Origin of the sequence: Hymenobacter defluvii (genome assembly GCF_017589435.1) — a bacterium.
GTDB classification, from domain to species: domain Bacteria; phylum Bacteroidota; class Bacteroidia; order Cytophagales; family Hymenobacteraceae; genus Hymenobacter; species Hymenobacter profundi.
Genome location: NZ_JAGETX010000006.1, coordinates 171,231 through 228,553, shown reverse-complemented (window position 1 = coordinate 228,553; position 57,323 = coordinate 171,231). Strand labels below are relative to the sequence as shown.

Here is a 57,323-nt window from a genome sequence, read left to right as displayed (position 1 = left end):
CGTGCGGAATCACCTGATCGTGACGACCTAGAAAGAACGTAACGGGGGTAGGGCGTTTGTTTAGCAGCCGGGCCAGTGCTTTCAGCGAGAACGTAAGCTTGCGAAACCCTACCCAACTACGGTAGATACGCAGGCGTTTCTCGCGGCTATCCAACTGCCATTCGGCAAAGCGCACCAAACCGGCGTCTACCAAGCGCCGCTGCCGCAACGAATCGATGAAGCCTAGCAGGCGCTGCGGGCGCAGCACGGTGCGGCCCAGCAGGTTGCGCATAAACGGCGGAGTGGTAGCCAGTGAATACCAGAACTGCCGTTGCAAGCCATCGGGCGCGAGTAGCCAGAGCTGCTCTACCTTCTCAGGGAAACGCTCGGCGGCGGTGAGGGCGAACTTGGCGCCCATGCTAAACGCCAGCAGACCGAACGTGTCAATTTGCTGCTCGCGCAGGAAATCCGCCAGCAACTCACCCAGACGTTGTTTGGTGAGGGGGGCATCGGTGCGGCTGAGGCGGCTCTGGCCGTGGTAGAACAAGTCGAACGCGTACACGCTCACCCGCTGCTCGCCCAGCACCGATACCAGGCTGCGCCAGTGACCGTGGCCCTGCCCGTACCCATGAAACGCCAGTACCACCCGCGGCCCGGAGCCATAGCGCTGGAAATGAAGTGTGGTTTTCAAGTATCGTATTCTAATGAGAAAATAGCCCTTTAGAACACGGCGGCGCGTCAATACGTGCCCGTTTATCCTACCCTAGCATCATTGGACTCACCTTCGCGCGGCACTGGCACCCCTCGGATGCTGGACACCCCACCCGACACGATAAACTTCATGGCCTCACTACTAGAAATATTCAGGTACGTAATACTCTCCACAGGCACCAGTTGTAACTCACCCGAGAAATTGTAAGAATGTGGGTAATACACGGCTACCAGATGCGGTTGGTCAAGGGCCACAATGTTCTCCTGGGTGGCAAAGCCCATACGGTAGGCGGGCAGCTCGGCATTGATGCGCACCAGCACCGGCCGGTTAAACTTCTGATTATCGCCCACAAAAGCCGCAAACAGATCCTTGATACTGGAATAAATGATGCCCACCAGTGGCATGCGGTGCAGCATCCGTTGCGTAATCGTCAGCCAAGGGCGTACTAGAAAGCTGGTTGCCAGAAAACCTATGCTGGTTATCAACGCGGCCAACAGCAGCAGCCCCAGTCCTGGCACACCTTCCACATAAAACAGGTGGTCGAGCCAGGTGAAGGCGGCTATCAGAATATAAATGGTAAGGGCAATGGGCGCTACTACCAGCAGCCCGCTCAGAAAATAGTTCGGAAGGTTACGCATGCAACAGAATCAGCATTTACTTCTGAGGGTAGGGCGCAAATCATGCCACACCCCCTACCCTAACATGACAAATGCCCGGCTGGTAGGGCACCGGCCGGGCATTTGCTTGAATGTATGATGTATCGCTATTCGCTGGCGGGTGGCTTACACAAGCTCCCCAATCTGAGCAATGCGGTCAGCAACCTGCTGCATCAGCCACATGGGCGTGCTGGTGGCCCCGCAAATCCCTACCGATTGCGCGTCCTGGAACCACTCGTCCTGCAAGTCTTCCTCGTTCTCCACGAAGTAGCTGCGCGGGTTGGTTTTGTTCACGACACTAAACAGAGCCTTGCCATTGGAGCTTTTACGGCCGCTCACGAACACAATCACGTCGTGCTGAGTGGCAAACTTAGCTAAAGCCGGCTCGCGGTTGCTCACCTGGCGGCAAATGCTGTCGTTGGCGTCGAAGGTAGCTACATCGACACCGGCGGCGGCAATGCGCTCCTCAATTACCTGCTTCATGTGGTAGAAGCCGGCCGTGCTCTTGGTGGTCTGGCTGAACAGCGTGACGGGGCGCGAAAAGTCTACTTGGTCCAGGTCGGCCTCATTCATCACGATGATGGCTTGGTTGCCGGTCTGGCCGGCTAGGCCCGCTACCTCAGCGTGGCCGGGCTGCCCGTAAATGACGATTTGTCCTTGCTGGCGGTTGCTGATGTCGAAGGCGTGCTTCACGCGGTTTTGCAGCTTCAATACCACCGGGCAAGAGGCGTCAATCAGCTCCAGATTGTTCTGCATGGCCAGCTGATAGGTTTCCGGCGGCTCGCCGTGCGCCCGAATCAGCACCTTGCAATCGTGGAGCGTGCCCAGCTGCTCGCGGTCGATGATGCGCAGGCCTAGTGCGTGCAGACGCTCCACCTCCATCCGATTGTGCACAATATCGCCTAGGCAATACAGGGTTTCCTCGTGCGCCAGCTCATCCTCGGCCATCTGAATGGCGAATTCAACGCCGAAGCAGTAGCCCGAATTTTTGTCGATGGTGATGTTCATAGCTTTTTGATCTGCAAACAGAGCGCCAAATGCCAATCGGCTGCGCAATTTTACTTATATAACCGCTTAGCTGCCATTCCGTTCACTGCCGGCCGCCATAGGCGCAAACAACGCTGCTGAGGCCCGTTCCAGCACAAAGTCTACCTGCTCGTCGATGGTCATGTGCGAGGTATCGAGCAGCACGGCATCGGAGGCGCGGCGCAGGGGGCTTTCGGCGCGGGTGGAGTCGATGTGGTCGCGTTTTTCTAGGTTGTCGATGATATCGGCCAGCTCTACTACCTCGTTTTTCACGGCCAGCTCCTCCTGCCGGCGCAGGGCGCGGGTGTGGGTGTCGGCGGTCATAAAAATCTTGACCTCCGCATCCGGAAACACGGTGGTACCAATGTCGCGACCGTCCATTACGATGCCGCGCTTGCGGCCCATCTGCTGCTGCTGCCGCACCAGGGCGTGGCGCACGGCCGGAATCACAGATACTTCGCTTACGGAGTTGGAGATGCGCATCTGCCGGATTTCGTCTTCGCGCACGTGCCCGTCGAGGCAGAGTTCGTTGCGGCCCGTTTTGCGGTTGCGCTTAAAAGAAATCTGCATCTGGTGCAGGGCTTCCTCTACACGCGGCAGGTCGTCGAAAGCAATCTGGTGCTCCAGCAGGTAGAGCGTCACGGCCCGGTACATAGCCCCGGTGTCGATATACGCGTAGCCTAGCTCGGCAGCTACAGCCTTGGCCGTGGTGCTCTTGCCACAGGAGGAGTGACCATCGATGGCAATAACGAGCTGGCGCATGGCGAAGGGGCTAGGCGAAGGAGGAGTGTCCACTAAATCCAGTTTTTACGACGTTGAGCAGCTTGCAGATGCGCGGGCACCTGGGCAAAAAATACGGCCACCGACTCGGGCAGCCCGTGCGCCAACTGTTGCGCCACGCGGTAGAAAGGGTTGAAAAAACTCTTGCCCCCAATGCCTACCCCCGTGGTATTGTCGAGGCCGGCGGCCCACTCGCCCTGGTAGGTATGCACCAGGCACTGCCCCAGAAAACAGCCCAGCGCCATTACCACGCCCTCCTGCTCGGCGGGCTTGATGGTAGCGCGCTGCTCCTCGATAAAAGCAGCTAGTCGGTCCACGGCGGCCGCATCATAGGCGTTCAAGCGCAACTGTTGCCGCACAGCCTCGGCGGCACGGTGGAGAGAGGCAAGGGGCGATTCGGCTTCGGGCATGGCGTACAAAAGTACGAAGCTCCTCGGAAGTGGCCGCCCTGCGCAGTAGTTTATTGCCGAGGCGCCGCCGATTGTGCCTGTTGCCACTGCTGGTATTGCTCTAAAACGGCCGCTGCGTCGCGGCGGCGGTAGGCGCGGGCTTGCAGGCGCTTGGCCAGTTCCGGATCATCTCCCACCACACTCAGCATCTGCCGGCTGAACGCGGCGCGGTTGCTGCGCAGCTTCACTACGGCTCCATCGGGGCGGCGCAGCCACCATTGCGTGCCCAACAACTGCCACACAAAGCCCGCTTCCATGTCCTGGTATTGGTATAGCCCCATTTTACTTCCTGCGAATAATTCCTGCGCAAAAAAGCGTCCTACCCCACCGTACGTGGCATCGGGCAATACCACGCGGATTACCTCGGTGGGTAGGTAGGAAATGGCTTGTTGGTACTCATTGACGAGGTAGACGCGTTCGGTCTTTAGCTGGTGAAGCTGGCCATCGTGCCACTGGCGGTCGGCAGTTTGGTAGCGCACCGACTGGCTATGCCGCACGTTGGAAATAGTGCCGGGCAGCACGTTCGGGTACATCGTGCGCCGGGCCGGCTCCTCGGGCCGGAGCTGGGCGACGACGGGTAGGGATAGAAAGAGTAACAGAGCAGTACTAATATCTTTTATCTTCATCATCCGATTCTATTTGTAAGCAATGTGCCGATGCTGCGGGATATAATTTCCTGCAACATCGGCACATTTTATTATACGTTTATCGGCCTCTCTTGCTATTCAGCTTTGAAGATGACGTTTGGAGGGGTCAGTTTCCAACGGGCGTAGGCCTCTAGCATGTCCCGCATTTTATCTGGTCCTAATCTGCCTGCTTCCAATTGCATCACCAACCCTGGATGGTCGCTAAACAGGCGGAGCATCATTTCTTGAAACTCTTTGTATTTCGTGGGCACCACCTGAATCGATTGCCCTGGCAGCTCAAGTAACTGATATGCCGTGCCGTAGCCCACAGCCGCAGGCCGAATATATTCCGAAAGCCTATAGCCGCCTTGTCTGAATACCTGTCTTACAAAGCTGTTCGCGTGGTATTCCTCTTTTCGCGGAATCGTAAAATTGCTTGCTACGCGCATTGTGTCGCCGGTGATGCCTGCCAAGGTGTAGCACACTACTTCACCAGCCTGATAGGACGTTACGGATTTATCCTTTTTATCAAGGCTTTTCACCGTAATCTGCTCTTTATCAGGCAATATTCGCCCTTCGTGCCAGCTACCATCCCGTAATTGATACCAGCCTTTGCTGTAGCTAGGACCCGTGTTGCCATACATCATGGGTGGCATAGCGGGCGCAGGCATACGGGGTGGTGCGTAGGTAGGAAATTGAGCATGCGCGTGCTGCCCATACAAGCAAAGACCAACGAACAGGTATACGCTACCGAGTAAAGCTTTTTTCATATAGAAAATAACGTTTAGCTCGGTGTATCAAATAATAGTCCAATCAATTACTCTCGCACGGGCACGGAATCTTGCCCTTTGACCGGTGCTTATACGCGGCCGTCTTTTTGGCCAGCGAGGAACGGTGGGCACAGCCCGAAGTCAGGAGGCCAGAGCCCATGAGCAGCGCTGCCAGCGCCAGAGTTGCAATCTTTTTCACGCCTGAGGAAGTTTACTCAAATATAAAGTTCTTTGCCCGGCCGCCCGTTGGGTAGGCTTTTCTCCGCCTCCATTCTACTTATGGCTTCTTCTTTCACACGCACGGCCAACGTCGTCGACTTATTCGCCAACACCATATACCCTGCCATAATTCACGTGGTAGCAGGTCGTATTAACCGCCTGGAGCCTACGGGCGCCGCGCCCGATCCGGCCCTACCCTACGCTCTACCGGGCTTTGTCGATGCCCACGTGCACGTGGAAAGCTCCTTGCTGGTACCGTCGGAGTTTGCCCGCTTGGCCGTAACGCACGGCACAGTGGCTACTGTATCAGACCCGCACGAGATTGGCAATGTACTGGGGGTAGGCGGTGTGGAATACATGCTCGAAAACGGCCGGCAGGTGCCGTTCAAATTCTGCTTTGGGGCGCCCTCCTGCGTGCCGGCCACGCCGTTCGAGACGGCCGGGGCCGTTATTTCGGCCGCCGATATTGAGCAGCTTTTTCAGCAATACCCCGAAATCGGCTATCTGGCCGAAATGATGAACTGGCCCGGCGTGCTCAACCGCGACGCCGACGTGATGGAGAAAATCAGGCTGGCGCAGCAGTACAACCGCCCCGTAGATGGTCACGCGCCCGGCCTCACCGGCGCCGATGCCCTGCGCTATGCTCAGGCCGGCATCAGCACCGACCATGAGTGCTTTATGGCCGGCGAGGCGCTAGACAAGCTGCAAGCCGGTATGAAAGTACTGATTCGGGAGGGTTCGGCGGCCCGCAACTTCGAGGCGCTCATCGACCTGCTGCCCGAGCACTACGAAAACATGATGTTCTGCTCCGACGACAAGCACCCCGATACGCTGGTGCTGGGCCACATCAACCAGCTGGTACAGCGGGCCGTGGCGCGCGGTCAGGAGGTGCTGAAAGTGCTGCGCGTAGCCTGCCGCAACCCCGTGGAACATTACCGCCTACCCGTGGGCCTGCTGCGCGAAGGCGACATCGCTGACTTCATTGTGGTAGATAACCTCCAGGATTTTACGGTACAACAAACTTACCTCAACGGTGAGCTGGTAGCCGAAAACGGCCGCACGCTGATTCCGACCGTGCCAGTGGAGGTCATCAACAACTTTGTGGCACACCTGGTGCAGGCCCAGGATTTCCGGCTACCCGCGCCTACCCCGCAGCCTACCCTCCGGGTGATGGAATGCTTCGATGGGCAGCTTATCACCGCCCGCCACGATGTGCCCGCTCGCGTCGAGAACGGCTTGGTGGTACCTGATGTAACGCAGGATATTCTCAAGCTCACGGTAGTGAACCGCTATACCGCGGCGCCGCCTGCGGTGGCATTTATCAAAGGCTTCGGGTTGAAGCATGGCGCCCTGGCCAGCAGCGTGGGCCACGACTCCCACAACATCACGGCCATCGGCTGCGACGATGAGAACTTGGCCCGCGCCGTGCAGCTGGTAATGGAGGCAAAAGGTGGTTTGGCGGCCGTCGGGCCCGATGGGCAGGAACTCCTGCTCCCCCTACCCGTAGCCGGCCTCATGTCGGACCTGGACGGCTACGCGGTGGCCGCCGCCTACGCCGCCGTAGATGCGCTGGCGAAGGAACTAGGTTCCACGCTGCAAGCACCCTTTATGACGCTTTCCTTTATGGCCTTGTTGGTTATCCCAAGCCTAAAGCTGAGCGACAAAGGATTGTTTGACGGCGAGGCGTTCCAGTTTGTGGAGGCGGTGGTGTAGAGGAAGGAAAGTGAAAAAGCGTGTCATCCTGAGCGGAGCGAAGGACCTTCTCACGTTGAACGAGTCGTTGTTACGCTTGCCGTTCAATGTGAGAAGGTCCTTCGCTCCGCTCAGGATGACACGCTTTTTTTAGTTTCTAAAGACTAAAACCGCTTTTCCAGTAGCTTCTGCATCTTTTCCTCCGTCAGCGGCTTTGCTAGGTATTCCACCCCTTCGTACTGAGCCACGCGGGCCGTATCGGCGGCGTGCATGGACGTGGTAAGCACCGTGAGCACCGTTTGTTGCTTGATGTCGGTGGGTAGCCGGTCGTACATGCGCAGGAACTCGAAGCCGTCGATGCCGGGCATCTTCAAATCAACAAATACCAGCTCCGGAATAGCTTCGCCACCACGGTTGGCACCCCACAGAAACTCATAGGCCGGTTCGGCTTGTGTGAACGTGTGGATGGTATCGGCTACTCCCAAACGATTTAACAGACGGTTGTTCAGGAAGCTGGTGGTTTCATTGTCGTCCACCAGAACGATATTGCGCAGTTTCTTCGACATAAGTTTGGTGACTCGCTAGCAGCGGCATCTATCAAATATAGCTGATTGTAGGTTAGCCTATAGCCAGCCTTGTTCGCGCATCCAGTCGTCGTTGTACACCTTGGCCAAGTAGCGCGTGCCGTGGTCGGGTAGTACCACTACCATCGTATCCTCCTCGGTGAGATGCTCGCGGGCGTACTCCAACGCGCCGTACACCGCCGAGCCGCACGACCAGCCCACAAACAGCCCTTCTTCGCGGGCCAGGCGGCGCGTCATCACGGCCGCGTCCTTGTCAGCTACCTTAATGAACAAGTCAATCAGGTCGAAGTCGACGTTCTTCGGCAGAATGTCTTCGCCGATGCCCTCCGTTTTGTAGGGGTAGATTTCGTTTTCGTCGAAAATACCCGTCTCCTTGTATTTCTTGAATACCGAACCGTAGGTGTCCAGCCCTACCGTCACCACGCCGGCGTGCTGCTCCTTCAGGTATTTGCTGATGCCGCTGATGGTGCCGCCCGTGCCTACCCCGGCCGCAAAGTGCGTAATCTTGCCTTCGGTTTGTTGCCAGATTTCGGGGCCGGTGGTTTCGTAGTGGGCCGCGGTGTTGGAGAGGTTGTCGTACTGGTTGGGGTAGAACGAGTTCGGAATTTCCGCGTTCAGCTTGCGCGCCACCGAGTAGTAAGAGCGCGGATCGTCGGGGGCCACGTTGGTGGGGCAAATAATGATTTCTGCCCCCACGGCCTTCAGAATGTCGCGCTTTTCCTGGCCTTGCTTGTCGCTCATCGTGAAGATGCACTTGTAGCCTTTGGCAATGGCGGCCAACGCCAGGCCCATGCCCGTGTTGCCGCTAGTGCCTTCGATGATGGTGCCGCCGGGCTTTAGAATGCCTGCTTTTTCGGCGTCGTCAATCATTTTCACCGCCATGCGGTCTTTCACCGAGTTGCCGGGATTGAAATATTCTACCTTCGCTAGTACCGTGCCCCGGATGCCTTCCGTGACTTTCTGGAGCTTAACGAGGGGGGTGTTACCGATAGCTTCGGTGATGTTATTCAGATACATAGCCTGGGGTGGGGTGGGCAATTTAGGCCGCAAAGGTACGGATTTTCGGCGGGCCGATTGGTGCCATATGCACTTTCTTGCGTTTGCTTCGGTGCAAAAGAGAGCTGCAACAACCCACATTGCGGCGGGCTTTGTGCCGCCTATAAATAAAACCTACTTTTGTGCACGGCCGCCCCGACGGGCAGCTGTCGTTCCAGCGAATATCTCCCTTAAACCCATTTCCTAATGAGTGTTCTGGTTAACAAGGATTCCAAAGTGATTGTGCAGGGCTTCACCGGCTCTGAAGGCTCGTTTCATGCGCAGCAAATGATTGAGTACGGCACCAACGTGGTGGGTGGCGTAACGCCCGGCAAGGGTGGTCAGCAGCACCTCGACCGGCCGGTGTTCAACACCGTAGCCGACGCTGTACGCGAAACCGGCGCCGATGTCAGCATCATTTTCGTGCCCCCGGCTTTCGCCGCCGATGCTATCCTGGAAGCCGCTGATGCTGGCATCAAAGTAATTGTGACCATCACAGAAGGCATCCCTACCAAGGACATGATTGCCGTGAAGCACTACCTCAAAGATCGTGTGGGCGTGCGCATGATTGGCCCCAACTGCCCTGGCGTGATGACTGCCGGCGAGTGCAAAGTGGGCATCATGCCGGGCTTCATCTTCCAGAAAGGCAAAATAGGTATTGTGTCGAAGTCGGGCACGTTGACCTACGAAGCCGTTGACCAGCTCACCAAAGCTGGCCTGGGCCAGACCACGGCCATCGGCATCGGTGGCGACCCCATCATCGGCACCACCACCAAAGAAGCGGTAGAGCTGCTCATGAACGACCCCGAAACTGAGGGCATCGTGATGATTGGCGAAATCGGCGGCGGTATGGAAGCTGAGGCAGCCCGTTGGATTAAAGAAACCGGTAACAAGAAACCCGTCGTTGGCTTCATTGCCGGCCAGACGGCCCCTCCCGGCCGCCGCATGGGCCACGCCGGTGCCATCGTAGGCGGCGCCGACGATACGGCTGCTGCCAAAATGGCCATCATGCGTGAGTGCGGCATCCACGTGGTGGATTCGCCCGCTAACATCGGCGAGACCATGCTGAAAGTACTGAATGGCGAGAAGGTAGAGGCGTAAGTCTGCACTGTATTTAGCAAGAAAAAAGCTCCGGCAATTGCCGGAGCTTTTTTCTTGCTATTGACTTTTTCGCGCGCTTATACTAGGTCGCCAAACTGCACCAATACTAAATAAATACTCTCCTCCACCAGCTGCAAACCACTTATCAGAGGCAAATGGTCTATAATTATCGTCAGATGGCCGCAAAGAGCTTAGTGATAATCCTAAAATAGATTGCACGTACCATTTCTGCTGATTGCCGAGCGCATGACGATAAAATAGGCTGTATTCATGACGCGTATCACGAAAGAGTGGAATGGGTCTACCATCATTATGCTGAATATTTCGATAGTATATCCGACCAAGCCTATAGGTTATGCCGACAGCACCTTTATGCTTTTGGTATGCTAGGCCTGCCTGCCCAAAAAGCTTCTGGTAATTACCCCTATTATAACCTGAACTAAAAAAGCCACTCTCCTTTCTTTCTCCATAAGCTGTGCCCGCACCACCTATACCATTCAGTAACCATTTGTTTCCCAGCTTCCAATAGGTCCCTAGACCTATCTCAGCTTGTCTATTTACTAGGTAATTCTGTTCACCCAGCTTTATGGCCATAGCAGCGGCTACAGTCATCAGTACATGCGGCAAGGGTGTGTAAGCTCCCATTGCCTCTACATGGCCATCGTATTGCACAGAAGCATGTAGCTCTACCGGATCCTGAGTGGATACCAGTGGCATCGCTGGCTGCATGGGCACATATACGCCACAACCAGCTAGTAGAAGCCCACAAATGCAGACCCGAGTGGTAGCAAGAATAGAATAAGGTAGCATAGCATCTTCTTGTAAGTGTACAGCACAAAAGTGTACAGCACAAAAGTGTACAGCACAAAGAAGATGGTATAGATTACAGCAAAAAAACGAACTAATTGATTTTTAAGACTTCCTTGATTGTCGACGAAACAAACAAAACGCTTTACAAAATAATGATTAATAGTGCATTAAATAGAATATCAAGGGAGAAATATTAGACTTCCTCTTTCCTACCTCCTACCCTCCTGCCCACCCAAATTCACGACTACCCCCAGTTGAAACACCGCGTTGGCCGCCCGCAGGTACTTGCGGTGCTTCAGGCCGAAGTTGCCGCCGCTGATGAGTTGCAGCTGCACCGGCCCCAGCACCTGCACGCGGGTGAACGTGATGGGTTCCAGGAAAATATTATCCTCGCCAGGTGCAGTTACCCCATCAAGCTTGAAGTTGCTCAGTTCCACGTGGCTCAGGCGTAGGGCAGTGCCATAGCTGAGGGGGAAATGATTGCCGAATAGGTGCAACGTCTGGTGCTTCTTGGCACTGTAGTTCACCTGCAAAAACAGCTTGTTCAGGTTGCCTTCTTGGCGCTGCTCTACTACACCCTCGCGCGTACGGTCGGTGCGGTCGGAGGAGCCCAGGCCGTAGCCACCATAGATTTCCAGCACCCGCTGGTCGGGTAGGCGAGTGAAGTAGCCGGCACCCGCCTCGAAGAAGTCGAAGTTTTCGGCCTTCTTGGGCTTGTTCCTATGCAGAAACGAGGCCGAGCCCATCACTCCTAATCCGTTGGTGACGGCGTAGGCTCCCTGCAACGAGGTATTGCCGCCAAAATTGGAATGTATCCCCCCGCTGAACTCGCCTTGCTGCGTGAGCAACGGCACTTGTGGCGGCGGCGGGAAATAAAGCGAAGCGCAACTGGACAGTCCTAACAGGAGCAGCAGAACAAGAAAACGAGCGAAAAGCAGCATACAGCCGAAAGCGGGCGAAAATGAGGCCAAAACCAGCAAATTTTTACGGTATACCGCCTAGCCGTCAACGGCTGAGCTTCGTATAGCTGTCCAATGCAAGCGCACGGCTACGAGCCAGTTTGCTGGTTTTGTCGCCTAAAGTTCTGCTTTTATGCCCGAATCTTTCGATGTTATTATAATTGGCTCCGGCCAGGCCGGTAATCCGTTAGCAACTGCTTTCGTCAAAGAGGGCCGCCGCGTGGCCCTGGTTGAGAAAAACCTGTTGGGTGGCTCCTGCATCAACTACGGTTGCGTGCCCACCAAAACCCTGCTGGCGTCGTCTGAACGGGCACACCACGCTTACACCGATGCGTCGTATGGGATTGATGTGGAAGTGGAAGCCATCGACCTGCCGACCATTGTGGAGCGCAAGGACGCTCTATTGGAAAAGCTCCGCCAAGGCATCCACGAAAACCTGACGGACCAGGAAAACCCCGTGCAGCTCTTCGACGGGCACGCTAGCTTCACGGCGCCTCACACGCTCAGCGTGACCCTTACTACGGGCGGCGCAGAAACACTGACAGCCCCACTTATTTTCATCAACACTGGTACTCGCGCCGCTATTCCCAAGATTGATGGGCTACAGGAAACCGATTTCCTGACGCCTACCACTATTCTGGATCTAAAGGACAAGCCCGAGCACCTGATTATTATTGGTGGTGGGTATATCGGTCTGGAATTCAGCCAGCTCTACCGGCGCTTGGGCTGTGAGGTGACGATTGTAGAGTCGTCGGATGTGGTGCTGGAGCGCGAAGACGCAGACGTGTGCGAGGCCATGCAACAGTTGTTGGAGAGCGAAGGCGTGCAGTTTCTGCTTGGTTCACAAGCACACCGGGTTTCGCAGAATGCCGAAAAGCAGTTTACAGTATCGGTAAATACTCCTGACGGGGAACGGCGTTTGCGAGGCTCGCACGTGCTGGTGGCGGTGGGTAGGGAACCCAACACCAAAGAGCTGGGCCTCGACAAAGCCGGGGTAGAAACCGATGACCGCGGCTACGTATTGGTCGACGACCAGTTCCACACCAATGTACGCGGTATTTACGCGCTGGGCGATGTGCACGGTGGACCCCAGTTCACCCACATGAGCTACGACGACTACCGCATCGTGCGCGACAATATTCTGAAAGGTAAAAACCGCTCGAAAAAAGGCCGTGATGTACCGTACGTGGTGTTCACGGAGCCACAGCTTGGCCGCATTGGCCTTTCGGAGCACGAGGCTCAGGAGCAAAAGTTGGATTATCGGGTGGCCAACATGCCGGTTAAAACTATTGGCCGCGCCCAGCAAACAGGCTTTACGGAGGGCTTTATCAAGGTGCTGGTAGATGGCAAGACCGACTGTATCTTGGGCACGGCCGTGTTCTGCGAGCAAGGCGGCGAGATTATGTCGATGCTCCAACTGGCTATGCACGGCAACATCACTTGCGAGATGCTCCAGGATATGATTTTTGCTCACCCTACCTGGGCGGAAGCTTTGAACAACCTATTCTCAAAACTCGAAAACCCAAAGAAGAAGTAATACCTGAGTAAATAAGCCACTACCTCTCCGAGGAATTTGTTTTGGCGGTTATGCAGCGCTGTGCGCTGCATAACCGCTTTTTTTATGCCCTAAAATACTGTCTTACAACTACTTATTGCTACTGATTCAGTGCAGAAAAAGCAGCTATAGAACATGCGTTGGAGGTCACGAAGAATAGTAGAATTTCCTCTACGCGGGGCACGATGCTTCATACCGGCTTCATGTAGCGATGCTTGCTTTGTAGCATCAACCTCGCCTACCAACCCTGGCGACACTCCTTTTTAGCGCATTCCAAAACCGCTCTTTTATCCGCCCTACCCTACCCACCGCCATTATTTCTGGCATCGTCAACTGTCTGTCATATTACCCCAAGTTCTTATGAAAAAAGTGTTCATGCTCATGTTCGTGAGCTGGTGCGGCTTGTATGGTTTCACAAGCTGCGCGGACAAAAAAGAAGAAAAGGAAGAAAAGGTAGAGTATCTGGTTACCAGCCCTTTGCAAAAAGACACCACCATTACCAAAGAGTACGTGGCGCAGATTCACTCCATCCAGCACATTGAGCTGCGGGCGCTGGAGAAGGGCTACCTCCAAAAGATTTTCGTGGATGAGGGGCAGACCGTGAAGCAGGGGCAACTCATGTTTCAGATCATGCCCATGATCTACCAGGCCGAGTTGAAAAAGTCGCAGGCCGAGGCGAACTACGTGAATCTGGAATACCAGAACACCAAGCGCTTGGCCGACAACAACGTGGTGTCGAAGAGTGAGTTGGCGCTGGCCGAAGCCAAGTACGACAAGGCCAAAGCTGATGTGGCCCTGGCCCAAACGCACCTGGGCTTTACCACCATTCGGGCGCCGTTCAACGGCATCATGGACCACTTTCAGGCCCGGCTGGGTAGCCTCGTAGACGAAGGCGACCTGCTCACGACGCTGTCGGATAACAGCAAGATGTGGGTGTATTTCAACGTGCCCGAAGCCGAGTATTTGGCTTACAAGGAGGCTAAGACCAACAACCTGGAAAAGGTAAACTTATTGATGGCCAACAACCAGGTGTACCCACAACCTGGCGTAGTGCAAACCATTGAAGCTGACTTCAATAACGAGACCGGTAACATTGCCTTTCGGGCTACTTTTCCTAACCCCAAGAGCCTGCTGCGCAATGGCGAAACGGGTAGCGTGCTGATGACGGTACCGCTCAAAAACGCCCTCATCATCCCCCAGAAAGCCACGTTCGAGGTGCTGGAGAAAAAGTTTGTGTACGTGGTGGACAAGGACAAGCACGTGCACCAGCGCGAGGTAACGGTAGGCTCTGAAATGCCTGACCTATACATCATTACCGATGGCCTGAAACCCGACGACCGGATTATGCTGGAAGGCATTCGAAAGGTGAAAGACGGCGAGAAAATCAAGTACGAGTACGAGAAGCCGGAGAAGGTGATTTCGCACCTGAAAGTGTACTCCGAATAGGTGCTTTTATGAGCTGTTAGCTGGTGGCCGTTAGCTGTTAGCTTCTGCTCAGACAAAATGCAGGCTGTTTCTTCTCAACGAAAAGCTAACGGCTGACAGCTAATAGCCATCAGCTAAAAATCAGCATTCTATGTTCAGTAAATTCATTCGCAGGCCAGTCTTTGCCATCGTGATTTCGGTGGTGATTGTGTTCCTGGGCATCATGGCCATCAATACGCTGCCTACGTCGCAGTTTCCCGAGATTTCGCCGCCCATGGTGATGGTGTCGGCGGCTTACCCTGGCGCTAGCGCCAAGGTGCTCACGGAGTCGGTGCTTATTCCGCTGGAGCAGGCCGTGAATGGCGTGCCCGGCATGAAGTACATGACCTCTGACGCCGTGAGTGCTGGCGAGGCCAATATCCAGATTGTCTTCAACCTAGGCACCGACCCCGACCAAGCCGTGGTAAACGTGAACACGCGTATTGCGCAGGTGCTCAACCGCTTGCCAGTGCTGGTGCAGCGCGAAGGCGTGATTGTGAACCGCGTGGTGCCCAACATGCTGATGTACGTGAACCTGTACAGCAAAGACAAGAACACGGACATGAAGTACCTGTTCAACTTTGCAGGGGTGAACATGATACCCGAAATCCAGCGCATCAACGGCATTGGCCGGGCCAGCATCCTGGGTAGCCGGCAGTATGCCATGCGCATCTGGCTGAAGCCCGACCGTATGCGCGCCTATAACGTGTCGGCCGACGACGTGATGAAGGCACTTGACGACCAAAGCGTGATTGGTTCGCCGGGTCGTATTGGCCGCTCCGACGGAGGTAGGGCCGAAGCCCTGGAATACGTACTCACCTACCAAGGCCGCTTCAACGATGTGGAGCAGTACAAGAACGTGATTATCAAGGCCAATCCTGATGGTGAGATTCTACACCTGAAGGACATTGCCAACGTGGAGCTGGGTTCGGAATTCTACGACATCTACTCCAACCTCGACGGCTACCCCTCGGCTGCTATTGTGCTGAAGCAAACCTACGGCAGTAACGCTACGGAGGTCATTAAGTCGGTGAAAGCCAAGCTGGAAGAGCTGAAGAAAACCATGCCGCCCGGCATGGACTACAAAATCAGCTACGACGTATCGAACTTCCTGGATGCGTCGACGGAAAACGTAATTCACACCCTGCGCGATGCCTTTATTCTGGTGGCGCTGGTGGTGTTCCTGTTCCTGGGCGACTGGCGCTCTACCCTCATCCCTATCATTGCGGTTCCGGTTTCGTTGGTAGGCGCGTTTGTGGCGATGCAGGCGTTTGGCCTCACCATTAACATGATAACGCTCTTTGCGTTGGTGTTGGCCATTGGTATTGTGGTCGACGACGCCATTGTGGTGGTGGAAGCCGTGCACGCCAAGATGGAGGAAAAGCACCTGTCGCCATACGGCGCGGTGCGCGAGGTAATTGGCGAAATCAGCGGCGCCATCATCGCCATCACCATTTTAATGACGGCGGTGTTTGTGCCTGTAGCCTTCATGAGCGGTCCGGTGGGTATTTTCTACCGTCAGTTCTCGATTACGATGGCTACGTCTATCGTCATCTCCGGTGTTGTGGCCCTCACGCTGACGCCGGTGTTGTGCGCTATGATTCTGAAGAATAACCACGGTCAGCCGCGCAAAAAGACACCCATCAACCGCTTTATCGACTGGTTTAACCGCGGTTTCGAGAAGCTGACCGGCCGCTACACGAACCTGCTAGAAAAGGTGGTTGACCGGCGGGTGTTTACGTTCGGCATCCTGATTATTTTCGGGCTGGGCATCTTCGGCATCTCCTCTACCCTACCTTCGGGCTTTATCCCGAGCGAGGACCAGGGCATGCTCTACGCCATCATTCAGACGCCGCCCGGCTCTACACTAGAGCGCACCAATGACATTTCGCAGCGTCTCTATGAGCTGGCCAAGGACGTGCCCGGCATCCAGAGCATCTCTACCCTAGCGGGCTACGAGGTGCTTACGGAAGGTAGGGGCTCCAACGCCGGCACGTGCTTGATTAACCTTAAGCCGTGGTCGGAGCGCAAGGAATCCATCCACGACATTGTGGAGGAGCTAGAGAAAAAGGCCAAGCAAATTCCCGGCGCGACCGTGGAATTCTTCGAGCCACCAGCAGTACCGGGCTACGGCGCGGCGGGCGGTTTCCAGCTGCAACTACTCGACAAAACCAACACCGGCGATTACAAGGCGCTGGAGAAAGTGAACGAGGAGTTTATGGCGGCTTTGAACAAGCGCAAGGAACTGGCCGGTCTGTTTACGTTCTACTCGGCCAACTATCCGCAGTATGAGTTGCAGATCGATAACCAACTGGCCATGCAGAAAGGTGTGAGCATTGGCAACGCCATGAACACACTGAGTATCATGATTGGCTCGACCTACGAGCTAGGCTTCATCAAATACCAGCGCTTCTTTAAGGTGTACGTGCAGGCCTCGCCGGAGTACCGCAAGCTGCCCAAGGACGTGATGGATATGTGGGTGAAGAACGACCGGGGCGAGATGGTGCCGTTCTCGGCCTTCATGAAAATCGTGAAGACCCAAGGTGCCAACGAAATCAACCGTTATAACATGTACACCACGGCCTCCATCCGTGGCGATGCAGCAGCGGGTTTCAGCTCGGGTGAGGCCATCAAGGCGGTGCAGGAAGTGGCCCGCGAAACCCTACCCCGTGGCTACGACATCGACTGGGGCGGCTTGTCGAAAGACGAGGTGAGCCGCGGCAACGAGGCCATCTACATCTTCTTGGTGGTGCTGGCCTTTGTGTACCTGGTGCTGGCCGCGCAGTACGAGAGCTTCCTGCTGCCGTTGGCGGTGGTGTTGTCGCTGCCGGCGGGGATATTTGGGTCGTTCCTGTTCATCAAGATGCTGGGCCTGGCCAACAACATCTACGCCCAGGTAGGACTGGTGATGCTGGTAGGCTTGCTGGGCAAAAACGCGGTGCTGATTGTAGAATTTGCGGTGCAGGAGCACGAGCACGGCATGTCGGTCCGCGATGCGGCCATTGCCGGCGCTAAGGCTCGTTTCCGGCCTATCCTGATGACGTCTTTCGCCTTCATTGCGGGCTTGATTCCGCTGGTGCTGGCTACTGGCGCGGGTGCCATTGGCAACCGCACCATTGGTACGGCGGCGCTGGGCGGCATGCTGTTCGGCACCGTGTTCGGGGTAGTGATTGTACCCGGCCTGTACTATGTATTTGGCACCTTGGCCGCTGGCCGCAAGCTGATCCAGGACGAAAATGAATATCCGATAAGTGAAGGCGTGGAGCCTCGCGTGCTAGTTGAAGAAGTAGAAGCTCATGCTTAGAAAACGCATTTATCAGTATATAAGTGTAGCCTGTTTGTCGCTGGCGGTAGGGAGCTGCAAAATGCCCGAGCTGGTGGTGAAAGATGCCAACCGGCGGGTTCCCGCCAGCTACAATAGTGCTACGGCCCAGGACACCGCCAGCGCTGCTCAGGTGCGGTGGCGGCAGTTCTTCACCGACCCTAACCTGGTAGCCCTGATCGACACGGCCCTACAACACAACCAGGAGCTGAACATTGCCTTGCAGGAAATTCAGATTTCCCGCAATGAGGTGCAGATTCGCAAAGGTGAGTACCTACCCTTCGTGGGTCTGGGCGCTAATGCCGAGGCCGAGCGCCCCGGCCGCTACACGCTGCAAGGCGCCACCGAGGAGGCCATCAACATCAAGCCCGAACACCGCACCCCCGACCCGCTGCCCAATTACCGGGTAGGCGCCTTTGCCAGCTGGGAAGTGGATATTTGGCACAAGCTGCGCAACTCGCGCAAGTCGGCGGCGTTGCGCTACCTGTCGAGCGTGGAGGGTAGAAACTTCACCATCACCAACTTGATTGCCGAAATTGCCAACTCCTATTTCGAGCTGTTGGCTCTCGACAATCAATTGGCGATTGTGCAGCAGAACATTGATATTCAGACCAATGCGCTGGAGCTGGTGAAGCTGCAAAAGGAATCGGCCCGCACCACCGAGCTAGCTGTGCAGCGTTTTGAGGCCCAGGTGCACAACACCCGCAGCCTGCAATACGGTATTCAGCAGCGCATCATCGAAACCGAGAACCGCATCAACTTCCTAACGGGCCGCTACCCCCGCCCGATTGTCCGCAACGACGCCACGTTCAATGACTTAGTACCAACGGTTATCCAGACCGGCGTACCGTCGCAGTTGCTGCAAAACCGCCCCGATATCCGGCAGGCCGAGCAGAACCTAGCGGCGGCCAAGCTAGACGTGCAAGTAGCCCGCGCCAATTTCTACCCCTCGCTGCGCATCACTGGCTCGGTAGGCTTCGAGGCCTTTAAGCCCGGCCTGCTGTTTTCCACTCCCGAGTCGATGCTCTATAATCTGGCTGGCGAGCTGGTGGCGCCGCTAGTGAACCGCAACGGCATCAAAGCCGTGTACGGCAGCGCCAACGCCGTGCAAACCCAAGCTGCCTACAACTACGAGCGCACTGTGTTGAACGCCTATGTAGAGGTAGTAAACGAGCTGGCCAACATCAGCAACCTGGCCCAGAGCTACAACGAAAAGGCCTTAGAGGTGCAGTCCTTGAACCAGTCTGTTACCATCTCCAACAGCCTGTTCCGCTCGGCACGCGCCGAATACACAGAGGTGCTGTTCACTCAGCGCGATGCTTTGGAATCAAAGTTCGACCTGATCGAAACCAAGATGCAGCAGCTGAACGCTACTGTGAACGTGTACCGCGCCCTAGGCGGCGGCTGGCAGCAGTAACGCAGGCAGCCACACATTGGCACAAGCGAAAGCCCGCCCGGAAAAATCCGGGCGGGCTTTCGCTTGTGCCAATGTGTGGCTGCTTAGAATTTCTCCAAAACGTGCTTCTGAACTTGCCGAGGAATCTCGGAAGAACAGGCAAGAACTTAATACTGCACCCGTTTGAAGCGGTGCGGGTATACCACAATTCCAATGGAAGTGAATAAGTCGCCGGCTTTCACATCGGTAATCAGTGGGCCTACTGGGGCTGAGCCCCTTACCAGATCGGCCGACCACGAAGCGTTGAGCGTCAATTGCAGCTGGGCCCACTGTAATACGCCTTGCCGGTTACCGAAGCGCATAAACAGCATGGGCTCGTTGCGCGTCATTCGGCGCAGGCTAATAGGCTGGTTGTTGTTGGTGAGGGTAGTAAAACGCACTTGCGAAAGCCGATAGGCTAGCCCCATTGTGAAAGGCCCATCCTCGTACGCCACAAATACATCGCCGAACAGCTTGCCGTAGCGCGCATTATATTGATAGGTGATAGTCGAATCGCGCTGGAACAAAAGAAGATAATGTGCATCCTGAAACCCGCGGCCACTCTGCCCCCAACCGTAGCCCGCCGAGCCTCCTACCAGCCACCTCCGCCCTAAAGCCCAATAAGTACCCGCCCCTACCTCCAATTGGCGCGTACGGAAATATGTTGTGTCGCGCCCGTCGGTGCGAAGTGTACCCGCGGCACGCACTATTATATGGCGCATTGGCGAGTAAGCAGCTGAGCCCTCCAACCGGCCCGAGAAGAGGTAGGCGCTACCTGCCACCTCGGCTTGCCCCTTATCGCGCAACATAGGTGCGCTGGGTTGAATCGGAGTATACACTACACAGCTACTCAGGGCTGCCAGCAGTCCTAATGGAGTAAATCGTTTACCCCAGCGTAGTGTGATTGTCATATATACACATTGTCATACATACACATAAAAGGCGATGGTCTGCTGGCTGGCGTAGCAACATGCTCCGCAACAACCGGCAGACCATCGCCGGATAGGAATAGTGTAGTGGATAATACATATACAAGAGCTAACTCGAGTGGCATAGGTTGCAAGCAGTTAGCGCATTTGTGAAAAAAATTTACTCACCACAAAAAAGGCCGCCGCAACTCTCGTTGCGGCGGCCTTTTTTGGCTTGTTGCCCTACCCTACTTGGCGTAAGCGACGGCGCGCATCTCCCGAATGACCGTAATCTTGATCTGGCCGGGATACTGCATTTCCTTCTCGATTTTCTGCGAAATCTCGTAGCTCAACTCCTGGGCGCGGTCGTCAGTCACGTTCTCGGCATTCACCATCACGCGCAGCTCGCGACCCGCCTGAATGGCGTAGCACTGCAACACCCCGTCAAACGACACAGCTGTTTCTTCCAGCTGCTTCAGACGCTTGATGTAGCTTTCCATCATCTCGCGGCGGGCGCCGGGGCGCGAGCCCGAAATGGCGTCGCAGGCCTGCACCAGCGGCGCAATCATGGCCGTCATCTCCATCTCGTCGTGGTGGGCGCCGATGGCGTTTACCACATCGGGGTGCTCTTTGTACTTCTTGGCCATCTCCATGCCTAGGATGGCGTGGGGCAGCTCGGGTTCCTCGGTGCTTACCTTGCCGATGTCGTGGAGCAGGCCGGCGCGCTTGGCATGCTTCACGTTCAGGCCCAGTTCGGCGGCCATGGTGGCGCACAGGTTGGCTACCTCGCGCGAGTGCTGGAGCAGGTTCTGGCCGTACGACGAGCGGAAACGCATGCGCCCGACCATCTTCACCAGCTCGGGGTGCAGGCCGTGAATGCCCAGGTCGATGATGGTTTTCTCCCCGATTTCCACGATTTCCTCGTCGATGTTCTTGCGGGTTTTGGCCACAATCTCCTCAATGCGGGCGGGGTGAATGCGGCCATCTTTCACCAGCAAGTGCAGGCTCAGGCGGGCCACCTCGCGGCGCACCGGGTCGAAGCCCGAAATGATGATGGCCTCGGGCGTATCATCCACGATAATCTCCACGCCGGTAGCGGCTTCCAGAGCGCGAATGTTCCGACCCTCGCGGCCGATAATCTTGCCCTTCACGTCGTCCGACTCGATGTTGAACACCGATACGCAGTTCTCAATGGCGTGCTCGGCAGCCGTGCGCTGAATGGTTTCTAGCACCACTTTCTTGGCGTCCTTGGTAGCCGTGAGCTTGCTTTGCGCCACCACGTCTTTGATGTAGGAGGATGCCTGCAGCTGCGCCTCGTTTTTCAACGATTCTACCAGCTGCTCGCGTGCCTCGGCGGCCGTCAGCCCCGAAATGGTTTCAAGCTGCTGCTGCACTTGGCGGGCCTTCTCTTCGGCCTCTACCTCACGCAATTGCAGCTTCGCTAGCTGGGCTTCGTGGGTGGTCTGGCGCTTTTCTTCCTGGGCATCCAGCCGGTCGCGCTGTTGTTGGGCGTCGTTCTGGAGCTTGTCGCGCAGGGTATCCAGCTCTTTTTCTTTGCGCTGAATCTGGTCGAGCTGTTTTTGCGTGGTTTGCGTGAGCTGCTTGATGTTCTGCTCCTGCTCCACCACGGCTTGGCGGCGCTGGGTCAACTCAGTGTCCAGCTCAGCTTTTTGGCGGCGGCTTTCCTGCTCAAACTCGTGCTTGAGGGTACGAAACTTGTCTTTCGACTGTTGAATCCGCTCGTCGCGGATGCGGTTGGCTTTCTCTTCTGCTTCTTGCAGAAGCTGTTGGGCGCGGGCGCGAGCCTCGGCCTCATGGTCCTGCCGGGCCTTGCCGGCCAGCAGGCGGCCGACAAACACGCCAGCCACAAGGGCAACGACGGCAGCCAGCGCGATATAAACATAGGGTGACATGTGCTATGGTTTTTGGGGAAGGGGTATATAAAAACCATAACAAAAAAACTAGTCCAACGCGTGCCCACCCGCACGGCCGATTGCCACGGGGGTAGGGTAAGCGTGAAACCGAAGCCGGGCTACGATTAGCCCAGCACCAGCGACGAAAGCAGCTCGTCCAAGCGCGCCAAGCGCTCGGTAAGGGCTGCATCGGTGCCGTCCTTCTCCTTGCCGACCTTCAGACGGTCGACCATTGTGGTTAGGGCAATCATGGCCAACAGGTCTTGCTTGTCCTGGATGCCGTACTGGTCGCGGAACTCCTTAAGCTTTTCATTCAGCAGCTTACCGGCCATGCGCAGGCGCTCCTCATCGGGGGCGGCAACGCGCATGGGATATTCCCGTTCAGCAATACGAATTTTTATGGCTAAGTCGCTCATGCGAGCAGTGCGTTTTTAGGTGGATGGGGATAGGTCGTTACTCCTTCAAATAGGCAAGGCACTTATCTATTTCGCGGATGTATTCGTTGAGGCGCAGTTTCAGCTCGTTGACGTGGGCAGGTTTCTCTGCTACGGTATTGACAAGTTTAGCGATATTCTCCCGGTTCTGGAAATCCTTGAGCTGCCGGTCCCGGTCGCGCACATCGGCGCGCAGCTGCTCAATGGTGGTTTGGGCATCGCTCAATTCCTCCCGCACCTGCTGATAGGCAGCCACTAAGCTGTTCACTTGCCGCTCCAGGCGGTCGAGTTGGGCTAGTTGCTGGGAGGAAGCCATTTTTCAGTTTTAGATTAGTTGTCTACAATTTCTGAAAGAATAAAACTAGAACGTCATGCTCCATCTGGCGTCCGCTTGTCGAAGCATCTCTACCGCTTTGTTGCTACCCGTTGAGGTTACTAACGGTAGAGATGCTTCGATAAGCGGACGCTAGATGGAACATGACAATACTATCCATTCGTCAGCACGCGAGATTTCTCATCTCTGCTTGATGCGCAGAATGTTCAAAATGACATTCAGACTTCCCCCAAAAACCAATCCTTACTTCCGAATCAGGGCGCCGGCCTGCTTCTCGAATTGCTGGATGAGGCGCTGCATCACCTGGTCGATGGCTTGGTCGGTGAGGGTTTGGGTAGGGTCTTGCAGGGCGAAGCTCACGGAGTAGGACTTCTTGCCTGCTCCCAGGTTCTCGCCCTCGTATACGTCGAACACGTTCAGACTGTGCAGAAGTTTCTTCTCGGTGCGGCGCGCAATCTGCTGCAACTGATCGAACGTCACGGTCTTGTCTACCACCAGCGACAAGTCGCGGCGCACCTCCGGGAACTTGAGCAGCTCGCGGGCCACCAGCGTGTTCTTGTACTTGCGCACCAGCCAGTCCCAGTCCAACTCGGCGTACCACACCGGTTGGTTCACGTCGAGCTGCTTGAGCACGCCCGGCGACACGGCCCCCAGGTGCACCACCGGCTGGTTCTGCACCAGCAAGGTAAGCCCACCCGCGAGGTAGGGATGCTGCACCGGCTGGCTGGCATAGTTGCTGAAGCCCAGCGAGGCCAACACCTGTTGCACTGCCCCGGCCAGGTCGTGGAAGGTAGTTTTCTCTGCCTTGTGCTGCCAGGTTTCGGAAGAGGCGTTGCCGGTGAGCAGCAGCACCAGCTTGTTCTGCTCCTGGTGCTTGCCCGTCTCGGGCTTCTGCGAGTAGGCTTTACCGAATTCGTAAAGCTTCAGGTCTTTCTGACGACGGTTGAGGTTGTAGCGCACCACTTCCAGGGCCGAGTGCAGCACCGTGGGACGCATGATGTCGAGGTCGGCGCTGTTGTAGTTGTGCACGCGCACCAGCGTGGCGTCCTGGTCACCCTTCTGCTCGAAGTAAGCTGAGTTGGTGAGCGAGTTGGTGATAATCTCCGAATAGCCCTGCCCGCTGAGCAGCCGCGCCGTGTTCTGGCGCAATACTTCTGGATCTGGGTTCGGGAACTTGGCGAGGTAGGAAGCCGAGTTGAAGGGACGTAGCGCCACGTTGTTGTAGCCGTAGATGCGCAGAATTTCCTCAATCACATCGGCCTCCCGGGTCACGTCTACCTTGTGCGGCGGAATTTTCAGGTGCCATTCCGTTGCGGATTGGTCGTTGGCTGCTGGCTGAGTGGAAAGGAGCGTCAGATGCTCGGCCAGGTCCTGCCCTATTGCATTACCTGGTGATGGTTGCTCCTGAATTTCAATATCCAAATCCGTCAGTGTCTGACGGATGCGGTCTTCGCCTATCTCCTGCCCTACCAGTTTAGTTACGCGGGGTAGGCGCAGGCGCACCTCCGTAGGCTGAATGGGGGTAGGATATTCGTCGACCACCGGCGCGGCAATGCGCGCCCCGGCCACTTCCTGCAACAGCAGCGCCGCCCGCTTGAGGGCTACCGGCACCATATCGGGGTCGGTACCGCGCTCGAAGCGGAAGGAAGCGTCAGTTTTGAGCTGGTGGGTCTGGCTAGTTTTGCGCACCACGGCCGGCGCGAAATAGGCGCTTTCCAGGAACACGCGGGTAGTGGCGTTGCTCACACCCGAGGTCTTGCCCCCGAACACACCGGCCAGCGCCAGGGGCGCGCCGTTGGCATCGGCAATAACCAAGTCGGCGGCCTGTAGGGTGCGCTCCGTGCCGTCCAGCGTTACGAACTTCTCGCCAGCTTCAGCCCGCTTCACTCGAATCTGGTTGCCCGTAATCTGGTCGGCATCAAAAGCGTGCAGGGGGTTACCCAGCTCGTGCAGCACGAAGTTGGTCACGTCTACCACGTTGTTGATAGGCGACAGGCCAATGCTGCGCAACCGGCGCTGCAACCACTCCGGCGACGGCCCTACCTGCACATTATCCAGTAGCAAGCCGGCGTAGCGTGGGCAGGCAACTTCGTCTTCGATCTTAACGCTGATAGAAGATTCAGCTAACCATTCAGGCGTTGTATCATTTGGCACCTGAAACTCGCTTACGTCGGGCAGGTAGCAGGGCTGGCGTAGTAAGGCGCGCAGCTCGCGGGCCACGCCGTAGTGCGAGGCCGCGTCGGCGCGGTTGGGCGTCAAGCCAATTTCAAATACCGAATCGGAACCCAATCCGAAGTACTCAGCGGCCGGCGTGCCATTGGGCAAGTCGGTATCGAGCACCATAATACCAGCGTGCGACTCACCCAGCCCAATTTCATCCTCAGCGCAAATCATGCCTTCAGAAGCCGCCCCGCGAATCTTGGACTTCTTGATTTTGAACGGCTCACCGCTGCTAGGATGCAGCATAGCACCTTCCAGTGCCACCACCACTTTTTGGCCGGCTGCCACGTTGGGCGCACCGCATACAATCTGGCGCGGGGTGGCATCGCCTACGTCCACGGTGGTCAGGCTGAGCTTATCGGCATCGGGGTGTTTTTCGCGGGTGAGCACGGTGCCCAGCACCACGCCGCGCAGGCCACCGGGCACGCTTTCCAACTCCTCAATGCCTTCCACTTCCAACCCGGAGCCGGTCAGCAGCTTCCCGATTTCCTCGGCCGATTGGGTGGTAGGGATGAGCGTACGGAGCCAGTCGTATGATATTTTCATGGGGTCATTTGCTAGTTGTTCGTTGTCAGGTAATAGTTGTTAGTTATCCGTTTTGAGTGACGCGAATACACATCATTTGGCAACCAACAACCAGCATCCGACAACTGATGCTGCCCGCAAAGGTAGGGATTTGGCAGGCTGCCCGAAACGCAGCCTGCCCTAGCTTTTTGCTTGTTTATCGGAACCTATCTACAGCACCGAAGTTCTTTCGTCCAAAACCCGTCTGTCATCCTGAGCGGAGCGGAGGATCTTCTCACAGCAGAACGACGGACGTAACAACGACTCGCTTTAACGTGACAAGGTCCTTCGCTCCACTCAGGATGACAGACGGGTTTCAGGTGTATGTTCCCTACCCCTACTCGTGAAACGCCTTTTCGCCGGCTGGGATTTCTACATTCAGCCTATTCTCAGCGGGTGGTAGGGGGCACACGAAGCTGTTGTTGTAGGCGCAGTAGGGATTGTAGGCATGGTTGAAATCGAGTGTGATTTCGGTGTCGTCGGGGGCGGGTACGGCGGCGTCGAGGTAGCGGCCGCCGCCGTAGCTACCCAGGCCGTTGGTGCGGTCGGCAAAGGGAATGAACAGCGTGGTATCAGGGCCAAAGGCCCGACGATAGAGCGTCAACTTATATTCCTGCTTATTCAGAATAAAAGTGGCTTGACCCCAGCGCAGGTAGGTTTCGGGTTGCGCGCCGGTGGTAGTCATGCGCGCCGTGTCGCGCTTGGTAAACCCCTGGTACTGCGCATCGAGGCGGTAGGCGCGGTCGGGCTCGTAGTAGGGTAGAGCTTTGAACGTATCGCGCTGGGCCTGGCTGAGCGGTGAGCCGCTAACGCGCCGGAACGAGTCGTCCTTTTCCTGGCGTTTCTTCTTTACGCCGATGATGTACTGGCTGTCGCTCAGCACCAAGTCTTGCAGAAAGTAGCCCACAATCAGCAGCAGGCCCAGACCAATAAAGAATTTCGGGTTGATTTTCACAGGGGCAAAGGTAGGGCACTTCTGTTTGCCCTTCTGCTCTTTGGGTATCCTGCTGAGTGTAAATGCAAATAGATTTTGAGATTACAGCATCCCTTCATCCGCGAAGCTGTAATACCCTAAATCCGTGTAAATCAGATGGTCCAAAATGGGCAGATCCAGGAACTGGCCAGCTTCTTTGAGCTTGCGGGTGAGGGCAATATCGGCGGCGCTGGGGTTGCGGTTGCCGCTGGGGTGGTTGTGTACCAGGATGATGCTGCTAGCCAGTTGCTCCAGGGCGTGCTTGAAAATAAGTTTGGGGTCGGCCACGGTGCCGGCCACGCCGCCGGTGCTCACGGGCTGCTTGCGCATCACCACGTTGGCGCGATTCAGTAAAACCACCCAAAACTCTTCATGCGGCAAGTCTTGTAAGTTGGGCCGGATGGTGTTGTAGATGTCGGTGGAGCAGGTGATAACCGTGCGCTGGCTGGCGGTGGCTTCCTTGCGGCGTCTACCCAGCTCCAAGGCCGCCACAATGGTAATGGCCTTGGCCTCGCCGATGCCCTTGTGGCGCATGAGTTCCTTCACCGAGAGCTTCGCTAGTGCATTCAAATCATTCTCCACGGCTTGTAAAATCAGTTTGGCTACGTCTACCGCCGAAAGCTTGGCCGTGCCCGAGCCCAGCAAAATGGCCATCAGCTCGGCGTCGGAGAGGGCAGCACGGCCTTTGGCCAGCAGCTTTTCGCGGGGGCGGTCTTCCTCGGCCCAACTCTTGATGCTGAAGGAGGTAGGCGCCGAGTACGTATGAGTAGGAAGCTGCTCGTCGGCTAAACTATTTACCGGATTCATTGTACACCTGTGTGAAATTACATGTCTCCGGTAAGCAAACATAGTACCGGCCAGCATACAGTAAAATCTCCGTTCTTTCGTCTACCCTCACGCGGCCGTTTGGTGGCTGTTTTCTTCTTCCCTCCTTCGTTTTTGCATGTCTCGTTTTTTGTCGTTACCAGTTCTGTTTTTCTTTCTCTTAGTTGAATGGTACGGCCTGCAAGCCGTGCGCACCGCCATCCAACCCGACACATCTGGCGGCCGGCGGCTGACTGCGGTGGTGTATGTGGTGGTGACGCTGCTGGTCTGGGGGCTGGGCATTTGGGCTATCAGCACGCGCCGCACCGCACAGCCGCATTACAAAGTCTACTTCTTAGGCCTGTTGCTGGGACTAATTGCGGCCAAGCTTGTGATTGCCTTACCCCTACTGCTGGAAGACGTGGTGCGGGGCGGGCGCTTCGTGGCGCGGCAGTTTAGCGGCAGCTCAGCGGGCGGTGAGCCTATTTCGCGCAGTGCGTTTCTGAGCCGGGCGGCACTATTGCTGGGTGCCGTGCCTTTGGTGGCGCTGGTCTGGGGCATCGTCCGCGGTGGCACCGACTACCAGGTGAAGCGTCGGGTGCTGCGCTTCCCCAATTTGCCGGCTTCGTTCGACGGCTTCAAAATCCTGCAAATCTCGGACCTGCACACGGGTTCATTCACCTCCAAAGAGCCGTTGCAGCGTGCCGTAAAGATTATCAATGACCAACAGGCCGACCTCATCTTCATGACCGGCGACTTGGTAAACAACGTGGCGACGGAGGTAGAAGAGCACATTGAGACGCTGGCGGGCATTCGCTCAAAGCGGCCTATTTATTCCATCCTCGGCAACCACGATTACGGGGACTATGTGCAGTGGGAATCGTTAGAGGCTAAACGCGCTAACCTGGAACGCCTGATGCAGAACCACGCCAAAATTGGGTGGGAACTGCTGATGGACGAAAACCGTGTGGTAGAGCACAATGGCGAGAAAATCGCCATTCTCGGCGTGCAAAACTGGGGAACCAAGTTCGTGCAGCACGGCAATCTGGCCAAAGCGCACGCTGGCTCCGGCGATGCGCCGTTCAAAATCCTGCTCACCCACGACCCTACCCACTGGGATGCGCAAGTGCATGAGTACCAAGACATCGACCTGACGCTCTCAGGCCACACGCACGGCGCGCAATTCGGCGTGAACCTGCCGCACCTGAAGTGGAGCCCCGTGCAGTATGTATACAAGCAGTGGGCCGGCCTGTACAAACGAGGTAAGCAGCACCTGTACGTAAATGTGGGCCTAGGCTTTCTGGGCTACCCTGGACGGGTAGGATTTTTACCCGAAATCACGGTGCTGGAATTGCGCCGCGCGTAGGTCCGGTAAAAGTCAGTGGAGCAAGCAAAAACAACCTCCTGCCCTTAGATGCGTATATGCCGCACATTCCATTTTTGCTCTCTCCTCTTCATACTGACTTATCATGAAAAAGACTTTTTTGCTGCTCAGCTGCGCTGCTGCGCTGACCATGGCTTCCTGCTCGGACAACAAAACCGAAACCGCCACCACCACGGATACCATGGATACTGCCGCGTCTACCACCGACGCGAATGATGCTACCTACCGCTCGCAGGCCGATGCTACCGCTCAGCGCATGGCTACCGACCTGAACGTGACGGACACAGCCGTGGTATCGAAAGCCCGCGACGCGTACTACAACCGCGCCCGCAAGCTGGCCGATGTGCGCAACCAGTACACCAACGACACCACCGGTCTGGGTGCTGCTAAGCGTGCCGCCTACCTGGAGTCGAACGAGGAATTCCACGATTTCCTGACTCCTGAGCAGTACACGGCCTACACCAGCAACCCCGGCCGCTACTACGAGGAGGTGGATATCGTGACCGTGACGCCTGCTGCGGCACCCCTCACGCCCGGCCAGAAGATTGAGCGCGCTGCCGCTGGCGTAGCGCCCGGTACCAAAGTAGAAGGTCCCGATGGTAGCAAGATTGAGGTTGATAAAGACGGCGACATCAAAATCAAAGATGCCCAGGGCAACAAAGCCAAGAAAGCCGGCGACGATGGCACCGTGAAGCTGAAGCCTGAAGACGGCGACAAAGTAAAGATCAAGTAGCCTCGTTTCTCTCGTATACAAAAGCCCGCCCGTGCAACGGAGCGGGCTTTTTTCGGCTCAATCCGTAAACCACAGGCAATAGTGCCAAAAGTCTGCGTTAGCTTTGTTTTGTGAGTATGCTACCTTTTCCACGTCTTGCGCAACTACAGGTGGTGCGGTTGCTAGGGCTTCTGCTCCTGTTGTGGCTGTGGTCGGCCGGCGCCGCGCAGGCCCAAGTACGCGTGACAGGTACCGTATCGGACGCCGAAACGCGCAAGCCCGTGCCGCGGGTTACGGTGCTACTCCAAGGCAAAGGCCAGGGCGTTATTGCTTCTGACCAGGGCGATTTCAACCTGACCGCCACCGCCCGTGATACCTTAGTGTTTCAGGCCCTGGGCTACAAAACCCAACGCTTGGTGGTAGGCAACAGTGGCTTGTCGCAAATTATTCTGCAAATCAAGCTGCAACCGGCCAGTATTGAGCTGCAAAGCGTGGAGGTGCGCCAGGGCCGCCCCTCCGATGCCGTGATTAACCGGGCCCTACGCAACATGAAGCGCCCTACCCCACCCGATAATGCCGTAAAGCGTCCGGCCCCGCCCAAGCCCCTGTTCCCCGTCGATAGTACGGCGCCAAAGTCAGCCACGGAATCGGCCTCGATACAAAATCCAGTGAGCCTGCTCTACGAGCAGTTCTCGCGCGAAGGCAAACAGCGCCAGAAGATGGAGGAAATTCAGGCGCAGGAAAGGCTTCAAAAAGCTCTTAAAGCCCGACGAGAGTATAACAAATACTTTTTGGATAATCGGGGTTACGAATAGCCTTTTTACAGTGCTTTGACGCTTTTTTTAGTAGCCTAACTCCGTATCTTGCTGTAATAGCAAATTCATAGTCAATACAATATAAATTTACACATACTACGTATAACCTTTTCTACAACTTCGTCCTGTGGTAATCGTACGATTGTAGTATGAGAATAGGGTATCCTTGCGTCAATGAATCGCTTGATTGTTCCTCTGCATCTACGTTTCGATTGGCATCTTACTCAGATGAACGCGTAGAGCAGACCGTGGCCAACAATTTGGCTTGCTTGCAGCGCATTCTGACGTATAACGTAGAAAACGACCTGCTCTTTTTCCGGATTGGGTCGAATATCGTTCCGTTTGGTTCGCACGCTATCAATACCTACCCGTGGCAAACCCGATTTGCAGCGGAGTTCCGAGCCATTGGCGACTACATCCGGCAGCACCAAATGCGCGTGTCGTTACACCCCGATCAGTTTGTGGTGCTGAACTCGCCCGACGCAGGCATTGTAGAGCGCAGTATTGCCGAGCTGGTTTACCAGGGCTCTATGTTGGATTTGATGGGCATGGACACCACTGCCAAGCTGCAAATCCATGTAGGAGGCCTCTACAACAACCGCGAGTTGGCTCTCAATCGGTTTGAGGACACGTACCGGACCCTACCCGAACAGGTGCGTAACCGGGTGGTTATCGAAAACGACGACCGCCTCTTCAGCCTGCGCGACTGCCTACGCCTGCACGAGGCCGTGGGCGTCCCCATTCTGTTCGATACTTTCCACCACGAATGCCTGAACCACGGTGAGCCGATGGCGGAGGCCCTGCGCCTAGCCGCCTCTACCTGGCACCCCATCCGCGACGGCGTAATTATGCTGGACTATAGTTCGCAGCAGCCCGGTGAACGCAAAGGCAAACACACCTCCACGTTGGTCGATGCCCTGTTCCACGACTTGCTACCGCACTTGCACGGCCTTGATGCGGATATCATGCTGGAAATAAAAGATAAAGAATCTAGTGCCCTACGTGCGGCAACTATTCTACGACAAGCGGGTCTACTACAAACCGCTTCCTAACTCTCTGCTCCCTCACCTTATTTCGCTATGGCAAACCTTCCCTCCGCTCATTCGGGCGATATCCTTCTCACCCATACTATACAGGCTCTGCTGCAAGGTCCTACCGGTATCCCCATTAGCACGTCGCTCACCCACGTTGACCAGTGGTATCAGCTTCTGATTGATAGTGGTATACCTGCTTTTCAGGACATTGCCCGCGAGTTGGGCAACCTGCAATCGTTGATCAGCGCGGAGCAAGATATTTTTGATGGTAAATCCATCGGCCGGTCGCTCAGCATGCTAGGCGCCCAAACCATTCAGGCCGCCGATAACGTGGATGATACGCTGAAGGCCGATTTGAGCAAGCTCGGCGACCTGCTAATTAAGTTTGGCGGCGATTTGGAAAACCATGCCTTGCTAGCATAAGAAGCAGACGCTTACCAGCAAGCCCGTTTCCATCTCGTGGGAACGGGCTTTTTTCTGCCAATAGCTTATTGTATGCCCCTTTTTGTTGGTACTATTCTCGTAGAAATGGATTACGAATATATTACGAAATTTTTGAACTACTTCAACATCAACCACATGCGACGATGAAACATAATTATATTAGGTTTTGCAAAATTATAACAGGAGTAGTATATTTCCAGAACCTTTAAACGTCTTGGCCTTGTGTTTAGGACGTTCTGCTCTCTCGCCTTATCTATCCCGCCCATGTACACACCAGCAAAAGAACTCGAGCTCACTTGGTATGAGAAGCTATTCATGTATGGCGCGTTAAGCTGGGCTAGCGTAGCGGGCTATTGTATCGTACATGTACTATCCTAGTTCAGCAGTCACTGCTTGCTTAAGGTAGGATACTGTTTTGCACGAGCGCAAGGCAGAAACCCACGTGCTACATGGGGTTTCTGCTTCGCGCTCGTAGTTTTCCGGCAAACGCTGCTAGAACTTAGTGCGCCGTTACCAAACTAGGGGTAGAAGAAATAAATAATACGCAGAAAAGCCCGTTTCCGTACCGGAGACGGGCTTTTCTATGGGGTCACGGATAAAGGTTTGGACCTGATCAAAGCCACAGGTGACTAAGCTAGGGTGTCTGCTCTGTGGCTAAGAAATCACGAACTGCTTGTTCAGTAATAAGATAACTGGCTCCGTTGCGACGGGCTTTGTCATTATTAGATCCAGAGTATTGAGAACAAATTTGTCCACTAAATACAAGTTCCCGCGCTTCTTCCTCCGTGCTGCTTAGCCGATCGGCTAACTTTCGCTCCATAGGACGATTGACGCCTATACGGTACACCCTACCCAGTTTGCGTTCCTCTACCAGGGCTTCCATCAATACGTCGAAGTGTGCTCTATTCTCTGCTAAGCGCTGGGTCAAATTCTTGGCTTCAGCCACTGAGTCATCAGACGGGAAAGGCAGAGAAATTACTTTATTCGTTTCTACCATATCCCCTTCACCTAATACAAGCCAATCCATCCGCACCTGCGGTAAGGCAGCCCCTATTTTTTGTAGGACTACTACAGATGGAACACTCTGCCGGCTACCTAAGATTAATCTTAAACTCTGATAGCTTATATCCGCAGCCTTCGCAAAGGCTGATTTATTGCCTTTATGATAACACTGCACTAACTCAGCAATTCGCTGATTCACAGATTTTCGTTCCTTCTCATTCATAACTCTGTATCTACTTCTTCGTCATTTTGCACAAAATAACAGATACAAATTTGGATTATTCCAGTGAATACACCAACATATGCGCCAATATGAATGATAAATTAATACTTTGTCGCTTCCTTAAAGCTGTTATTCCCTTCTAGCCTTCATGTACTGTGTAAAACCTGAAAGCAGCGTCTCTTGCTGTACCCACAGAAAGCAAAAAGCCCGTTTCCATACCGAAAACGGGCTTTTCTGTGGAGTCGCAGGGATTCGAACCCTGGTCCAGACAAGGAAGGCGTCGGGCTTTCTACGTGTGTATCTATGCTTGGATTGTCAGGGTAGCCCGGGCGCACATCAGGCCTTTAGTCTACCCGTAGATGCAGTTAGGTTTCGCCGCGTGGTCACACCTCCCACGTGGCTATCTTTTACTTACGACGCCCCGAACTCACCCGTGTAAAAGAAAACGGATGCGGGACGATGGCATTACTTAGTACCTAGACTAGGCAGCCATGGCGTAGGAATACTCGCCAGTTATTGTTCGGACGACTTTTTAACGGGAGATTCATCCAACTCCCGACACGCTTACTCGCGACTTGCACAAGCTGTCAATTCCATGTCGACCCCAGATTAGAAAGAACGGTACCCGCCGTAAGAGGCGGGGCGTAAATGTACGCGGATTAGTTAGAAAACGTTGCAGCAGGGCTAATTTGTTCCCGTTTGTCATTCCGAGCGCAGCGAGGAATCTGCGTGAGACGCTACTATCTTCTGCCTCAGATTCATCGCTGCGTTCAGAACTACAAACACCGCTGCTGACTTCCGAAGCCCACCTTTTTGGGGTATCTTTGTAGGATAGCACTATGGAGAATTTCGTTGTTTCGGCCCGGAAGTACCGTCCGGCCACGTTTCGGAGCGTGGTGGGGCAGCAGCACGTAACTACTACCCTGCAAAACGCCATTGCCTCGCAGCATTTAGCGCAGGCCTTCCTGTTTTGCGGGCCGCGAGGGGTAGGCAAAACCACCTGCGCCCGCATCCTGGCCAAGACCATCAACTGCGAGTTTGTGGAAGAGCACGTCCGTAAGGGCCGCTCGGTGGCGGAACTGGTGGCGGCAGGCCGGCAGGACATCATCCCCGACTCGGTGCTCAACTCTCCTACCCCCGACGCGCCCACCGAGCTGGAAGCCTGCGGCAAGTGCTCGTCGTGCCGGGCGTTTCAGGAAAACGCTTCCTTTAACGTGCACGAGCTGGACGCGGCATCTAACAACTCGGTTGAGGATATTCGTTCTTTGGTAGAGCAGGTGCGCTACGCTCCGCAGCAGGGCCGCTTCAAGGTGTACATCATCGACGAGGTGCACATGCTCTCGAATGCGGCGTTCAACGCGTTTCTGAAGACGTTGGAGGAGCCGCCGGGCTATGCCATTTTCATTCTGGCTACCACCGAGCGCCACAAGATTATCCCTACCATCCTGTCGCGCTGCCAGATCTTCGACTTCAACCGGATTCGGGTTGACGACATTCGGGGACATTTGCGCTACGTGGCCACTCAGGAGAAAATCAAGGCCGAGGACGATGCTCTGCATCTGCTGGCGCAGAAGGCCGACGGCGGCCTACGCGACGCCTTGAGCATGTTCGATCAGATGGTGACCTTCGCCGGGGACGACCTGAGCTACAAGGATGTGGTGCAAAACCTGCACATTCTCGATTATGAATACTATTTCCGGCTAGTGGATGCGCTGTTGAGCGAAAACCTGTCGCAGACCTTGCTCTTGCTGGATGAGGTGATGCAGAACGGTTTCGACCTGCACAACTTTGTGGTGGGTGCCGCCGAGCACCTGCGTGGCCTGCTAGTGTGCAAAGACCCCGTGACGGTGCAGCTGCTGGAAGTATCGGAGGGCATTCGGCAGAAGTACGTGCAGCAGGCGCAGGCTGCGCCGCTGGCCTTCCTGCTATCGGCCCTGAACCTAGTGAGCCAGTGTGACCGGGAGTTCAAGCAGGCCAAAAACCAGCGTTTGCACGTGGAGCTGACGCTCATGAAGCTGGCCTACCTCAACGGTGCCGTGCAGTTTGCCCGCGACCTGAGCAGCCCCGCCGCCAACGGCGAGGCGAAAAAAAAAAGTAGCCCCGTAGCCCCGCCTACCCCTGCGGCGGCAGCTGATAACCAGTTGGTGGCCGATGGTACTGCTGAGGCACCGGCTGCCTATGCCGTAGCCGCGCCGCCTACCACTGCACCAGCGCCGCCCGCGACCCGTCCTCTACCCTCACCTACCCCAGTAGCGGTCAGTGTTCCGGCCGCGCCTGCTGCGCCAGCACCAGCAGTAAGCGCGCTCCCTACCCCCCCCCCCCTGCAACACGCCCCCGCCGACCCGCAGCCTATTGTGCCGGTGGAAAGCGGCGTGGAAGAACTGCACGACACGCCCAGCATAGAGGACGAGACAGCCGACTTACCCAACCCTACCCAGCAATTCCGCGACACGCAGCCGCATGTGGAGGTAGGGCGCCCCAGCTTCGAGGGGCACGAGCCGGCACCTGGTTTGCCGCTGCCTCCGGTTACGCGCCCCAGCGGCCCAATCCATTCGAAGGTGCCTAGCCTGCCGAGCTTATCGGCCCTGAAAGCGAAGGTAGCCCAACAGGCCAGCACTGTGAAAGCGACTCCTACCCTCGACGTGGAGCCTACCTCTGTGGACGGCCTACCGCCGATAGACGAAGAAGTATTGCACCGCGTGTGGAATGAGCTGAAGGAGGAGCGAAAGGCTCAGGAACGGATGAGCGAGTACATGGTGCTCAACCGCCCAGTGCAGGCCAACGAGCGCCACGTGATAGAGTTGATTGTCGACAACCCAGTGCAGGTGGACCAGTTCAACGAGTTTCGGGCGGAGCTGCTCACAGAGCTGCGGCGGCGCACGGGCTACCCCCGTCTCACGGTGCAGGTAAGCGTAGCTCCACAGGCCCAAACGGCCCGCAAGCTCTACACGTCGTCGGATAAGTTTGAGTACCTGGCCGAGAAGTTTCCGATGCTGCATGAGATGAAGCAGCGCTTGGGATTGGATACGGATTTCTGATCACGGATTCGCTCGGATGTTGAGGATTGGTTGGATTTTGTAGACGATTGCGGCTTGGCTGTCATCCTGAGCCTGCGAAGGACCTTATCACGGTAGAACTACAGGCATTATAACGACTCGTTCAACTGGCAGAAGGTCCTTCGTAAGCTCAGGATAACAAACGGAGAAGGTACATCCACAAAATCCGACTAATCCGGTAAATCCGAGCGAATCCGTGGTCCTATACACAAAATTTCGCACTTCGCGGGTGCGACGGGGTATTTCGGGGACGGTCGGGCTTTTTATTCCAAAAGAGGCCCCCTATCTTTGATTTCTTAAGTCCTCCGCACCGCCTTCCTGTGAAAAAACCCCTTCTACTAGTACTTCCGGCCCTGGCTACCCTGGGTTTCACCCAATGCCAGTCCAGCAAACCGGCCGCTACTGCTCCCGCCACCGAAGCCCCCGTTACCGCCGCGAAGCAGAAAGAGTACAAGTACGAAACGGTGGAAGGCGACCCGCTGAAAGCCCGTATCTACACGCTGGATAACGGCCTGACGGTCTACCTCTCTGACTACGACGACGCGCCGCGCATCCAGACGTACCTGGCTGTGCGCGCCGGCTCCAAAAATGACCCGCACAACGCTACCGGCCTGGCGCACTACCTAGAGCACATGGTGTTCAAGGGCACTTCCAAACTGGGTACGCAAAACTGGCAGGCTGAGAAGCCGGAACTGGATAAAATTGAAGGGCTGTACGAGCAGTACCGCGCCACCCGCGACGCGGCGCAGCGCAAGAAGCTCTACCACCAGATCGACTCTGTTTCGAGTGTAGCGGCCAAGCTGGCCGTGGCAAACGAGTATGACAAGGTGATGGGTGCCATCGGCTCGAAAGGCTCTAATGCCTACACTTCGGTGGAGCAGACGGTGTATCAGGAGGATATTCCGAGCAACCAGATCGAGAAGTGGGCGGCCATCCAGAGCGAGCGACTGAAGGAGATGGTGCCGCGCCTGTTCCACACGGAACTGGAAGCGGTGTACGAGGAGAAAAACCGCACCCTCGACAACGATTTTTCCAAGGAATATCAGGCGCTGAACGCTGGCCTCTACCAGAAGCACGAGTACGGCACGCAGACCACCATCGGCACGATTGAGCACCTGCAAAATCCGTCGATTACAGAGATTAAGAAGTATTTCGGGCAGTACTATGTGCCCAACAACGTGGCGCTGGCCCTGAGCGGCGACCTGGATTACGACCAGACCATTCGTTTGATTGACCAGTACTTTGGGCAGATGGAGCGCAAGCCAGTGCCCGCCTTTGAGCCGGCCAAGGAAGCACCCATCACTACCCCGCTAGTGAAGGAAGTGGTAGGGCCTTCGGCTGAAAACGTGATGCTGGGTTTCCGCTTTCCCGGTACTACCACCGACGACGCGCTGGTGCTGCGCATGATCGACAAGATCCTGACCAACGGTCAGGCCGGCCTCATCGACCTCGACCTGAATCAGCAGCAGAAAGTATTGCAGGCGGCATCGTTCACGGATTTGAACGATGATTATTCCTCGCACATCATGTACGCTACCCCGCGCCAGGGCCAAACACTGGACCAAGTGAAGGCGCTGCTGCTAGGCGAGCTGGACAAGGTAAAGAAGGGCGACTTCCCGGAGTGGCTGATTCCGGCCATCATCAACAACGAGGAGCTGCAACGCACCAAGAGCTACGAGGACAACGAAGCCCGCGCGGGTGCTTTTGTAGCGGCGTTCATTGCCCGCCAAGACTGGAAAGACTACCTCAAGCAGTTCGACGACTTCGCCAAGATCAAGAAGGAAGATGTGGTGCGCGTGGCTAATCAGTATTACCAGAACAATTACGTGGTGGTATACAAGCGCACCGGCCAGGATAAAACCACCGAGAAGGTAGTGAAGCCGGCCATTACGCCGGTGCCCGTGAACCGCGACGCTGCTTCCGACTTCTACAAGCAGGTGACAGCCATGCAGTCGCCGGAATTGCAGCCGGTGTTTGTAGATTACAAGAAGGATATTCAGGAAGTGAAGCTTAGCTCGGGCGTGCCGGTGTTCTACACCCGCAACGCTGAGAATAACCTGTTCAATCTCTACTACGTGCTCGACATGGGCACCAACGCCGACCCGCGTCTGGGCCTGGCTACCGACTACCTCCAGTACCTCGGCACCGATAAGTACACCGCAGCGCAGTTGCAGCAGGAGTTCTACAAGCTGGGATGCTCGTTCTCTGTCAGCAGCGGGCAGGACCGTACGTTCGTGAGTCTCTCCGGCCTCGACAGCAACATGGAGCCCGCTTTGCAGCTATTCGAAAGCCTATTGCGTGCCCCCAAGGCCGACGCGGAGGCCCTGAAAAACATGGTGGCCGGCACCTTGAAAGCCCGCCAGGATGCCAAGCTGAACAAGAATGTGATTCTGCAACAGGCCATGGTGAATTACGCCAAGTACGGTCCCAAGAATCCGTTTACGACCCAGCTGAGCGAAAAGGAGCTAAAGGCGCTGAAGCCGCAGGACCTCATCAGCCGCATTCAGCAGCTCATGGGCTACCAGCACCGGGTATTGTACTACGGTCCCCAGCCTACCGATAAGGTAGTGGCTGTGTTGAACGCTGACCACAAAACGCCCCCTACCCTCAAGCCCGTACCGGCCGACAAGGACTTTACCGAGCAGCCCATGAACCAGCGCCAGGTATACTGGGTGGACTACAACATGGTGCAGGCCGAAATTCTGTTCCTAACCAAGGGCGACGCCTACGATAAAGCGCTGGTGCCCACGGTGAGCCTGTACAACGAGTATTTCGGTGGGTCGATGGGGAGCATTGTGTTCCAGGAGCTGCGCGAGAGCAAGGCGCTGGCGTACTCAGCCTCGTCGCGCTACGCGAGTGCCGATAAGCTGGGCCGCTCCAACTACATCACCTCCTACATCGGCACGCAGAGCGACAAGCTGCCCGAGGCTATGGCTGGCATGGCGGGTTTGCTGAACGATATGCCCGCGGCGGAAGCAAACCTAACAATTGCCAAGAACGCCATTCGCAACAGCATCGCCACGGAGCGCATCACGAAGTCGAATATCCTGATGAGCTACGAGCGCGCCAAGCGCCTCGGTCTCGACTACGACGTGCGCCGCGACGTGTATGAGAAAACGTACAACATGAGTTTTGACGACTTGAAGAAGTTTCAGGAGGCTAAAGTCAAAGGCCAGAACCAAACCATTCTCGTTATCGGCTCCAAAGACCGTTTGAATTTCAAGGAGCTTGCTAAATACGGCAAGGTTCAACAACTTACCCTGAAAGAGATTTTTGGGTATTAACCCTGTCATCCTGAGTGGAGCGAAGCGATATAACGTGTATCGTGCAGCAACCGCGCTACCGTGAGAAGGTCCTTCGCTCCACTCAGGATGACAGTCATTTTACCAATCGTAACACTTTATAGACCGTCACCTAACAACTGACACTTTTCACAATGGCAGAACAAAAAATTACCATCCAGAACGGCAAATTGAATGTGCCGGACCAGCCCATCATCCCATTCATTGAGGGCGACGGTACGGGTCCCGATATCTGGGCGGCATCCGTAAAAGTATTCGACGCAGCAGTGGAGAAAGCCTATGGCGGCTCCAAGAAACTGGTGTGGAAAGAGGTTCTGGCCGGTGAGAAAGCATTCAAGCAAGTAAACAACTGGCTGCCCAACGAAACGCTGGACGCTTTCCGCGAGTACCTGGTAGGCATCAAAGGTCCCCTGACTACCCCCGTAGGCGGTGGCATTCGCTCGCTGAACGTGGCCTTACGCCAGGAACTGGACCTGTACGCTTGCGTGCGTCCCGTACGCTGGTTTGAGGGTGTACCCTCGCCCGTGAAGCAGCCCAACCTGACCGACATGGTGATTTTCCGCGAAAACACGGAAGACATCTACGCCGGCATCGAGTACATGAACGGCACGCCCCAGGCTCAGAAAATGCTGGAATTCCTGCAAGACGAGATGGGCGTGAAGAAAATCCGCTTCCCCGAGTCGTCTTCGTTCGGCATCAAGCCAGTATCGAAAGAGGGCACGGAGCGTTTGGTGCGCGCTGCCATCGAGTACGCCATCACGCACAAGAAGCCGTCGGTGACCATCGTGCACAAGGGTAATATCATGAAGTTCACCGAGGGTGCCTTCAAAACCTGGGGCTACGAGCTGGCCGAGCGCGAGTTTGGCGACAAAGTATATACCTGGGCACAGTACGACAAAGTACTGGCCAAGCAGGGTCAGGAAGTAGCCGACGCGCAGCAGAAAGCTGCTCTGGAAAGCGGTAAGATTCTAATTAAGGACAGCATCGCCGATGCGTTCTTGCAGCAGATTCTACTCCGCCCGGCTGAGTACTCGGTAGTGGCTACCCTGAACCTGAACGGCGACTACATCTCCGACGCGCTGGCCGCCATTGTGGGTGGTATCGGTATTGCGCCGGGCGCCAACATCAACTACACTACCGGCAACGCCATCTTCGAGGCTACCCACGGCACCGCGCCTAAGTATGCCAACCTCGACAAGGTGAACCCCGGCTCGGTTATCCTCTCGGGTGCCATGATGCTGGAGTACATGGGCTGGCAAGAAGCCGCCGACCTGATCTACAGCGGTCTGGAAGCTGCCATCGCCTCCAAGCGCGTTACCTACGACTTCGAGCGTCTCATGGACGGTGCTACCCTGCTGAAGTGCAGCGAGTTCGGTGACGAAATTATCAACCGGATGTAGTAGCTTGGCAGTAGCCAATTAGTAAGAACCCCCGCGTTGGCTGAGAGGCCGGCGCGGGGGTTTGTTTGCATCTGGCATAGTAATTCGTACCTCCGCACTCGCTCGGCTATGCCGAGTGAGGACTACGTTTGAGGGGCTCTGCCCCGAATCCGGCTGCGCCGCCTAAACAATACTATCTAACGACCGCAACAGCGCGTAGCAGAGCTGCTTGAGCATAGGGCTTACTCGGCGCAGCCGAGCGAGTGCGGGGTGTAGAAATGTTGTGAGTTAGCACGTTACAAGTTATGTTAGCCTCAATATATTATTCTGAATTCTTGTGTCAGAACTTCGTAAAACGCACCCCGGAGGGCTATTCTTTTTGACGTTGACTGTAGTAGGCTGGGTAGATGTATTTATTCGCCCGCAGTACACAGACATTGTCCTTAATAGCCTACGATATTGCCAGCAGCGTAAGGGGTTGGAATTATACGCCTACGTCATCATGAGCAGTCATATTCACTTGATTGCTGCCCGCACTGACGGAAGCCTTAGTGACGTATTACGCGACTTAAAAGCACATACAGTCAGACAGTTACTCAGAGCCATTGCTGAGAACGAGCAGGAAAGCCGCCGAGAATGGATGATGCGTCTGTTCGCGTACTATGCCCAGCCACAGCGCCAGAATGAACAGTATATGTTCTGGCAGAAAACCACTTTCCCTATTCCTCTCTGGACACCAGCTGTGGTACGTCAGAAGATGGATTATATTCATAGTAATCCGGTAGCGGCCGGCTTAGTTACAGCACCAGAACACTACTCACTGAGCAGTGCCTGCTATTTCAGCCCTCTTCAAACACTACCTCTATAAATACGTTTTATCTCTACACACGCCGCACTCGCTCGGCTGTGCCGAGTGAGTTCTACGCTTGAGGGGCTTTGCCCCGAATCCGTATGTACCGTATGGGCAAGGCCGCGCTAACGTCAGGCAGACGCGCGCAGCAGAGCTGCTTGGGCGTAGTCGTCACTCGGCATAGCCGAGCGACTGCGACGAGGGGTAGTGGCTAACGGCCGTTCAACGAAGCGGTAGAGATGCTTCGGCTGCGCTCAGCATGACGGTTTCCTACCCCTCCACCCGCCTACCCTGCTCCAACCGCAGCACCTGCGTCACGTTCTGCGGGATTTCGTGGGGGTAGTGGCTCACGTAGATAAGCGTAACGTTACTGACTTGGCAGATGCGGTCCAGCACGTGGCGGAAGTGCTGTTGCTGCTGGGCGTCGAGGCCCTGGCAGGGCTCGTCGAAGAGGTAGAGGGGCGGGTTGCGCACCAGGGCGCGGGCCAGCAGGCACAGGCGCTGCACGCTGGTGGCCACTTGGCGGAAGGGTGTGGCGGCGTGCTCCTCCAGGCCCAACAGACGCAACCAGCGGCGGGCAATGGCAGCCTTGTCGGGCTGGCTGGGGCGGAGCAGGCTCAGCGTTTCGTAGAAGCCCGACTCGATGATGTGCAGGCAGCTTTGCCGGGCCGGGAAATACTGGAACAGCTCCGGCGACACAAAGCCAATCTTCTTTTTGATGTCCCAGATACTCTCGCCGCTGCCGCGGCGCCGGTCGAAGAGGGTGATGCGCTGGCGATAGGCCTGGGGGTTGTCGCCGTTGAGTAGGCTGAGCAGGGTGCTTTTACCGGCGCCGTTGGGGCCAGTCAGCGCCCACCGCTCGCCGGGTTTTACTTCCCAGTTGATGTGGTCGAGCACCACCTTGTCGCTGTAGCGGATGGTCACGTCTTCGAGGCGTACGATGGTTTGAAACTGTGGGGGCAGTGTGAGGGCCAGCAGGGCGCGCAGCTCGGCTTCATCCAGGGTAGGCAAGCCGGCTGCGGTGAGCTGATTGGGGTGGAAATCGGCCTTTGGCTGTGTTGCCGCTACCCTACCCGCTTGCAGCACCGCCACGTGCGTGATGCCAGCAGGCACTTCGTGTGGACTAGTAGCCATTACCACTGTGATGCCGGAGGCTATGATGGCAGCCAGCAGCTGATCGAAGGCGGCGCGGGTGTGCACGTCGAGGCCGGTGAGGGGCATATCGAGCAGGAGTAGGGCCGGGTTGCGCAGGAGAGCGGCGGCCAGCAGCAGGCGGCGGGTTTCGCCGTTGGAGAGCTTGATGAGGCGCTGGGTTTGCAGCTGGTTCAGGCGTAGGAGGGTTACTACCCGTTCGTAAGTCCAGTGAGGTGCGGCGGTGGCCAGCGGTACGGCTCGCAGGTAGTTTTCTACGGTGGGCACGCTGTCGGCATCGGTGGCGTTGAAGCGCTGCTGGTAGTAGATTTCGGTGGTGTTGGCCAGCGTACGGAAGTTGGGGCGGGCAGGCACATGGCTGACCAAGCGGCGCCAGGTGAACAGCGGGTCGTGGGTTGCGGCGGCACGCTCCTGCGCTAGCGCATCGAGGTGGGGGTAGGTGGCCCGGCCGCCGGTGATGGTCAGGTGGCCGGCCAGGGTAGCGAGCAGGGCGCTTTTGCCGGAACCACTTTCGCCCACCAGCGCCCAGTGCTGACCGGGTTCGATCTGAAAGTTCAGCTCCGCAAACAGCAGCCGGTTGAGATGACGAACGGTGACGTTTTCGAGCGAGAGCAGAGGTTCGGGCATCGGAAAGAAGGTAGGCGCACAACTGATTTGAAACGGCAGCTTACGCACACCAGCCCAGACTTCCCAATGCACCCGCCATAATTTCGGCGTCTACCTGCCGCCTTGCGTACCTTGCCGCCATGAACTCCTACCCTACCCTGGCCACAGAACGCCTACTGCTACACCAGCCGCTGACACGCCACATCCCCACCATTGTGCATTTAGCCAACGAGCCGACGGTAGCCAACATGACGCTGAATATTCCGCATCCTTACGGGGAAGCCGACGCCATTTACTGGTTGAACGCGGCCAATCAGGGTTTTGCCAGCGGCCAACACCACGTATTTGCCATCGAGTTGCGCGAGACAGGGCAGTTTGTCGGCGGCATTGGCCTCACCGTGGAGCAGCGTTTCAACCGGGCCGAAGCAGGTTATTGGGTAGGCAAGCCGTTCTGGAACCAGGGTATAGCTACGGAAGCGCTACGGGCCGTGCTAGCCTTCGGCTTCGAGACACTGGAACTACACAAGATTTTCGCCACACACCTGGTTGCTAATCTGGCCTCTGGCAAAGTGATGCAACACGCCGGCATGCTGTGGGAAGCCGAACTGCACCAGCACGTGCGCAAAAACGGGCAGTATTTCAATTTGATGCAGTATCAGCTCACGCGCCCGACCTACCTGGCCCGTGTTGCGGGGTAGGCTGGTTGCCGCGCTGCTCGAAGTTAGATGATGTAGAGAAGCATACTTGCGTCTCCTCGTTGAACGACACCACCTGATTATATCCAAGATAAATACCATCAGCAACAATGAGACGCGAGTACGCGTCTCTACACCGTTTCTTAAAACTCATACCCTGCCGTTAGCTGCACTCCTTCGTACTTAAATTCCTCCAAGTTGGAGCGCTGGCCCAGCCCTACGTGGTTGAAGCCGCGTAAGTAGCGAGCTGTTAGGCTTAGATGGTCTGTTAGCTGCACAGCTACACCAGCAGTACTCAGGATGCTGCGCTCCTCCGTGTCGTGGGTGGTGTTGGTGGTGGCACCGGCCACGGTTTGCTCCGCCCGAATCAGCAGGTCGAACTGGGGGCCGGCCAGCACCCACAGACGCGGCAGCACTTGGTAGCGTATCGTGAGGGGTAGGGAGAGGTAGGCGAAGCTGTACTGACTATCAGTATTCTTGTTCGCGCCGCGCATTTGGGCAAATAGGTAATCCTGCTCCAGCGCCCACTTTTGTCCCAGTGGCACGCGCATGGTCAGGCCGGCTACCGCCCCTACCCGGTAGCTGGCCTCCACCGGCACGGCGGGCCGGGGGTAGCCCCGGTTGAAGTTCATGTTGATCAGGTTGGCACCTGCTTTCACCCCAAATAGCACCGGCCGCTTTTCCCCATTGGTAAGTAGCGCGGCTGGTGCTTGTTCGCTGTAGTGGTTGAGGGGTAGGCTGATAACCGCCCGAGCCGTGAGCAGACTAGGCAGACTAAATAGCCCGGCAAGGAATAGCGTGTGTTTCATAAAGAGAAGCAGCTTGGGAGCTGCTTCAATCGAAGCACCAGCTGTAGAGGTCAAATATATATGCCCAACGCTATTCTTCGCGAATAACGTTGGGCATAGTGCATTTATCTCTTTGTAAAGAGTCGTTTAGCTCGGTTCTTCGCCGAATTTTTCGTTGCGGCTGCTGGTGTCGGGTTGGCCAGTGAGGGCGCCTTTCGCCATCTGGAACAAGCTGTTGACCTTGCCGCCGGGCTTGTCCCAGTATTCAGCCTGATGGAAATTGACCTTGAGCAGCGTGATATTCGGGTCGTCTTTGCCTTTGGGGAACCAGGCTTTCAGGCCGTCGTTCCACAGGGCATCGATTTTGGCCTTGTCCTTTTTCACCTCGGCGGTGCCGGCCAGGCTCACGTAGGTTTCGGCCGTTTCGTTGGAGTAGTTGATGCCTACGCGGTTGTTGGACCTGATTTCTTCTACTTTGCGCGAATCTTCGTAGGTGAAAAACCACAGCGTGCCGTCGTCGTCGAGACCGTGCGTGTACATGGGGCGGCTATGGAAGTCGCCGTCGGTCTCCAGCGTGGTGAGGGTGGCGTAACGAATGTCCTTGATTTTATCCTTGAGCGTATCCAGCTCTTGGGGTCGGATGGCGGTTGACATAACAGAATAGTGGTTGGTGGAAGGTTTAGAGTAAAACGACCACCACCGCCGCGGGTTAGGTTACTCGCGGGATTAAACAACATTCTGTACATCAGGCACAACACGCCTGCCCGCGGTAGCGCCTGCCTTTCGATTGCGCCACAGCCAGCCACTAGCGCCGAGCACCACTAGCAGCCCTGCCCCCATCGTGCCCAGCATCAGCCTGAAAGAAACCGGGTACAATAGGCTGCCGCCCACAACGGTAGCAACGCCCAGCCACCACATCACCTCCGTGCTTGCTGGCCCGGTCTGAAGCGGCGCCTGTTGCAGTGCGGCCGGATTGGCGGGCGGGTACAGCAGGAACTTCAAGCGGGGGTAGTCGTGCAGCAGCAGGCCCAGCGTGAGCACCAGAAACCCCGCAACTAAGTAGGGCGTGCCTGTCCAGTGCTGCGACCAGGTCAGGAAGATGATGTTCAGCCACATGGGTACTAGCATCACCGCGCCCAACAAGGCAAAGCGACCCGTAAGCAGCAGCACGCCAATCAGGAGCTGCGCCACGCCAATGAATTGCGCGAAGATTTCCAGGCTGTGCTCGGCCAGAAAGGCGTGGTTCATGGGCGGCCCCATCAGGCCCGGAATATGGTTATCGGAAAGCTTGTAGAGGCCGCCGCCCAGCATGAACGCGCCCAACAGCAAGCGCGCACCCACCACGTAAAGCCGCCGCAGCCAGCCCCCTACCCCCAACGCCACTGCCGTAGCCGCAAGGGGTAGGAGAATACAGAGAGCGTAGAAAAAAGCAACCACGATAGCCTAGTGACCCGCCAGGGCTTGCAGCGCCGCACCGGGAAGCGTAGCGCGGACGCTATCCGCGAACTGGTAACGCAGGTTGGAAATCGTGGGCGCATCCAACGTGAAAGCGCTTTTATGCTGAAAATCCAGCCGCGCCGCGCCGATGGTATTGGATTTGGCGACGCGCACGGCGGCGGTGCTACCCGGTGTAGTACCGGCTACCACCCGCAACTGCTTCAACTGGTTCTGGGCCAGTTCTACCGAGGCATTCTGGTCGGCCGCTACCAATAGGCTGTCTTGTTGGAAGCCTTGCACCTGCACATCTGCCGATGGCAAATCTGGATTTGGGGAAGTGGTAGGATAGGGAAACGCCGTGCCAACTGCGGACGAATTCACAAGCAGCGTAGCGAGGCGCGGGCAGCTTACCACCACCACACGTGGCGTCCAGGGGCTACGCGAATTGCGATGTTTGGCAAGGTCGATGATGCGCAGGCGGCGGCCGGTTTGCACAACTTGTATAGAATCGGCTTTGTTGTGTTGCCGCACGGCAAACGGACCAGCTTCAACCTTGACTGTCAAGCGACTGCCGGGCGTTAGCTCTACCTCGTCAAAATCGCGGAGTGTCAATGCGCTGTAGTCGCGGAAGGGGTTGCGGAACTCGCCGCGGTTGTACTCGGCGCGTAGGGCCACGTTGTAGGTAGCCAACGAAGCCACTAGGATCAGAATTCCGATGAGCAACAGTTTGGTGCTGGTTTTCATGGCTAGGAAGAAGGTAGAGTAGCGGTTTGTTCCTGCTGAAACCGGGTGTAGCGCTCCTGCACTTCCTCCAGGCTGATATCGAGCAACGACACCGTTTTGAAAAACTCGGGCAGTTCCTGTTGCAGAAACCGCTCCTTGCGCAGGGCTTTCACCTGCTGCGCGGCCTCGGGGGCCACAAAAAAGCCCAGGCCGCGCTTGTTGTAAATCACCTCCTGCTGTTGCAGCAAATCGTAAGTCCGCATTACCGTATTGGGGTTTACCTGTAAGTCGCCGGCCAGCTCGCGCACCGACGGAATCTTCTCATCGGCCTGCCACTTGCCCAGCAGAATATGGTCGCTCATGTACCCAGCTATTTGCAGGTAGATAGCTTCGTTATCTTTAAATTCCATGTTGATTTTCCTCTCCGTTACACTTGCTTTTCCCGCAGGCGAGCATAGGCCACCGTCCAGAAAAGCACAGTTAGTACCACGAATACCAGTCCTATCCACTGCATTTGCGTTTCAGGCAGATCCACTCTGTAGAAAGAGTTCATCGTGCGAAAATTCGCTCCTGTAAAGGGTAGGGTCGTAACCAAATCTGCTCCGAACATGGTCTTTAACACCTGAAAGTTGACCAACGTTAGCACGCCTAGCATACCAAATACCACAAAGCCCGTTTTCACGAATTGAGCTTTTTCAAAGAAAATGGCGCCTACTAGCATTACGGCGTGCAGTACAGCGTATGCGTATAAAATTGTATAGGGCTGATCCTGCGGATCGAAAAGATCCATAGCCTCGTGGTAACCACTGGGTGTGTTGAATAGCAGTAATACAATGCTGTTGGCTAGGTAGAACACTGGCACATAGACCAGTAAAAACAACACAAATGAGTATATCCAGCCAACCAAATACTTTTCCAGAGTAGAAGCCGGTAAACACAAGGCAGCAATAGCCCGGTTCTTGGAACCGAATTGCTGAAAAATGGTGCTGGTGAAGAATGCACCCGCTCCCAGAAGAAATAGAGCGAAAAACATAGTTTGTACACCAGTATTCATGGAGCCGCTATTGAGATAGGAGAGCCCCCCCATCACTACCAGCATCCCGCCAAACAGCACGGCCGTACCCATCAGATACTCGCGTAGATGCTCGGCGGTGTGCTTGCGAAACAGCCGCCCAAAGCGCTGGAAACTAAACAGGTTGTGCATAGGAAGGCTGTTTTAGGTAAGGAAGAAGGGTAGAGCTACCGCTGGTAGCGGCATTGAATAGCAGTTCCAAGTCTACCCGGCTGTAGGCGCCGGTGGCGTTGGGCACGATGGCCTGACGGCCGCGCACCGAGTCCTCGGCGTAGAGCACGGGCGTGGTGTCGGTGGTGGGTAGGGTAGCAAAGGTGAGCTGGTCGGTAAGCTGGTCGAGGCTGTGGTTGAGGGCAATCTGGCCGTCGTGCAGCACCACTACCGTGTCGATGAGGCTATCCAGGTCGCGCACCTGGTGGGTGGAGATAATCATGCAGCGCTCTTCGGTGAGAGCCGACGCCATAATGCGCCGGAACTGTGCTTTGGACGGAATATCGAGGCCGTTGGTGGGCTCGTCCATCACCAGCAAGCCCGTGTTGGTGGCCAGGGCAAAGGCAATCATGAATTTCTTTTGCTGCCCGAAGGAAAGCTTGCTGAGCACGGCGTGCGCCGGTACTTCAAACTCGTGGAGGTAGCGCGTTAGCTCCTCTTGGCGGAAGCGGGGGTAGAAACCGGCCGTATTAGCCACAAACTGCGCCGCCGTGAGGGCCGGCACGTACAGTTCCTCCGCCAGAAAATACACCTCCTCCAGCACGGAGGGTAGGCGCCGTTGGGCCGATACGCCGTCAATCAGACACTGCCCTGCTTGCGGAAAGGCCAGCCCTACTATGTTCTTGAGCAGCGTGGATTTGCCCGCGCCATTTTTCCCTAGTAGCCCATAGATATGGCCGCGAGAAAGGGAAAGCTGCACTTTGTGTAGCAGCGGAGAGTGGCGGCGGTAGCCGAAACTCATATTCTGAATGTCTACCATATCTATTGCCTTAGTGTATTACTTAACTAGTACACTACAAACATATAAATAAGCAGATGATCTATACAATGCTTTGACGATATTTATTTTTGAAGTAGCTGCGCGGCATCCTACCATGCCCTGATTTGCCTCCTCTAGCTCTCGCATTTGCTCGGATGTGCCGAGTGAGTTCTATGTCTAAGGGGCTGCGCCCCGAATCCGCCCGCGCCGTATGTGTAGAGACTGCAAGCACATGCATCACATACACGGGCATCACACCAGGGTCGGGGCACATTCACACGGGCGCACCCGGCTCCACTGGCCCCATTGTCATTCCTTTCACTGATCTTGCTTCTCCCATCACAAACACTGTACCTGTGAAGATGCCTGCGTAGGGAGAGGAAGATATTGCGCAGACTATTCTGACTGGCAACTCCTATGTGAATCTGCACACCGCCATGTATCCGAACGGTGAAATCAGGGGCAGCATCAAACCAGACTAAGCTACGCTACTTCTGTTAAAGGCAAAAGCCCGCTGTACAGCTTGCACAGCGGGCTTTTGCCTTTAACAATCTTACTTCGATAAGCCGCCGAACGCACCGGATAGGCCGTTTTTATCAGGTTGAAACTCCATCGAAATGGAGTTCATGCAGTAGCGCTTGTGCGAGGGCGGCGGGCCGTCGTTGAAGAGGTGGCCCAGGTGGGCGTCGCAGCGGCCGCAAAGCACTTCGGTGCGTTCCATGCCGTGCGTGTGGTCGGCCTGGTAGCGCACGCTTTTGGGGCGTAGCGTCTGGAAAAAGCTGGGCCAGCCGCACTCGCTGGCAAATTTGGCATCGGAGCGAAACAGAGCATTGCCGCAGGCGGCGCAATAGTAGGTGCCCTTGCCGGTGGTGTTCCAGTACTGACCGGTGAAGGCCCGCTCGGTGGCTTTGTTGCGGGCTACCTCGTAGAGAGCCGGCGACAGCACTTTCTTCCATTGCGCATCGCTCACGCGCAGATGCGTGGTGTCGGTGCGGGAGTAGTAGGGGTTGGCGGGACGCGTAACGGGCGTGGCCGTTTTTGCCTTGGTAGGCGTGGTCTGGCCGAAGGCAGTCAGGCTACCGGCGCTCAGCAGGACCAGCAGAAAAGAGCGAATAAACATGCAAGCAAGGTAAAAGAGAAAGTCAGCATACGTAGCTGCCTCGCGGATTGGATGCACCTACCCGTACGCAACAGCGCGGCGCGGCATCCTGTTCCACAGGGTAGCAGCCGCAGCCTACCCCCTACGGCGAAGTTAACTCTCACTCCTCTACCCTCGTTTGTACTAAGTAAACCGCAACGCATGGCAAAATCCGACGAGCCTTCCTACCCTCATCTGGCCCTTTCTCTCAGCGACCGGCTGGCCCTAGAGCGCACCCGCCTGGCCAATGAGCGCACGCTACTGGCCTACTTTCGCACAGGCATGGCGTTGATTATCGGGGGGCTGTCCCTCATGAATTTCTTCCGGGACTATATCTACGTCTGGATTGGGGCGGGCTTTGTGCCGCTGGGAGTGGCCGTGGTGGTAGGCGGCTGGTCGCGCTACCGGTTCAAGCGGCAGCGCATTCATGCCAACATGCTCACGGCCTTAGCACGGACCTAATGTCCCTGCGGATGGGTAGCCCGTACTACTCGCGCCGTCACCGACAATTGCCCCACGTGGCGCATGGTGTGCTCGGCGGCGTGCGTCAGCAGCCCAATTACGGTGGAAGGCAGCCCTGCCCGCCCTACCCCTCGAAACTCGGGGAGGGTAGCTTCAGGGGTGGTGCGCAGCTGGTCCAGGGCGCGGTCTACCTGCCGGGCGAAGGCCGTTACCAGCACATCGGGAGTGAGCGGCAGGTCGGTGTCGTCGTGGCCTTCGGCGGCTAGGGCGGCCAGTTGGGTTGAGGTGAGGGCCTCGGCGCGGGCGTAGGTGAAGGTGCGGTCGAGCACGCCGGCAAGGTGTTGCAAATGGAAGCCCACCGAGGCTACCCCCGCCGGCCGCTGCCACAGCAACGACGCCGGAAAATCAGTCAGTAACTCCTCTATTTCCTCGCGGGCTTGCAGCAGCGCGTGGGCTACGGGTTGGAGCAGCGGCGGCACTTCGGGCAAGGGGCCACGCAACCATACTTCCAAAGTATCAGGCATTTGGGTAACAGCTAAATGATAGAGCGTGTACCTGCTATGAGGAGCAACAGGCACACCAAAACGGTAGGTGATATAACCTGTAACCTGTTTTAGTTGTTGGTGCTAGTATCGTGCTAACGAACGAAAAAATCTTTCTTTTTTGCAATCGATGCCGGTAACGTTTTCAGCGAATTACTTGAAAAAAAGCTGTGGGAAGCTGGTTTTTTCTGTGTTCATTTGGTCCCACCGGTTCGCGCTGCAACTGCCAATGAGTATCAACCACTTGGCTCGCAGCGCCCGTGGTTCTACGATAGTCCAGCTTTTTTCGATCTGATCTTTCACGCAATTCCGCGCCTCTGTTTCTTTTCTATTCCCTATGCCCCCCATCATTTCGCCCCAGGTTGAATTCAATGCCCTGTTAGCGCAGGTAAAGGAGTACACACCCGAGATTTTCGACCAACAAGGTCAGTTTCTGAACCTGCTGGAAGGCAAATGGCAGGAGCCGGGCAAACCGCGCAGTTTTGTATCGGCCATTGATGGCACGGTGCTAGGCAGCCTACCCATGTTGGAGCGCCCTACGGCCCTGCGGGCGGTGGAGTTTGCCCGCGGCGAGTTTCCGGCCTGGGCGGCTACCGACCTCGATGAGCGCCGCCGCCGCGTGCAGGACTGCCTCGACCAATTGCGTACGCACCTCGAGCTGATTGCCAAGCTTTTAATGTGGGAAATTGGCAAAACCTATAAGCTGGGTTTCACGGACATCGACCGGTGCATCGACGGGGTGCAGTGGTACAACGACAACATTGAGCAGATGCTGGGCCGCCGCAAGCCGCTGGGGCTGGTTAGTAACATTGCTAGCTGGAACTACCCTATGTCGGTGCTGCTACACGCAGTGCTGGTGCAGGTGCTGTGCGGCAACTCAGTTATTGCTAAAACGCCCACCGACGGCGGCTTCATCTCCTTGAGCTTCACTTTTGCCATTGCCCGCCGCTGCGGCCTGCCCGTAACGCTGGTGAGCGGCCCCGGCGGCGAGCTGAGCGACGTACTAGTAAAAGACCATCATATTGATTGCCTGAGCTTTGTGGGCGGACGCTACAACGGCCGCAACATCGCCGACGCCCTCGACGAAAACCAGAAGCGCTACATGCTGGAAATGGAAGGCGTGAACACCTACGGCATTTGGGACTATTCCGACTGGGACACCCTGGCCGGCCAGCTGCGCAAGGGCTACGACTACGGCAAGCAGCGCTGCACCGCCTATGTGCGCTTTGTGGTGGAGCGCCGCCTGTTCCCGCGCTTCCTCGAAACCTACTGGAACGTGATGCAGTCCCTGAAGATTGGTAACCCCACGGTGGTACAAAACGCCAACGACCCGCTGCCCGAGCTGGCTTTTGGGCCGGTTATCAACGCCGGACAGGCTCAGGAACTGGACCGCCTCTACCAGGATGCAATGAAAACCGGTGCCACTCCCCTACTCGAAGGTCATCTACCCGACGAGCTATTCCTTCCTGGCCAGGACCGCTCGGCCTACCGTGCCCCGCGTGCCCTCGTGAACCTGCCCCGCCAAAGCGAGCTGTATTTCAAAGAGCCCTTCGGCCCCATTGATACCATTGTGTTGGTAGACCGCCAGGAAGAGCTGGTAGGCGAAATGAACATCTCCAACGGTGCCCTGGTAGCCGCCATAGCCTCCGATGATGAGCGGCTGGCCCAGCGCACGGCCAAGGAAATCCGTGCGTTCAAAGTGGGTATCAACCAGCTCCGCTCCCGCGGCGACCGGGAAGAGGTGTTTGGCGGCCTGGGCGAATCGTGGCGCGGGGCCTTTGTGGGCGGCAAGCTGCTGGTAGAAGCCGTAACAGAAGGCGCCTCCGACCAAGCCCTGTACGGCAATTTTGACGACGCTATTCTGCTGCCTGACAATCCGTAACAAGTCATTTCAACAAAGCAAAAGCGCGCTGATCGATTGGTCGGCGCGCTTTTGCTTTATCAGTTGAAGAGGTTACCGAAAGGATGTAGAGACGCATACTTGCGTCTCGTCGTTGAATGATTTCGGCCAAACGGCGCGGACGACGAGACGCAAGTATGCGTCTCTACACGTTCAACAGTGGTGCGCCTTGATGACTTCTACTGCCCCTCAAAGCGCACTACCTTGTTCACATAGTCGATGGTAGTGCGCTGCTGGCGGAGCATGGGGTAGCCCAACAATCCATCCAGCACCACCTGATCTGGCTTTTGATTGAGGTGACTGATGGAAGCAAAAACCGTTGGCTGATTGCGGAACGTTGGCCCGTGCACCAGTTGCAGCTTGCGCAGCTCGCCACTCGTAACAGAACGCGCCTTTTGGTCGGCGCCGGCTAGCTGCACAGTTTCACTTTTGCGCAGCTGCGAGGCAAAAGTTGCGGCGAAGCGTGCATCTAGTAGATTCTGTTGGGCACCGCAGTCGAGGGCCAGGCGCAGGGTGTGGCCGGCCACAAGCGCCTCTACTACGGGCAGGTGCCCGCGCATAATGAAGGGTAGGCCCTCGGCCGACGCAGTGGGGGTAGGCTTGCGTAGCGTGACTGTTTGCGCCGCGTAGTCCAGCGTTAGGGCGTATTGCTCCAACAGATTATAGCCAATGAGCCCCAACAACTCCGACACGCCGGCTCGGCGAGCCAGATCGGTTAAGTCGAGCGTGGGCACATCACGGTTTTGAAAGGAGATGCCCTGCCAGTTAAAATCAGTTGCGTGGTAGTAATCGAAGCTGGACCCGGCTCCGTTCACACCGCGCAGTTGGCGGGCCGCTACCGTGCTCCCGCTGGCAGATGAGCCAAAGCGCGTCTTGTTCAGCAGCAAAGCTGGGGCACCCGAGTCCAGGAAAAAGTCACCACGTTGGCCGTCTACCTCGGCCGTCACAATAAGCAGCCCGTTCTGCACGCGTATGGGCATCACTACCTCCGCTGGCGTTGTCAAGTCCTGCGCGCCAAATCGGGTGTCCATTTTCTTCGCTTCCGCTTTCAGCAGATTTATTTCCAGTAGCTTGTTGGCTGGCGTCACCAGCACATCGTATTCCTTCTCGACCCCATTTTGAGTGAGCGCAACCACGTAGCGAGTGTTGACCCCTTCGGTGGTTTGCCGGATGAGACGCGGGTTTTCAGCCTTCTTAAATCGGGGCAGCATCTGCGCCAGCACCTGCGCGGTATAGGTGGTGGGTAGCCCACTCACCTGCGTTTCGGCCAGCAAGTAGGGCTGTACCACCGCCACAGACTGTGTTTGCATAGCCGCCACCAGCTTGTCGATTGGCTCGACGCCGATTGTCGTCTGCGCCCAAACCAACGGTTGCAGCCCTACTAGCAGAAATAGGCAGAAGAAAAGGGTACGCATACGGATTCTGATTTCAAGGTAAAAAGGCCTTAACGGGGCCAGTGCTCAACGCATAGAGGCAACAGATCTTACTCCCAGTGCCCAATAGTAACTTATAGAACCGCAAGAGAGTGTCGCTTTCTTTGCTGGGCTACTTACCCGTACTTTCTCTGTCCTACTCCGCCCGCAACCTATTACCTTGCATGGAGTTTGTAGGCAAGCCGAAAATTTTAAGTTTGTATGTTGGAAATTTCGCAGCGGGGGCAGCAGATGCCGATGTCGCCTTACCGGAAGCTGACGCCGTATGCCGATGCAGCCCGGCAGCGTGGCACGGAAGTGTATCACCTCAACATTGGGCAACCCGATATCGAAACGCCCCCCGAAATGCTGGCCGCCGTGCGCGAAACCACCATTCGGGTGCTGGAATACAGCCCCAGCGCCGGCAGCGGCAGCTACCGCCAGAAGCTGGCGGCCTACTACCAGCGCAACCACATTCCGGTGCAGCCCGACGATATTCTGGTAACGGCAGGTGGCAGCGAGGCCATCTTCTTTGCCTTCATGAGCTGCCTGAATCCGGGGGATGAAGTCGTGATTCCGGAGCCCTTCTACGGCGCGTATATCTCCTTTGCCATTGCTACGGATGTGCGCATTGTGCCCGTGGTGTCTACCCTGGATGAAGGCTTTGCCCTACCCCCCATCGAGGCGTTTGAGCGGGTGATTACGCCCCGTACTAAGGCCATACTGGTGTGCAACCCCAGCAACCCCACCGGCTACGTGTACTCCGAGGCCGAGCTGTTGCAGATGCTGGGCCTGTGCCAGCGTCACAACCTGTTTTTCCTGTCCGACGAAGCCTACCGGGAGTATTGCTACGAGGGCTTTGCCACCAGTGCCCTGCAATTGCCCGGCGCCGACCAGCACGTGGTTATGGTAGATACCATCTCCAAGCGTTACAGCGCCTGCGGGGCGCGGCTGGGTGCATTAGTGACTAAAAACACCGACGTGCAGGCCGCCGCGCTCAAATTTGCCCAGATGCGCGTGAGTGCGCCCGCCCTGGCCCAGCTGATGGGCGAGGCCGCCGCCGAGCTACCCGACTCCTACTTCGAGCACACCAAAGCAGAATACCGCGCCCGCCGCGACCTGATGGTGCGCCGCCTGCAAGCCATGCCCGGCGTAACGTGCCCGGTGCCCGGCGGCGCCTTCTACGTGATGGCCCGCCTACCCGTAGACGACGCCGGCACGTTTGGGCGCTGGCTGCTGGAGGAGTTCAGCTACCAGGGCCACACCGTCATGGTATCGCCCGCGGCGGGCTTCTACGTCACGCCCGGCCTGGGCCGCGACGAGGTACGCCTGGCCTACGTCCTGAACCTAGAGAAGCTCGACGCTGCCCTCGATTGCTTGGAGCAAGGTCTTGCTGCCTACCCCGGCCGGCTAGCGCAAGGAGACGTGGCTGCAACGCCTGCGCTAGAAACGCGTCCGTAAGTCGCTATTCCTCGACCACTTCCCTACCCCTATTACCATGGCTGCCAGCTCTCCGCCCAAACTGTATTCGTTGGCGTTGCGCCTTTGGCACTGGAGCAATGCGGCGGTTATTTCGGGCTTACTCACTACCATTCTGTTCTTGTTCGTCATTATCAAGACGAAAGAGGTAGGCCCCATTTTTCAGGAGATGCTAGCCAAAGACGGGCTGGAAGTAACGCAGCAACAAGCACGGGCGCTGCGGAAGGTAGTGAGCAACCGCATCTGGGATTGGCACATTACGTTAGGTTTGATTCTGACCGGGCTACTGGTGTTTCGGGTGGTGCTGGAGTGGCTGCAACCCGCCAGCCAGCGTTTCTCTACCCGCCTGCGGAACGCCCGCGCCCACTATCAGCGCAAGGGTGCTGATACCCGCGATGCTCGTCACTCAGTGCTGGTGAAGTGGTCCTACCTCGTGTTCTACCTATTGCTCGTGGTGATGGTAGGCACCGGGCTTGTGCTGGTGTACGCCGATGATGTTGCCTTCCTGCACGCCATTGAGCACACCTGCAAAGAGATACACGAGGTCACGATGTACCTGGTTATTGCCTTTGTGGTGGCGCACGTGGTGGGCGTAGTGTGGGCCGAGGTGACTCGTAACCGCGGCATCGTGTCGGATATGATTAATGGGGGCAACCGGGTAGAGTAGCCGCAACAGTAGAGATTGAGTAGCTTACAGCATCTAGTTAACAAATTGATGCTCTATGCTTTATCAACCTTCCGCTTTTGGCCTATTTTTTCTGTTTGGGCTTGATCTCGCCGCGCTAGCGCTCCTGTATTTCCTGATTCGGTCGCCGTTCCGCTGGGAGCGGGTGTTGCTATATGGCGCCGCCGTGTTGCTAGTGCTCTTCTCCTCATTCCTAAAGCTGTTCTTTTCCGAGCTTGCTACTGGTGCTTCAACTCCAGGCGATTTGCAGATCAAAAACAGGCTGAGCAGTTCGTTCAGACTTTCTATTATCTGCGTGAAGACAAAGATGGCCAGCTACAAGCCGACTGGAAGGAATACATGCTAGGCCGCCGCAAGACCCGCATGTTGGAGATGGAAGGATTCCGTGGCCTGCTCATTGCCAAGAAAATAAACGGCCAGTGGCAGTACCAGCGCGTGTTGCCAAGCCATCTAACGGCTGTGCTCGACCCCGCGCATTTCCGACCAGATACCTCCGGCCGCGTAGCGCGCGCTGTTTGGATGCACTTCGGTGTCGAACTCAGCACCTACTTATCGGAGCTGCTGACGCTGGTTGTGTTCTCCCTGCTGGTTTATCGCCTACCTGCTGCCTTCCGCAAGCGAACAACGAGGCCGTCAAAACGCCTACTGGCAGCATGGTAAGCGTATCACCTTGCTATAACCCAGTCTGAAGCAGCCAGTAGCGTTTCTATAATCCTGAGGTAGCATGGCTACAAAAC

At 56.4% G+C, this 57,323-nt stretch carries 52 protein-coding genes, 1 other RNA gene and 1 pseudogene (1 of these 54 only partly in view); 23 read left to right on the top strand and 31 right to left on the bottom strand.

Going from position 1 to position 57,323, the window contains the following annotated elements; genetic code table 11:
* The 7 genes from J4D97_RS12875 to J4D97_RS12845 all read right to left on the bottom strand — a co-directional run.
* A protein-coding gene (locus tag J4D97_RS12875; RefSeq protein ID WP_208307914.1) for an alpha/beta fold hydrolase crosses the window boundary here: on the bottom strand, window positions 1–670 show its 5' portion. It extends 125 nt beyond the left edge of the window; 670 of the gene's 795 nt are visible here — the first part of the coding sequence; its start codon is at window positions 668–670; the stop codon falls past the left edge of the window.
* Window positions 671–732: 62 nt separating this feature from the next.
* Complete coding sequence (locus tag J4D97_RS12870) at window positions 733–1,329, bottom strand: DUF502 domain-containing protein (RefSeq protein WP_185282596.1); 597 nt, start codon at window positions 1,327–1,329, stop codon at window positions 733–735.
* Between the two features lie 144 nt (window positions 1,330–1,473).
* A complete protein-coding gene (locus J4D97_RS12865; protein WP_185282595.1) occupies window positions 1,474–2,355 on the bottom strand; it encodes a 4-hydroxy-3-methylbut-2-enyl diphosphate reductase in 882 nt (293 codons plus the stop codon).
* 66 nt (window positions 2,356–2,421) lie between these two features.
* Window positions 2,422–3,135: a (d)CMP kinase gene (gene cmk, locus J4D97_RS12860; protein WP_208307913.1), complete on the bottom strand. Its 714-nt coding sequence runs from the start codon at window positions 3,133–3,135 to the stop codon at window positions 2,422–2,424.
* A gap of 32 nt (window positions 3,136–3,167) precedes the next feature.
* Window positions 3,168–3,563 (bottom strand): hypothetical protein, encoded by a 396-nt coding sequence (locus J4D97_RS12855; RefSeq protein ID WP_185282594.1) that lies wholly within the window; start codon window positions 3,561–3,563, stop codon window positions 3,168–3,170.
* Window positions 3,564–3,613: 50 nt separating this feature from the next.
* A complete protein-coding gene (locus tag J4D97_RS12850; protein WP_208307912.1) occupies window positions 3,614–4,231 on the bottom strand; it encodes a hypothetical protein in 618 nt (205 codons plus the stop codon).
* 92 nt (window positions 4,232–4,323) lie between these two features.
* Window positions 4,324–4,998 (bottom strand): hypothetical protein, encoded by a 675-nt coding sequence (locus J4D97_RS12845; RefSeq protein ID WP_208307911.1) that lies wholly within the window; start codon window positions 4,996–4,998, stop codon window positions 4,324–4,326.
* A gap of 279 nt (window positions 4,999–5,277) precedes the next feature.
* On the opposite strand from J4D97_RS12845, the gene ade reads away from it, so the two are divergent.
* The gene (gene ade, locus J4D97_RS12840) at window positions 5,278–6,930 is read left to right on the top strand and encodes an adenine deaminase (protein ID WP_208307910.1); all 1,653 of its coding nucleotides are present in this window, start codon (window positions 5,278–5,280) and stop codon (window positions 6,928–6,930) included.
* 143 nt (window positions 6,931–7,073) lie between these two features.
* On the opposite strand, the gene J4D97_RS12835 is transcribed toward ade, so the two are convergent.
* Window positions 7,074–7,475, bottom strand: a complete 402-nt coding sequence (locus J4D97_RS12835; protein WP_185282590.1) for a response regulator — start codon at window positions 7,473–7,475, stop codon at window positions 7,074–7,076.
* Between the two features lie 60 nt (window positions 7,476–7,535).
* Window positions 7,536–8,510, bottom strand: a pseudogene (locus J4D97_RS12830) (PLP-dependent cysteine synthase family protein); the annotation flags it as partial.
* 225 nt (window positions 8,511–8,735) lie between these two features.
* Here J4D97_RS12830 and sucD point away from each other — a divergent pair.
* The gene (sucD, locus tag J4D97_RS12825) at window positions 8,736–9,629 is read left to right on the top strand and encodes a succinate--CoA ligase subunit alpha (protein ID WP_208307908.1); all 894 of its coding nucleotides are present in this window, start codon (window positions 8,736–8,738) and stop codon (window positions 9,627–9,629) included.
* A 57-nt stretch (window positions 9,630–9,686) separates the two neighbouring features.
* Here sucD and J4D97_RS12820 read toward each other — a convergent pair whose 3' ends face one another.
* Window positions 9,687–10,241, bottom strand: a complete 555-nt coding sequence (locus J4D97_RS12820) for a hypothetical protein (protein ID WP_208307907.1) — start codon at window positions 10,239–10,241, stop codon at window positions 9,687–9,689.
* 407 nt (window positions 10,242–10,648) lie between these two features.
* Window positions 10,649–11,380, bottom strand: coding sequence for a hypothetical protein (locus J4D97_RS12815; protein WP_208307906.1), 732 nt, complete (start codon window positions 11,378–11,380; stop codon window positions 10,649–10,651).
* Between the two features lie 151 nt (window positions 11,381–11,531).
* Between J4D97_RS12815 and J4D97_RS12810 the strand changes: the two genes are divergently transcribed.
* The 4 genes from J4D97_RS12810 to J4D97_RS12795 all read left to right on the top strand — a co-directional run bounded on the left by J4D97_RS12810 (window position 11,532) and on the right by J4D97_RS12795 (window position 19,156).
* Window positions 11,532–12,935 (top strand): mercuric reductase, encoded by a 1,404-nt coding sequence (locus J4D97_RS12810; protein ID WP_208307905.1) that lies wholly within the window; start codon window positions 11,532–11,534, stop codon window positions 12,933–12,935.
* Between the two features lie 378 nt (window positions 12,936–13,313).
* Window positions 13,314–14,399: an efflux RND transporter periplasmic adaptor subunit gene (locus J4D97_RS12805; protein WP_208307904.1), complete on the top strand. Its 1,086-nt coding sequence runs from the start codon at window positions 13,314–13,316 to the stop codon at window positions 14,397–14,399.
* Between the two features lie 130 nt (window positions 14,400–14,529).
* The gene (locus tag J4D97_RS12800) at window positions 14,530–17,721 is read left to right on the top strand and encodes an efflux RND transporter permease subunit (protein WP_208307903.1); all 3,192 of its coding nucleotides are present in this window, start codon (window positions 14,530–14,532) and stop codon (window positions 17,719–17,721) included.
* Complete coding sequence (locus tag J4D97_RS12795) at window positions 17,714–19,156, top strand: TolC family protein (protein WP_208307902.1); 1,443 nt, start codon at window positions 17,714–17,716, stop codon at window positions 19,154–19,156. Before J4D97_RS12800 ends, J4D97_RS12795 begins: the two co-directional genes overlap by 8 nt.
* A 146-nt stretch (window positions 19,157–19,302) precedes the next feature.
* On the opposite strand, the gene J4D97_RS12790 is transcribed toward J4D97_RS12795, so the two are convergent.
* From J4D97_RS12790 to radC, 7 genes are all read right to left on the bottom strand, one after another.
* Window positions 19,303–19,983 carry a hypothetical protein gene (locus tag J4D97_RS12790; RefSeq protein WP_208307901.1) on the bottom strand — a complete coding sequence of 227 codons (681 nt, stop codon included), beginning with the start codon at window positions 19,981–19,983 and terminating at the stop codon, window positions 19,303–19,305.
* A 347-nt stretch (window positions 19,984–20,330) separates the two neighbouring features.
* Entirely contained in the window at window positions 20,331–21,995 is a 1,665-nt protein-coding gene (gene rny, locus J4D97_RS12785) for a ribonuclease Y (protein WP_185282562.1), read from the bottom strand.
* Window positions 21,996–22,120: 125 nt separating this feature from the next.
* A complete protein-coding gene (locus tag J4D97_RS12780; RefSeq protein WP_185282561.1) occupies window positions 22,121–22,411 on the bottom strand; it encodes a cell division protein ZapA in 291 nt (96 codons plus the stop codon).
* A 37-nt stretch (window positions 22,412–22,448) separates the two neighbouring features.
* Window positions 22,449–22,745: a hypothetical protein gene (locus J4D97_RS12775; protein ID WP_185282560.1), complete on the bottom strand. Its 297-nt coding sequence runs from the start codon at window positions 22,743–22,745 to the stop codon at window positions 22,449–22,451.
* 261 nt (window positions 22,746–23,006) lie between these two features.
* The gene (pheT, locus tag J4D97_RS12770; RefSeq protein ID WP_208307900.1) at window positions 23,007–25,529 is read right to left on the bottom strand and encodes a phenylalanine--tRNA ligase subunit beta; all 2,523 of its coding nucleotides are present in this window, start codon (window positions 25,527–25,529) and stop codon (window positions 23,007–23,009) included.
* Between the two features lie 355 nt (window positions 25,530–25,884).
* Window positions 25,885–26,502, bottom strand: a complete 618-nt coding sequence (locus J4D97_RS12765; protein WP_208307899.1) for a DUF1684 domain-containing protein — start codon at window positions 26,500–26,502, stop codon at window positions 25,885–25,887.
* 81 nt (window positions 26,503–26,583) lie between these two features.
* Window positions 26,584–27,327: a RadC family protein gene (radC, locus tag J4D97_RS12760; protein WP_208307898.1), complete on the bottom strand. Its 744-nt coding sequence runs from the start codon at window positions 27,325–27,327 to the stop codon at window positions 26,584–26,586.
* A gap of 136 nt (window positions 27,328–27,463) precedes the next feature.
* On the opposite strand from radC, the gene J4D97_RS12755 reads away from it, so the two are divergent.
* The 5 genes from J4D97_RS12755 to J4D97_RS12735 all read left to right on the top strand — a co-directional run bounded on the left by J4D97_RS12755 (window position 27,464) and on the right by J4D97_RS12735 (window position 31,692).
* A complete protein-coding gene (locus J4D97_RS12755; protein ID WP_208307897.1) occupies window positions 27,464–28,690 on the top strand; it encodes a metallophosphoesterase in 1,227 nt (408 codons plus the stop codon).
* Window positions 28,691–28,793: 103 nt separating this feature from the next.
* Entirely contained in the window at window positions 28,794–29,441 is a 648-nt protein-coding gene (locus J4D97_RS12750) for a hypothetical protein (protein ID WP_208307896.1), read from the top strand.
* Between the two features lie 116 nt (window positions 29,442–29,557).
* Window positions 29,558–30,235 (top strand): carboxypeptidase-like regulatory domain-containing protein, encoded by a 678-nt coding sequence (locus J4D97_RS12745; protein ID WP_208307895.1) that lies wholly within the window; start codon window positions 29,558–29,560, stop codon window positions 30,233–30,235.
* Between the two features lie 149 nt (window positions 30,236–30,384).
* Window positions 30,385–31,287 (top strand): UV DNA damage repair endonuclease UvsE, encoded by a 903-nt coding sequence (gene uvsE, locus J4D97_RS12740; protein WP_185282550.1) that lies wholly within the window; start codon window positions 30,385–30,387, stop codon window positions 31,285–31,287.
* A 27-nt stretch (window positions 31,288–31,314) separates the two neighbouring features.
* On the top strand, window positions 31,315–31,692 hold the full coding sequence (locus J4D97_RS12735; protein WP_185282549.1) for a hypothetical protein: 378 nt from the start codon (window positions 31,315–31,317) through the stop codon (window positions 31,690–31,692).
* Window positions 31,693–32,347: 655 nt separating this feature from the next.
* On the opposite strand, the gene J4D97_RS12730 is transcribed toward J4D97_RS12735, so the two are convergent.
* Complete coding sequence (locus J4D97_RS12730) at window positions 32,348–32,938, bottom strand: hypothetical protein (protein ID WP_208307894.1); 591 nt, start codon at window positions 32,936–32,938, stop codon at window positions 32,348–32,350.
* A gap of 234 nt (window positions 32,939–33,172) precedes the next feature.
* Window positions 33,173–33,544, bottom strand: a transfer-messenger RNA (tmRNA) gene (gene ssrA / locus J4D97_RS12725).
* Between the two features lie 233 nt (window positions 33,545–33,777).
* Here ssrA and dnaX point away from each other — a divergent pair.
* The 4 genes from dnaX to J4D97_RS12705 all read left to right on the top strand — a co-directional run bounded on the left by dnaX (window position 33,778) and on the right by J4D97_RS12705 (window position 41,543).
* Window positions 33,778–35,976 (top strand): DNA polymerase III subunit gamma/tau, encoded by a 2,199-nt coding sequence (gene dnaX / locus J4D97_RS12720; protein ID WP_208307893.1) that lies wholly within the window; start codon window positions 33,778–33,780, stop codon window positions 35,974–35,976.
* 338 nt (window positions 35,977–36,314) lie between these two features.
* Window positions 36,315–39,278, top strand: a complete 2,964-nt coding sequence (locus J4D97_RS12715) for a M16 family metallopeptidase (RefSeq protein ID WP_208307892.1) — start codon at window positions 36,315–36,317, stop codon at window positions 39,276–39,278.
* A 152-nt stretch (window positions 39,279–39,430) separates the two neighbouring features.
* Window positions 39,431–40,696 carry an NADP-dependent isocitrate dehydrogenase gene (icd, locus tag J4D97_RS12710; RefSeq protein WP_208307891.1) on the top strand — a complete coding sequence of 422 codons (1,266 nt, stop codon included), beginning with the start codon at window positions 39,431–39,433 and terminating at the stop codon, window positions 40,694–40,696.
* A 316-nt stretch (window positions 40,697–41,012) separates the two neighbouring features.
* On the top strand, window positions 41,013–41,543 hold the full coding sequence (locus J4D97_RS12705) for an REP-associated tyrosine transposase (protein WP_208307890.1): 531 nt from the start codon (window positions 41,013–41,015) through the stop codon (window positions 41,541–41,543).
* A gap of 252 nt (window positions 41,544–41,795) precedes the next feature.
* On the opposite strand, the gene J4D97_RS12700 is transcribed toward J4D97_RS12705, so the two are convergent.
* Window positions 41,796–43,304, bottom strand: a complete 1,509-nt coding sequence (locus tag J4D97_RS12700) for an ATP-binding cassette domain-containing protein (protein ID WP_208307889.1) — start codon at window positions 43,302–43,304, stop codon at window positions 41,796–41,798.
* Window positions 43,305–43,423: 119 nt separating this feature from the next.
* Here J4D97_RS12700 and J4D97_RS12695 point away from each other — a divergent pair, with 119 nt between their 5' ends.
* Window positions 43,424–43,981, top strand: a complete 558-nt coding sequence (locus tag J4D97_RS12695; RefSeq protein WP_208307888.1) for a GNAT family N-acetyltransferase — start codon at window positions 43,424–43,426, stop codon at window positions 43,979–43,981.
* 140 nt (window positions 43,982–44,121) lie between these two features.
* On the opposite strand, the gene J4D97_RS12690 is transcribed toward J4D97_RS12695, so the two are convergent.
* The 7 genes from J4D97_RS12690 to J4D97_RS12660 form a co-directional block, all read right to left on the bottom strand.
* Entirely contained in the window at window positions 44,122–44,787 is a 666-nt protein-coding gene (locus J4D97_RS12690; protein ID WP_208307887.1) for a porin family protein, read from the bottom strand.
* Window positions 44,788–44,913: 126 nt separating this feature from the next.
* Window positions 44,914–45,420: a pyridoxamine 5'-phosphate oxidase family protein gene (locus J4D97_RS12685; RefSeq protein ID WP_208307886.1), complete on the bottom strand. Its 507-nt coding sequence runs from the start codon at window positions 45,418–45,420 to the stop codon at window positions 44,914–44,916.
* Window positions 45,421–45,492: 72 nt separating this feature from the next.
* Complete coding sequence (locus J4D97_RS12680) at window positions 45,493–46,203, bottom strand: DoxX family membrane protein (RefSeq protein WP_208307885.1); 711 nt, start codon at window positions 46,201–46,203, stop codon at window positions 45,493–45,495.
* Between the two features lie 6 nt (window positions 46,204–46,209).
* Window positions 46,210–46,947 carry a hypothetical protein gene (locus J4D97_RS12675; protein WP_208307884.1) on the bottom strand — a complete coding sequence of 246 codons (738 nt, stop codon included), beginning with the start codon at window positions 46,945–46,947 and terminating at the stop codon, window positions 46,210–46,212.
* Window positions 46,948–46,949: 2 nt separating this feature from the next.
* A complete protein-coding gene (locus tag J4D97_RS12670) occupies window positions 46,950–47,336 on the bottom strand; it encodes a GntR family transcriptional regulator (protein WP_208307883.1) in 387 nt (128 codons plus the stop codon).
* A 17-nt stretch (window positions 47,337–47,353) separates the two neighbouring features.
* Window positions 47,354–48,130 (bottom strand): hypothetical protein, encoded by a 777-nt coding sequence (locus J4D97_RS12665; protein WP_208307882.1) that lies wholly within the window; start codon window positions 48,128–48,130, stop codon window positions 47,354–47,356.
* Window positions 48,114–48,968 carry an ABC transporter ATP-binding protein gene (locus tag J4D97_RS12660; RefSeq protein WP_208307881.1) on the bottom strand — a complete coding sequence of 285 codons (855 nt, stop codon included), beginning with the start codon at window positions 48,966–48,968 and terminating at the stop codon, window positions 48,114–48,116. The genes J4D97_RS12665 and J4D97_RS12660 overlap by 17 nt, the downstream gene beginning before the upstream one ends.
* A 386-nt stretch (window positions 48,969–49,354) precedes the next feature.
* Here J4D97_RS12660 and J4D97_RS23980 point away from each other — a divergent pair, with 386 nt between their 5' ends.
* Entirely contained in the window at window positions 49,355–49,450 is a 96-nt protein-coding gene (locus J4D97_RS23980) for a CHRD domain-containing protein (RefSeq protein WP_208307976.1), read from the top strand.
* Between the two features lie 71 nt (window positions 49,451–49,521).
* Here J4D97_RS23980 and msrB read toward each other — a convergent pair whose 3' ends face one another.
* Window positions 49,522–50,088 (bottom strand): peptide-methionine (R)-S-oxide reductase MsrB, encoded by a 567-nt coding sequence (gene msrB, locus J4D97_RS12650; protein ID WP_208307880.1) that lies wholly within the window; start codon window positions 50,086–50,088, stop codon window positions 49,522–49,524.
* Between the two features lie 180 nt (window positions 50,089–50,268).
* Between msrB and J4D97_RS12645 the strand changes: the two genes are divergently transcribed.
* Complete coding sequence (locus tag J4D97_RS12645; RefSeq protein WP_208307879.1) at window positions 50,269–50,568, top strand: DUF202 domain-containing protein; 300 nt, start codon at window positions 50,269–50,271, stop codon at window positions 50,566–50,568.
* Here the strand turns inward: J4D97_RS12645 and J4D97_RS12640 are convergent.
* A complete protein-coding gene (locus J4D97_RS12640; protein WP_208307878.1) occupies window positions 50,565–51,092 on the bottom strand; it encodes a DinB family protein in 528 nt (175 codons plus the stop codon). The genes J4D97_RS12645 and J4D97_RS12640 overlap by 4 nt on opposite strands.
* Before the next feature lie 355 nt (window positions 51,093–51,447).
* Between J4D97_RS12640 and J4D97_RS12635 the strand changes: the two genes are divergently transcribed.
* Window positions 51,448–52,992 (top strand): aldehyde dehydrogenase family protein, encoded by a 1,545-nt coding sequence (locus J4D97_RS12635; protein ID WP_185282532.1) that lies wholly within the window; start codon window positions 51,448–51,450, stop codon window positions 52,990–52,992.
* Between the two features lie 197 nt (window positions 52,993–53,189).
* On the opposite strand, the gene J4D97_RS12630 is transcribed toward J4D97_RS12635, so the two are convergent.
* The gene (locus J4D97_RS12630; RefSeq protein ID WP_208307877.1) at window positions 53,190–54,425 is read right to left on the bottom strand and encodes an aspartyl protease family protein; all 1,236 of its coding nucleotides are present in this window, start codon (window positions 54,423–54,425) and stop codon (window positions 53,190–53,192) included.
* A 219-nt stretch (window positions 54,426–54,644) separates the two neighbouring features.
* On the opposite strand from J4D97_RS12630, the gene J4D97_RS12625 reads away from it, so the two are divergent.
* The 4 genes from J4D97_RS12625 to J4D97_RS12610 are packed head-to-tail and all read left to right on the top strand — an operon-like array spanning window position 54,645 to window position 57,246.
* A complete protein-coding gene (locus J4D97_RS12625; RefSeq protein ID WP_208307876.1) occupies window positions 54,645–55,883 on the top strand; it encodes a pyridoxal phosphate-dependent aminotransferase in 1,239 nt (412 codons plus the stop codon).
* A gap of 37 nt (window positions 55,884–55,920) precedes the next feature.
* Window positions 55,921–56,568: a cytochrome b/b6 domain-containing protein gene (locus J4D97_RS12620; protein WP_208307875.1), complete on the top strand. Its 648-nt coding sequence runs from the start codon at window positions 55,921–55,923 to the stop codon at window positions 56,566–56,568.
* A 55-nt stretch (window positions 56,569–56,623) separates the two neighbouring features.
* A complete protein-coding gene (locus J4D97_RS12615) occupies window positions 56,624–56,932 on the top strand; it encodes a hypothetical protein (protein WP_208307874.1) in 309 nt (102 codons plus the stop codon).
* Window positions 56,926–57,246 carry a hypothetical protein gene (locus J4D97_RS12610; RefSeq protein WP_208307873.1) on the top strand — a complete coding sequence of 107 codons (321 nt, stop codon included), beginning with the start codon at window positions 56,926–56,928 and terminating at the stop codon, window positions 57,244–57,246. The genes J4D97_RS12615 and J4D97_RS12610 overlap by 7 nt, the downstream gene beginning before the upstream one ends.
* Window positions 57,247–57,323: the final 77 nt, after the last annotated feature.

Bases quoted from the DNA above. Each gene is read 5' to 3' on its own strand.
- J4D97_RS12615 (WP_208307874.1), top strand. From the start codon at position 56,624: ATGCTTTATCAACCTTCCGCTTTTGGCCTATTTTTTCTGTTTGGGCTT.
- J4D97_RS12795 (WP_208307902.1), top strand. From the start codon at position 17,714: ATGCTTAGAAAACGCATTTATCAGTATATAAGTGTAGCCTGTTTGTCG.
- J4D97_RS12645 (WP_208307879.1), top strand. From the start codon at position 50,269: ATGGCAAAATCCGACGAGCCTTCCTACCCTCATCTGGCCCTTTCTCTC.
- sucD (WP_208307908.1), top strand. From the start codon at position 8,736: ATGAGTGTTCTGGTTAACAAGGATTCCAAAGTGATTGTGCAGGGCTTC.
- J4D97_RS12620 (WP_208307875.1), top strand. From the start codon at position 55,921: ATGGCTGCCAGCTCTCCGCCCAAACTGTATTCGTTGGCGTTGCGCCTT.
- J4D97_RS12630 (WP_208307877.1), bottom strand. From the start codon at position 54,425: ATGCGTACCCTTTTCTTCTGCCTATTTCTGCTAGTAGGGCTGCAACCG.
- J4D97_RS12685 (WP_208307886.1), bottom strand. From the start codon at position 45,420: ATGTCAACCGCCATCCGACCCCAAGAGCTGGATACGCTCAAGGATAAA.
- rny (WP_185282562.1), bottom strand. From the start codon at position 21,995: ATGTCACCCTATGTTTATATCGCGCTGGCTGCCGTCGTTGCCCTTGTG.
- J4D97_RS12625 (WP_208307876.1), top strand. From the start codon at position 54,645: ATGTTGGAAATTTCGCAGCGGGGGCAGCAGATGCCGATGTCGCCTTAC.
- J4D97_RS12695 (WP_208307888.1), top strand. From the start codon at position 43,424: ATGAACTCCTACCCTACCCTGGCCACAGAACGCCTACTGCTACACCAG.
- dnaX (WP_208307893.1), top strand. From the start codon at position 33,778: ATGGAGAATTTCGTTGTTTCGGCCCGGAAGTACCGTCCGGCCACGTTT.
- J4D97_RS12855 (WP_185282594.1), bottom strand. From the start codon at position 3,563: ATGCCCGAAGCCGAATCGCCCCTTGCCTCTCTCCACCGTGCCGCCGAG.
- J4D97_RS12870 (WP_185282596.1), bottom strand. From the start codon at position 1,329: ATGCGTAACCTTCCGAACTATTTTCTGAGCGGGCTGCTGGTAGTAGCG.
- J4D97_RS12845 (WP_208307911.1), bottom strand. From the start codon at position 4,998: ATGAAAAAAGCTTTACTCGGTAGCGTATACCTGTTCGTTGGTCTTTGC.
- J4D97_RS12800 (WP_208307903.1), top strand. From the start codon at position 14,530: ATGTTCAGTAAATTCATTCGCAGGCCAGTCTTTGCCATCGTGATTTCG.
- J4D97_RS12660 (WP_208307881.1), bottom strand. From the start codon at position 48,968: ATGGTAGACATTCAGAATATGAGTTTCGGCTACCGCCGCCACTCTCCG.
- cmk (WP_208307913.1), bottom strand. From the start codon at position 3,135: ATGCGCCAGCTCGTTATTGCCATCGATGGTCACTCCTCCTGTGGCAAG.
- J4D97_RS12815 (WP_208307906.1), bottom strand. From the start codon at position 11,380: ATGCTGCTTTTCGCTCGTTTTCTTGTTCTGCTGCTCCTGTTAGGACTG.
- J4D97_RS12790 (WP_208307901.1), bottom strand. From the start codon at position 19,983: ATGTTGCGCGATAAGGGGCAAGCCGAGGTGGCAGGTAGCGCCTACCTC.
- J4D97_RS12670 (WP_208307883.1), bottom strand. From the start codon at position 47,336: ATGGAATTTAAAGATAACGAAGCTATCTACCTGCAAATAGCTGGGTAC.
- ade (WP_208307910.1), top strand. From the start codon at position 5,278: ATGGCTTCTTCTTTCACACGCACGGCCAACGTCGTCGACTTATTCGCC.
- J4D97_RS12750 (WP_208307896.1), top strand. From the start codon at position 28,794: ATGAAAAAGACTTTTTTGCTGCTCAGCTGCGCTGCTGCGCTGACCATG.
- J4D97_RS12610 (WP_208307873.1), top strand. From the start codon at position 56,926: ATGCTAGGCCGCCGCAAGACCCGCATGTTGGAGATGGAAGGATTCCGT.
- J4D97_RS12775 (WP_185282560.1), bottom strand. From the start codon at position 22,745: ATGGCTTCCTCCCAGCAACTAGCCCAACTCGACCGCCTGGAGCGGCAA.
- J4D97_RS12665 (WP_208307882.1), bottom strand. From the start codon at position 48,130: ATGCACAACCTGTTTAGTTTCCAGCGCTTTGGGCGGCTGTTTCGCAAG.
- J4D97_RS12865 (WP_185282595.1), bottom strand. From the start codon at position 2,355: ATGAACATCACCATCGACAAAAATTCGGGCTACTGCTTCGGCGTTGAA.
- icd (WP_208307891.1), top strand. From the start codon at position 39,431: ATGGCAGAACAAAAAATTACCATCCAGAACGGCAAATTGAATGTGCCG.
- J4D97_RS12675 (WP_208307884.1), bottom strand. From the start codon at position 46,947: ATGAAAACCAGCACCAAACTGTTGCTCATCGGAATTCTGATCCTAGTG.
- J4D97_RS12820 (WP_208307907.1), bottom strand. From the start codon at position 10,241: ATGACTGTAGCCGCTGCTATGGCCATAAAGCTGGGTGAACAGAATTAC.
- J4D97_RS12745 (WP_208307895.1), top strand. From the start codon at position 29,558: ATGCTACCTTTTCCACGTCTTGCGCAACTACAGGTGGTGCGGTTGCTA.
- uvsE (WP_185282550.1), top strand. From the start codon at position 30,385: ATGAGAATAGGGTATCCTTGCGTCAATGAATCGCTTGATTGTTCCTCT.
- radC (WP_208307898.1), bottom strand. From the start codon at position 27,327: ATGAATCCGGTAAATAGTTTAGCCGACGAGCAGCTTCCTACTCATACG.
- pheT (WP_208307900.1), bottom strand. From the start codon at position 25,529: ATGAAAATATCATACGACTGGCTCCGTACGCTCATCCCTACCACCCAA.
- J4D97_RS12780 (WP_185282561.1), bottom strand. From the start codon at position 22,411: ATGAGCGACTTAGCCATAAAAATTCGTATTGCTGAACGGGAATATCCC.
- msrB (WP_208307880.1), bottom strand. From the start codon at position 50,088: ATGTTTATTCGCTCTTTTCTGCTGGTCCTGCTGAGCGCCGGTAGCCTG.
- J4D97_RS12730 (WP_208307894.1), bottom strand. From the start codon at position 32,938: ATGAATGAGAAGGAACGAAAATCTGTGAATCAGCGAATTGCTGAGTTA.
- J4D97_RS12755 (WP_208307897.1), top strand. From the start codon at position 27,464: ATGTCTCGTTTTTTGTCGTTACCAGTTCTGTTTTTCTTTCTCTTAGTT.
- J4D97_RS12690 (WP_208307887.1), bottom strand. From the start codon at position 44,787: ATGAAACACACGCTATTCCTTGCCGGGCTATTTAGTCTGCCTAGTCTG.
- J4D97_RS12810 (WP_208307905.1), top strand. From the start codon at position 11,532: ATGCCCGAATCTTTCGATGTTATTATAATTGGCTCCGGCCAGGCCGGT.
- J4D97_RS12835 (WP_185282590.1), bottom strand. From the start codon at position 7,475: ATGTCGAAGAAACTGCGCAATATCGTTCTGGTGGACGACAATGAAACC.
- J4D97_RS12640 (WP_208307878.1), bottom strand. From the start codon at position 51,092: ATGCCTGATACTTTGGAAGTATGGTTGCGTGGCCCCTTGCCCGAAGTG.
- J4D97_RS12735 (WP_185282549.1), top strand. From the start codon at position 31,315: ATGGCAAACCTTCCCTCCGCTCATTCGGGCGATATCCTTCTCACCCAT.
- J4D97_RS12805 (WP_208307904.1), top strand. From the start codon at position 13,314: ATGAAAAAAGTGTTCATGCTCATGTTCGTGAGCTGGTGCGGCTTGTAT.
- J4D97_RS12700 (WP_208307889.1), bottom strand. From the start codon at position 43,304: ATGCCCGAACCTCTGCTCTCGCTCGAAAACGTCACCGTTCGTCATCTC.
- J4D97_RS12635 (WP_185282532.1), top strand. From the start codon at position 51,448: ATGCCCCCCATCATTTCGCCCCAGGTTGAATTCAATGCCCTGTTAGCG.
- J4D97_RS12850 (WP_208307912.1), bottom strand. From the start codon at position 4,231: ATGATGAAGATAAAAGATATTAGTACTGCTCTGTTACTCTTTCTATCC.